The 57,671-nt window shown below is 38.4% G+C and carries 59 protein-coding genes (1 of these 59 running past the window's edge); 30 read left to right on the top strand and 29 right to left on the bottom strand.

The features are described from left to right. Positions 1-1,422: the 3' portion of a M20/M25/M40 family metallo-hydrolase gene (locus tag J8L85_RS17155; protein ID WP_211019372.1), read on the top strand. It extends 81 nt beyond the left edge of the window; 1,422 of the gene's 1,503 nt are visible here — the last part of the coding sequence; its start codon lies off the left edge, out of view; it ends in the stop codon at positions 1,420-1,422. A 148-nt stretch (positions 1,423-1,570) separates the two neighbouring features. Here J8L85_RS17155 and J8L85_RS17150 read toward each other — a convergent pair whose 3' ends face one another. Both J8L85_RS17150 and J8L85_RS17145 read right to left on the bottom strand, forming a co-directional pair. After that, on the bottom strand, positions 1,571-4,117 hold the full coding sequence (locus J8L85_RS17150; RefSeq protein ID WP_211019371.1) for a phosphoenolpyruvate carboxylase: 2,547 nt from the start codon (positions 4,115-4,117) through the stop codon (positions 1,571-1,573). A gap of 302 nt (positions 4,118-4,419) precedes the next feature. Beyond that, entirely contained in the window at positions 4,420-5,079 is a 660-nt protein-coding gene (locus J8L85_RS17145; protein WP_211019369.1) for a uracil-DNA glycosylase family protein, read from the bottom strand. A 96-nt stretch (positions 5,080-5,175) separates the two neighbouring features. On the opposite strand from J8L85_RS17145, the gene J8L85_RS17140 reads away from it, so the two are divergent. Further along, positions 5,176-5,304: a 30S ribosomal protein THX gene (locus J8L85_RS17140; protein ID WP_211019366.1), complete on the top strand. Its 129-nt coding sequence runs from the start codon at positions 5,176-5,178 to the stop codon at positions 5,302-5,304. 1 nt (position 5,305) lies between these two features. Here J8L85_RS17140 and J8L85_RS17135 read toward each other — a convergent pair whose 3' ends face one another. The 4 genes from J8L85_RS17135 to J8L85_RS17120 form a co-directional block, all read right to left on the bottom strand. After that, positions 5,306-5,671 (bottom strand): hypothetical protein, encoded by a 366-nt coding sequence (locus J8L85_RS17135; RefSeq protein ID WP_211019364.1) that lies wholly within the window; start codon positions 5,669-5,671, stop codon positions 5,306-5,308. Between the two features lie 55 nt (positions 5,672-5,726). Beyond that, positions 5,727-6,488 carry a peroxide stress protein YaaA gene (gene yaaA, locus J8L85_RS17130; protein ID WP_211019362.1) on the bottom strand — a complete coding sequence of 254 codons (762 nt, stop codon included), beginning with the start codon at positions 6,486-6,488 and terminating at the stop codon, positions 5,727-5,729. Between the two features lie 149 nt (positions 6,489-6,637). Continuing rightward, positions 6,638-7,666 carry an RluA family pseudouridine synthase gene (locus J8L85_RS17125; protein ID WP_211019360.1) on the bottom strand — a complete coding sequence of 343 codons (1,029 nt, stop codon included), beginning with the start codon at positions 7,664-7,666 and terminating at the stop codon, positions 6,638-6,640. A gap of 2 nt (positions 7,667-7,668) precedes the next feature. Beyond that, a complete protein-coding gene (locus J8L85_RS17120) occupies positions 7,669-8,256 on the bottom strand; it encodes a PASTA domain-containing protein (RefSeq protein ID WP_211019358.1) in 588 nt (195 codons plus the stop codon). Positions 8,257-8,427: 171 nt separating this feature from the next. On the opposite strand from J8L85_RS17120, the gene J8L85_RS17115 reads away from it, so the two are divergent. The 5 genes from J8L85_RS17115 to J8L85_RS17095 all read left to right on the top strand — a co-directional run bounded on the left by J8L85_RS17115 (position 8,428) and on the right by J8L85_RS17095 (position 14,491). Next, positions 8,428-9,402 carry a D-alanine--D-alanine ligase gene (locus J8L85_RS17115; protein WP_211019356.1) on the top strand — a complete coding sequence of 325 codons (975 nt, stop codon included), beginning with the start codon at positions 8,428-8,430 and terminating at the stop codon, positions 9,400-9,402. A gap of 31 nt (positions 9,403-9,433) precedes the next feature. Then, the gene (gene coaD, locus J8L85_RS17110) at positions 9,434-9,892 is read left to right on the top strand and encodes a pantetheine-phosphate adenylyltransferase (RefSeq protein ID WP_211019354.1); all 459 of its coding nucleotides are present in this window, start codon (positions 9,434-9,436) and stop codon (positions 9,890-9,892) included. 527 nt (positions 9,893-10,419) lie between these two features. Then, the gene (locus J8L85_RS17105) at positions 10,420-12,270 is read left to right on the top strand and encodes a PAS domain-containing protein (protein ID WP_211019351.1); all 1,851 of its coding nucleotides are present in this window, start codon (positions 10,420-10,422) and stop codon (positions 12,268-12,270) included. Continuing rightward, positions 12,257-12,661 carry a response regulator gene (locus J8L85_RS17100; protein WP_211019349.1) on the top strand — a complete coding sequence of 135 codons (405 nt, stop codon included), beginning with the start codon at positions 12,257-12,259 and terminating at the stop codon, positions 12,659-12,661. Before J8L85_RS17105 ends, J8L85_RS17100 begins: the two co-directional genes overlap by 14 nt. A gap of 78 nt (positions 12,662-12,739) precedes the next feature. After that, positions 12,740-14,491 (top strand): M14 family metallopeptidase, encoded by a 1,752-nt coding sequence (locus tag J8L85_RS17095; protein WP_211019347.1) that lies wholly within the window; start codon positions 12,740-12,742, stop codon positions 14,489-14,491. Between the two features lie 17 nt (positions 14,492-14,508). Here J8L85_RS17095 and J8L85_RS17090 read toward each other — a convergent pair whose 3' ends face one another. Next, on the bottom strand, positions 14,509-15,099 hold the full coding sequence (locus tag J8L85_RS17090; RefSeq protein WP_211019345.1) for an NUDIX hydrolase: 591 nt from the start codon (positions 15,097-15,099) through the stop codon (positions 14,509-14,511). Positions 15,100-15,106: 7 nt separating this feature from the next. Here J8L85_RS17090 and pyrE point away from each other — a divergent pair, with 7 nt between their 5' ends. Further along, entirely contained in the window at positions 15,107-15,748 is a 642-nt protein-coding gene (gene pyrE, locus J8L85_RS17085; RefSeq protein WP_211019343.1) for an orotate phosphoribosyltransferase, read from the top strand. Positions 15,749-15,752: 4 nt separating this feature from the next. Continuing rightward, positions 15,753-16,145, top strand: coding sequence for an SRPBCC family protein (locus tag J8L85_RS17080; RefSeq protein ID WP_211019340.1), 393 nt, complete (start codon positions 15,753-15,755; stop codon positions 16,143-16,145). On the opposite strand, the gene J8L85_RS17075 is transcribed toward J8L85_RS17080, so the two are convergent. Next, the gene (locus tag J8L85_RS17075; protein ID WP_211019339.1) at positions 16,142-16,873 is read right to left on the bottom strand and encodes a biotin--[acetyl-CoA-carboxylase] ligase; all 732 of its coding nucleotides are present in this window, start codon (positions 16,871-16,873) and stop codon (positions 16,142-16,144) included. The two genes, J8L85_RS17080 and J8L85_RS17075, sit on opposite strands and share 4 nt — an antisense overlap. A 93-nt stretch (positions 16,874-16,966) precedes the next feature. Here J8L85_RS17075 and rsfS point away from each other — a divergent pair, with 93 nt between their 5' ends. Genes rsfS through J8L85_RS17045 form a run of 6 tightly spaced genes read left to right on the top strand, consistent with a single transcriptional unit; the run spans position 16,967 to position 21,737 of the window. After that, positions 16,967-17,344 (top strand): ribosome silencing factor, encoded by a 378-nt coding sequence (gene rsfS / locus J8L85_RS17070; RefSeq protein ID WP_047244669.1) that lies wholly within the window; start codon positions 16,967-16,969, stop codon positions 17,342-17,344. Between the two features lie 9 nt (positions 17,345-17,353). Further along, the gene (gene ftsH, locus J8L85_RS17065; protein WP_211019337.1) at positions 17,354-19,354 is read left to right on the top strand and encodes an ATP-dependent zinc metalloprotease FtsH; all 2,001 of its coding nucleotides are present in this window, start codon (positions 17,354-17,356) and stop codon (positions 19,352-19,354) included. A 58-nt stretch (positions 19,355-19,412) separates the two neighbouring features. Continuing rightward, a complete protein-coding gene (locus tag J8L85_RS17060; protein ID WP_211019334.1) occupies positions 19,413-20,024 on the top strand; it encodes an LUD domain-containing protein in 612 nt (203 codons plus the stop codon). 1 nt (position 20,025) lies between these two features. After that, positions 20,026-20,829, top strand: a complete 804-nt coding sequence (locus J8L85_RS17055) for a phosphatidate cytidylyltransferase (protein ID WP_211019332.1) — start codon at positions 20,026-20,028, stop codon at positions 20,827-20,829. Continuing rightward, on the top strand, positions 20,819-21,502 hold the full coding sequence (locus J8L85_RS17050) for a phosphatidylserine decarboxylase family protein (RefSeq protein WP_211019330.1): 684 nt from the start codon (positions 20,819-20,821) through the stop codon (positions 21,500-21,502). The genes J8L85_RS17055 and J8L85_RS17050 overlap by 11 nt, the downstream gene beginning before the upstream one ends. After that, positions 21,477-21,737, top strand: coding sequence for an acyl-CoA-binding protein (locus J8L85_RS17045; protein WP_211019327.1), 261 nt, complete (start codon positions 21,477-21,479; stop codon positions 21,735-21,737). Before J8L85_RS17050 ends, J8L85_RS17045 begins: the two co-directional genes overlap by 26 nt. On the opposite strand, the gene J8L85_RS17040 is transcribed toward J8L85_RS17045, so the two are convergent. The 5 genes from J8L85_RS17040 to J8L85_RS17020 form a co-directional block, all read right to left on the bottom strand. After that, positions 21,738-22,502: a creatininase family protein gene (locus J8L85_RS17040; protein ID WP_211019324.1), complete on the bottom strand. Its 765-nt coding sequence runs from the start codon at positions 22,500-22,502 to the stop codon at positions 21,738-21,740. It lies immediately after the preceding gene. 128 nt (positions 22,503-22,630) lie between these two features. Further along, positions 22,631-23,329 (bottom strand): response regulator transcription factor, encoded by a 699-nt coding sequence (locus tag J8L85_RS17035; protein WP_211019322.1) that lies wholly within the window; start codon positions 23,327-23,329, stop codon positions 22,631-22,633. Beyond that, positions 23,316-24,590: a HAMP domain-containing sensor histidine kinase gene (locus tag J8L85_RS17030; protein WP_211019320.1), complete on the bottom strand. Its 1,275-nt coding sequence runs from the start codon at positions 24,588-24,590 to the stop codon at positions 23,316-23,318. The genes J8L85_RS17035 and J8L85_RS17030 overlap by 14 nt, the downstream gene beginning before the upstream one ends. Positions 24,591-24,826: 236 nt before the next feature. Next, complete coding sequence (locus J8L85_RS17025; RefSeq protein ID WP_047244661.1) at positions 24,827-24,994, bottom strand: lmo0937 family membrane protein; 168 nt, start codon at positions 24,992-24,994, stop codon at positions 24,827-24,829. A 104-nt stretch (positions 24,995-25,098) separates the two neighbouring features. Then, entirely contained in the window at positions 25,099-27,729 is a 2,631-nt protein-coding gene (locus J8L85_RS17020) for a valine--tRNA ligase (RefSeq protein WP_211019318.1), read from the bottom strand. 195 nt (positions 27,730-27,924) lie between these two features. Here J8L85_RS17020 and J8L85_RS17015 point away from each other — a divergent pair, with 195 nt between their 5' ends. Continuing rightward, on the top strand, positions 27,925-28,317 hold the full coding sequence (locus J8L85_RS17015) for a DUF1573 domain-containing protein (protein ID WP_211019429.1): 393 nt from the start codon (positions 27,925-27,927) through the stop codon (positions 28,315-28,317). 51 nt (positions 28,318-28,368) lie between these two features. On the opposite strand, the gene J8L85_RS17010 is transcribed toward J8L85_RS17015, so the two are convergent. Next, positions 28,369-29,700, bottom strand: a complete 1,332-nt coding sequence (locus tag J8L85_RS17010) for an aspartyl protease family protein (protein ID WP_211019316.1) — start codon at positions 29,698-29,700, stop codon at positions 28,369-28,371. 149 nt (positions 29,701-29,849) lie between these two features. On the opposite strand from J8L85_RS17010, the gene J8L85_RS17005 reads away from it, so the two are divergent. The 9 genes from J8L85_RS17005 (at position 29,850) to J8L85_RS16965 (ending at position 38,752) form a co-directional block, all read left to right on the top strand. Beyond that, positions 29,850-31,040 (top strand): pyridoxal phosphate-dependent aminotransferase, encoded by a 1,191-nt coding sequence (locus J8L85_RS17005; RefSeq protein WP_211019314.1) that lies wholly within the window; start codon positions 29,850-29,852, stop codon positions 31,038-31,040. Continuing rightward, positions 31,040-32,056 (top strand): UDP-N-acetylmuramate dehydrogenase, encoded by a 1,017-nt coding sequence (murB, locus tag J8L85_RS17000; protein ID WP_211019311.1) that lies wholly within the window; start codon positions 31,040-31,042, stop codon positions 32,054-32,056. Before J8L85_RS17005 ends, murB begins: the two co-directional genes overlap by 1 nt. Positions 32,057-32,260: 204 nt before the next feature. Next, on the top strand, positions 32,261-32,824 hold the full coding sequence (locus tag J8L85_RS16995; protein WP_211019309.1) for an RNA polymerase sigma factor: 564 nt from the start codon (positions 32,261-32,263) through the stop codon (positions 32,822-32,824). Next, positions 32,821-33,579 carry an anti-sigma factor gene (locus tag J8L85_RS16990; RefSeq protein WP_211019307.1) on the top strand — a complete coding sequence of 253 codons (759 nt, stop codon included), beginning with the start codon at positions 32,821-32,823 and terminating at the stop codon, positions 33,577-33,579. Before J8L85_RS16995 ends, J8L85_RS16990 begins: the two co-directional genes overlap by 4 nt. Before the next feature lie 78 nt (positions 33,580-33,657). After that, positions 33,658-33,858, top strand: coding sequence for a membrane or secreted protein (locus J8L85_RS16985; RefSeq protein WP_211019305.1), 201 nt, complete (start codon positions 33,658-33,660; stop codon positions 33,856-33,858). A 54-nt stretch (positions 33,859-33,912) separates the two neighbouring features. Continuing rightward, positions 33,913-34,464, top strand: a complete 552-nt coding sequence (locus tag J8L85_RS16980) for a sigma-70 family RNA polymerase sigma factor (RefSeq protein ID WP_247656713.1) — start codon at positions 33,913-33,915, stop codon at positions 34,462-34,464. 111 nt (positions 34,465-34,575) lie between these two features. Then, positions 34,576-35,451 carry a lipoyl synthase gene (gene lipA / locus J8L85_RS16975; protein WP_211019303.1) on the top strand — a complete coding sequence of 292 codons (876 nt, stop codon included), beginning with the start codon at positions 34,576-34,578 and terminating at the stop codon, positions 35,449-35,451. A gap of 74 nt (positions 35,452-35,525) precedes the next feature. Beyond that, positions 35,526-36,536: a type I glyceraldehyde-3-phosphate dehydrogenase gene (gap, locus tag J8L85_RS16970; RefSeq protein ID WP_211019301.1), complete on the top strand. Its 1,011-nt coding sequence runs from the start codon at positions 35,526-35,528 to the stop codon at positions 36,534-36,536. A 104-nt stretch (positions 36,537-36,640) separates the two neighbouring features. After that, the gene (locus tag J8L85_RS16965; protein ID WP_247656712.1) at positions 36,641-38,752 is read left to right on the top strand and encodes a response regulator; all 2,112 of its coding nucleotides are present in this window, start codon (positions 36,641-36,643) and stop codon (positions 38,750-38,752) included. On the opposite strand, the gene lpxK is transcribed toward J8L85_RS16965, so the two are convergent. Further along, positions 38,733-39,740 carry a tetraacyldisaccharide 4'-kinase gene (lpxK, locus tag J8L85_RS16960; protein WP_211019297.1) on the bottom strand — a complete coding sequence of 336 codons (1,008 nt, stop codon included), beginning with the start codon at positions 39,738-39,740 and terminating at the stop codon, positions 38,733-38,735. The genes J8L85_RS16965 and lpxK overlap by 20 nt on opposite strands. A gap of 51 nt (positions 39,741-39,791) precedes the next feature. Here lpxK and J8L85_RS16955 point away from each other — a divergent pair, with 51 nt between their 5' ends. Next, the gene (locus J8L85_RS16955) at positions 39,792-40,886 is read left to right on the top strand and encodes a Nif3-like dinuclear metal center hexameric protein (protein ID WP_211019295.1); all 1,095 of its coding nucleotides are present in this window, start codon (positions 39,792-39,794) and stop codon (positions 40,884-40,886) included. Positions 40,887-40,888: 2 nt separating this feature from the next. Beyond that, positions 40,889-41,668, top strand: coding sequence for a C4-type zinc ribbon domain-containing protein (locus J8L85_RS16950; protein ID WP_211019293.1), 780 nt, complete (start codon positions 40,889-40,891; stop codon positions 41,666-41,668). A 176-nt stretch (positions 41,669-41,844) separates the two neighbouring features. On the opposite strand, the gene J8L85_RS16945 is transcribed toward J8L85_RS16950, so the two are convergent. From J8L85_RS16945 to J8L85_RS16925, 5 genes are all read right to left on the bottom strand, one after another. Continuing rightward, positions 41,845-43,200 (bottom strand): NAD(P)/FAD-dependent oxidoreductase, encoded by a 1,356-nt coding sequence (locus J8L85_RS16945; RefSeq protein WP_211019291.1) that lies wholly within the window; start codon positions 43,198-43,200, stop codon positions 41,845-41,847. A gap of 336 nt (positions 43,201-43,536) precedes the next feature. Then, positions 43,537-44,085: an ATP-dependent Clp protease proteolytic subunit gene (locus tag J8L85_RS16940; protein ID WP_211019289.1), complete on the bottom strand. Its 549-nt coding sequence runs from the start codon at positions 44,083-44,085 to the stop codon at positions 43,537-43,539. A 92-nt stretch (positions 44,086-44,177) separates the two neighbouring features. Further along, a complete protein-coding gene (locus tag J8L85_RS16935; protein WP_211019287.1) occupies positions 44,178-45,005 on the bottom strand; it encodes a mechanosensitive ion channel domain-containing protein in 828 nt (275 codons plus the stop codon). 23 nt (positions 45,006-45,028) lie between these two features. Further along, a complete protein-coding gene (locus J8L85_RS16930) occupies positions 45,029-45,223 on the bottom strand; it encodes a hypothetical protein (protein ID WP_047244643.1) in 195 nt (64 codons plus the stop codon). After that, positions 45,223-45,795, bottom strand: a complete 573-nt coding sequence (locus tag J8L85_RS16925; RefSeq protein WP_232304814.1) for a sigma-70 family RNA polymerase sigma factor — start codon at positions 45,793-45,795, stop codon at positions 45,223-45,225. The genes J8L85_RS16930 and J8L85_RS16925 overlap by 1 nt, the downstream gene beginning before the upstream one ends. A gap of 174 nt (positions 45,796-45,969) precedes the next feature. Here J8L85_RS16925 and J8L85_RS16920 point away from each other — a divergent pair, with 174 nt between their 5' ends. Continuing rightward, entirely contained in the window at positions 45,970-46,605 is a 636-nt protein-coding gene (locus J8L85_RS16920; RefSeq protein ID WP_247656711.1) for a hypothetical protein, read from the top strand. Between the two features lie 63 nt (positions 46,606-46,668). Here the strand turns inward: J8L85_RS16920 and J8L85_RS16915 are convergent, their stop codons facing one another. The 3 genes from J8L85_RS16915 to J8L85_RS16905 form a co-directional block, all read right to left on the bottom strand. Beyond that, the gene (locus J8L85_RS16915; RefSeq protein ID WP_211019284.1) at positions 46,669-47,817 is read right to left on the bottom strand and encodes an MFS transporter; all 1,149 of its coding nucleotides are present in this window, start codon (positions 47,815-47,817) and stop codon (positions 46,669-46,671) included. Between the two features lie 25 nt (positions 47,818-47,842). Further along, positions 47,843-49,111, bottom strand: a complete 1,269-nt coding sequence (kynU, locus tag J8L85_RS16910) for a kynureninase (protein ID WP_211019425.1) — start codon at positions 49,109-49,111, stop codon at positions 47,843-47,845. Positions 49,112-49,177: 66 nt separating this feature from the next. Next, positions 49,178-49,648, bottom strand: coding sequence for a GNAT family N-acetyltransferase (locus J8L85_RS16905; protein ID WP_211019283.1), 471 nt, complete (start codon positions 49,646-49,648; stop codon positions 49,178-49,180). A 61-nt stretch (positions 49,649-49,709) separates the two neighbouring features. Here J8L85_RS16905 and J8L85_RS16900 point away from each other — a divergent pair, with 61 nt between their 5' ends. Next, positions 49,710-50,351, top strand: coding sequence for an O-methyltransferase (locus tag J8L85_RS16900; RefSeq protein WP_211019281.1), 642 nt, complete (start codon positions 49,710-49,712; stop codon positions 50,349-50,351). Here J8L85_RS16900 and J8L85_RS16895 read toward each other — a convergent pair. The 6 genes from J8L85_RS16895 to J8L85_RS16870 all read right to left on the bottom strand — a co-directional run bounded on the left by J8L85_RS16895 (position 50,329) and on the right by J8L85_RS16870 (position 55,754). Next, positions 50,329-50,889 carry a phosphatase PAP2 family protein gene (locus J8L85_RS16895; protein ID WP_211019280.1) on the bottom strand — a complete coding sequence of 187 codons (561 nt, stop codon included), beginning with the start codon at positions 50,887-50,889 and terminating at the stop codon, positions 50,329-50,331. The two genes, J8L85_RS16900 and J8L85_RS16895, sit on opposite strands and share 23 nt — an antisense overlap. Positions 50,890-50,898: 9 nt before the next feature. Next, positions 50,899-51,237: a twin-arginine translocase TatA/TatE family subunit gene (locus J8L85_RS16890; RefSeq protein ID WP_211019279.1), complete on the bottom strand. Its 339-nt coding sequence runs from the start codon at positions 51,235-51,237 to the stop codon at positions 50,899-50,901. An 83-nt stretch (positions 51,238-51,320) separates the two neighbouring features. Continuing rightward, a complete protein-coding gene (locus tag J8L85_RS16885; RefSeq protein WP_211019278.1) occupies positions 51,321-53,630 on the bottom strand; it encodes a M1 family metallopeptidase in 2,310 nt (769 codons plus the stop codon). A 62-nt stretch (positions 53,631-53,692) separates the two neighbouring features. Then, positions 53,693-54,199 (bottom strand): DUF6702 family protein, encoded by a 507-nt coding sequence (locus tag J8L85_RS16880; RefSeq protein WP_211019277.1) that lies wholly within the window; start codon positions 54,197-54,199, stop codon positions 53,693-53,695. Positions 54,200-54,244: 45 nt separating this feature from the next. Continuing rightward, entirely contained in the window at positions 54,245-55,018 is a 774-nt protein-coding gene (locus J8L85_RS16875) for a hypothetical protein (protein WP_247656710.1), read from the bottom strand. After that, on the bottom strand, positions 55,008-55,754 hold the full coding sequence (locus tag J8L85_RS16870) for a hypothetical protein (RefSeq protein ID WP_211019276.1): 747 nt from the start codon (positions 55,752-55,754) through the stop codon (positions 55,008-55,010). Before J8L85_RS16870 ends, J8L85_RS16875 begins: the two co-directional genes overlap by 11 nt. Positions 55,755-56,052: 298 nt before the next feature. Between J8L85_RS16870 and J8L85_RS16865 the strand changes: the two genes are divergently transcribed. Then, positions 56,053-57,671 (top strand): hypothetical protein (locus tag J8L85_RS16865; protein ID WP_211019275.1); only part of this gene is annotated, 1,619 nt, incomplete at its 3' end.

The following is a 57,671-nucleotide window of genomic DNA, read 5'->3' as shown; positions in this document are numbered from 1 at the left end:
CAAGTAAGGCATAGTATCGACGAATTAAAAGATTTTGTAGCAATACCCAACGATGCTACAAACGCCGATGACATAGATGCCAATATTATTTGGCTGCGAAATAAATTTGACCAAAGGGGATTTAATACAAGCATACTGGAAACGGAAAACCTCCCGTTGTTTTTCGCTGCACTCCCTATGGATGACAACAAACCTACCATTCTTTTTTATATGCATCTGGACGGTCAGTCGGTAGATCCGGCCAAGTGGGAACAAAGAAACCCATATGAAATAGCATTAAAATCTAAAAATGGTGATGGCTGGAAAAACGAATCCTTTGCCGACCTAAACGATGACATTGACTATGATTGGCGTTTATTTGGCAGGTCTACATCAGACGACAAGGGCCCTATTGTAATGTTCTTAAACGCTATGGACCTATTAAAAAAGGACCATGTCGATATTCCTTTCAACATTAAGGTCATTCTTGATAGTGAAGAAGAAAAAAGCAGCAAACCATTACCAAAAGCGGTAAAACAATACAGAGAATTGTTAATGGCCGATTTTTTGATTATCAACGATGGTCCGGTACATAGCTCTGGAATGCCTACGGTAGTCTATGGTTGCCGAGGCATCACTACCATGTCTCTAACTACTTTTGGCCCCATAAAACCTCAACATAGCGGACACTATGGCAATTTTGCCCCGAACCCCGGTTTTGAGCTCGCAAAATTACTGGACACTCTCAAAGATGATGATGGGCGAGTTTTGATACCAGGTTACTATGATGGTATCAGCATGGACGAGACTACCCAGAACATATTAAAAAGTGTGCCGGACAACGACCAAGAAATTGCCGACAGGTTACAATTTAAGTCTGCCGACAAAGTCGGTAGTTTTTACCAAGAGGCCTTGCAGTTTCCAAGTTTAAACTTGCGCGGACTAGGTTCAGGATGGATCGGAGAACAGGCCAGAACCATTGTTCCCGCTACAGCTACAGCAGAATTGGACATGAGATTGGTACCGGAATCCGACGGAAACAGGCTAAAATCACTTGTAAAAGAACATATTAAAAAACAAGGTTTCTTTATTACGGAAACAGAGCCTACCAAAGACCAAAGACTGGCACACGACAAAATTGTCATGATAAAAGAAGGATCCGTAACAGATGCTTTTAGAACCGACCTCAACAACCCATACGGCAATTTTATAGTTAATACCCTTAAAAACAAGTTCAACGAAGAAGTGGTGCAGATCAGAACCATGGGAGGTACCGTGCCTATAGCCCCTTTTGTAAACGAGCTTAAGATTCCCGCGTTTCTCGTTCCTCTTGTAAATGCCGACAACAATCAGCACAGCCCAAATGAAAATATACGAATCGGACAAATAGCCTATGGTATTCAAGTTTTTTATGAAATTCTGAGTACCGCCCCTACCGAATAATAAGATAACACCTTTTTACAGAAGGCTACAAAAACCTTGAATCAACAAACAATATATTTCATCAACCATATTAGAACTTAAGGTATAACACAAAAGACCCGAGCTATTATAAAAGCCCGGGTCTTTTTTTTATTATAAGAATGTAAGACTATGCAGAGTTTCTACTTGCATTAATGTTACCATACAGGGATCGTGTAACAATTTTCTCATAGAGCTCTTTATGTGGAGAGCCATTACCAATTTTTTGCAAGGCATATTGCTGTATCACCAATAATGGCAAAACAATATTTTCCCTAATTTTGATAGACTCTCTCGAAATGGCTTCTTTCTCCATAAGAATCTCCATACCTGAAAGTTTCAACAACATCTTTTTAGAAAGTTTGTACTCATCATATAGAATATCCCAAAATTCACCATACTCCTTGTCCTCTTTCATATAGCTGGTCAGCTCAAAATAACATTTAGAAAGACTCATCATACTGTTCATCATCAAGGCCTGAAAAAATGGTACTTCGTCATACAATTTTTTGGCTTCCGCGAATCTTCCTTCATCATCCCATTTCTTTAGCGCAGAACCGATACCAAAGTACCCCGGAACATTCTGTTTTAACTGGCTCCAAGAACCAACGAAAGATATTGCCCTTAGGTCTGTCAACTCCAATTTCGCCTTGTTACCACGTTTGCCCGGTCTACTTCCAATATTTGCCTTGGTATAATATTTTAAGGTACTCATATTCTCCAAGTACGGCATAAACTTATCATGATGTTTTAAGGCATCGTATTTGGCAAAACTGAGTTCGGACAGTTCTTCTATAAGTTTTCTTGATTCTTCAGAAATTGTAATTTCCTTACCTAATATGGTATTGGATAGGCCAGCCGTCAACAACTGTTCGCTATTATAAATAAACTGTTCTTTTGTTCCGTACGTACTGGTAATGGTCTGCCCTTGAATGGTCAACTGAATTTCATTATTGGCCACTTTACTGGTCTGGGCCGCATAAAAACGGTGTGTTTTTCCTCCACCCCTTGCTGGTGGACCTCCCCTACCATCAAAGAAAATAGCAGAAATACCATTCTTGTTACAAACATCTGAGAGTGTTTCCTTAGTTTTTAATATAGACCAATTCGCCTTAAGATACCCTCCATCTTTGGTACCGTCCGAGAAGCCCAACATTATTGTTTGTTTGTTTCCGCGAGCGGCAAGATGTTGTCTGTACACCTCTAGATCAAAAAGTTGCTGCATGGTTGCTTCGGCATTTTCCATTCCGTTCATCGTCTCGAACAAAGGAACAATATCAAAGGTTATTTTTTTATCGCCCCAACCGCACCATCTAAACAATGCATATACAAATAGAATACTGTATATATCCTCGGAATTACTAATAATATACCTATTACAACCTTCTTCCCCGTTCTTTTTCTGTATTACGGGCAATTGAGAAATGTTGACAATAGTATCTTTTACTATATCCTCTTCAAAATCTTCTGGAGCCAGTTCAAAATTCTCATGTATTAAAATCTCAATCAGTTCTTCTTCCGATAATTCTTGAACGTTCTCTTTTACAAATCCCTTTTTCTTTAGCACTTCATTCATCACTTTAGTATGAATGCTATGGTCTTGCCTAATATCAATGGTTGCAAAATGGGTTTTAAATATTTTTACCTTATCGATAAATTTATCCAAATCCTTTAAATAAAGGTTATGGTATTTATTTACCAAAGCCTCCCTTATTTGAAGCAAAGGATTTATGATATCATCATAACCTACATCTTTTGAGCTATCGAACATCGCCGTATATAGATTGCTTCTCAGTTTATTCAAGGGCTCTTGAACATCTTTGAAAGTAAGCTTATACTGTAAGCGTTTTAAATCGTTATAATAGCATTTCATCAACGTTAGCCGAAGCTCGTTCATTACGTCTTTAGTAATTTTGGCTGTAACAAAAGGGTTTCCGTCCCTATCTCCTCCTGGCCAAAAACCTAATTTCACAATATCGTGGTTCTCAAAATTCCATGATCCCGCACTCCCTTTTATATAGGCATATAAATCTCCTATGGCATCATAATATACATGCCGTAAGGTGTATATAATATTTTTTGCCTCATCTAACGGAGTTGGTTTTTTTGCATTGATCAACGATGTAAGCCCCAGTTGTTGCAAGGCCACATCTATTTCGTCTATCCTATCTTCTAAAATAAGCGTTCTAAGATTCGTAATTATATCTAGAACGGCAGGTGTATAAAATTGTGTCGGGTGTGCCGTAAGCACTATTCTAGCACTAAAATTATTAAGTTTATCACCTATATTCTCCCAAGTACCGTTTCTTTCAACCAACTGAAAATAATCTCTAAGAGACAAAGAACTTGTATGTCTATGTAATTTAGGAAAAGCCGCATCTTCTACACTATCGTACAAAACCACCTGTCTCTCTACGTACTGAATGATGCGAAACATAAAGTCTATTCTCTCTTCCTCAGATTTTAGATCCGCGTATTTTTCAAAAAACTCCTCTAAAATCTCTTTTGGGTTCAACCCCTCTTTAAGTCGCTTCTGAGATTGATCCATTAACAGAGGAATCAACATACCAACATTTTCAATGTGTCTATAAGGTAAATTAAGAAATAGACTATTGTATACATTGAACTTATTCTGTACAGACTTTTTAAACTCCTCTAATCTTTCTGATTGTTGCATATAACGTTCGTTATTTTTCTATTGTTTAGACATTCATGGAATCTCATTTTAGAATATAAATATCGATATTCTAGAGTAATCATGGGCACGAATATTCTTAAATAACAAAATAGATTTCCTTTACCACAAAAACAACAGTTTTGACAACAATAATTCAACTATTCTACAAAACCGACTTAGTTTTACCTTGTAGTTAAGTAAATAATTTTTTTCATTTTCATATAGTGTTCTCGTAAAAGAGTCTTGCCAAAAGCGAGACTCTTTTTAGTTTGTAGAAATGGTGTCACAAAAAAGCATAAAACTCAAAAGAATTTCCTGTACTGCATAATCCTGAAATCTAATGTGTTGAACGATGGATCTTCGGCCTTCAACCTTTTATATGACGCTAGGCTACCTACGGCCCTATTGGCTGCCCCAGAAGGCGCTATCAAAGATATCGTACGAATTTCCCTTTCTGTTCTAGGATGAACAAACCTATGGATCCTAGGTACCACATCGGACAGTTTTTCAAGAACGACATTGTTTGCCTTTAAGTGTTTTCTAAATAAATATTCCGGGCCGTTTTTGCTATTGCCTCCGGTAAACAATAGGGTTTCTATATTCAGATATTTTTCTAGGTATACCAACAGGTTTCTTAATTTAATATCTTGCATTCCCAAATCGGAGGCATCCACTTTGTGCCGTACCGCGGAAGCAACGATATCACATATTCCGATTTTACGTTTTACCAAAAAAGACTTACGTTTCTCTATGGCTTCCTGAGTGGTCTCAAAAGGCAGCTTTAAATCAAAGATATTATTCAGTATAGGCCATAATTGGCCATCTCTACTACCATAACAAAAATCTACATCCCCTTCTTTTAAATCTCCCGTGGTAAACCTTGGGGGCGGTAAGGTACCTACTATAAGTTTTGTGGCCCCTTTAAACAAGAAAGGCTCATAAGGATGTGTATGTACGAACAAATCGACTATTCTTTATATTGACAAGACTATAAGATAATCAAATAGTTATTTTTCGTCTAATTTATTAACTTTAAGATTATTAAAAACAGCACGATTATGGGAAAAGGGGACAAAAAATCAAAACGAGGTAAAATAGCCAATAATTCTTATGGTGCCAGACGACCTAAAAAAATAAAAAGAAGACCAACTATCGAAGAAAAAATAAAAATAAGCAAGAAAAAATAGATCAATAGTCTATTCTAAAGTTGAAATCTATCTGATTTTCCTCATCAATTGCCAACTCGTAGGTATAAAAACCGATAGGTAAAGAATCTATTACCGCTTGGCTCGGCGAATAATTGTAGGTGGTAGAATCTGTTACAATGCTTAGTTGCATCTCTTCGGCGGCACTCTCAAATTCATAATAATCGGAGAATTCGCCCGCGGGTATATTTTCATATACTGTGTCTTTTTCTATGATTCTTACTTCGGTAAACGAGAAATCGGTATCGTTCTTAATACGAATATTTACCAAATCTACCTCATCATCCCTATCTGTACATGAAGAAACCACCGCAACAAACAGTACCAATATCGCCAAGAACCTTTTCATAGTATTATTAACATATATAATTATACTAACAGAACGAAATCTTGGACATTATATTTTACCTAACAAATACAGGTTGGTTTTCTTTTAAGGTATGCTCGGCACTAAATTGGTATCCGTCTAAATTAAATCCTCTAATATCGTCTAAACTTTTCGCCTTATTATCTAAAATATAGCGCACCATTGAGCCTCTTGCCTTTTTAGCGTAAAAACTGATTACTTTCAGTTTATCATTTTTCCAATCCTTGAAAACAGGGGCAATAACAGGCACTTTCAAGTTTTTAGCATCAATGGCGCCAAAATATTCATTACTCGCCAAATTAACGAATAGCTCATCATCCTCGAGTTCGCTGTTCAGGTAATCGGTAAGTGTATTTTTCCAGAACTCATATAGGTTTTTCTTTCTTCCAACCTTTAAAGAAGTCCCCATTTCCAAACGGTAAGGTTGCATCAGGTCCAATGGTTTTAAAACACCATAAAGACCAGATAGGATACGCAGGGTATTTTGTAAATCTTCTAATTGCGACTCTTTAATGGTATAGGCATCCAAACCTTGGTATACATCCCCGTTAAATGCATACACTGCAGGTCTTGCATTTTCTGGGGTAAACGGTGTTGAGAAATTTTGATTCCTTTCCCAGTTCAACTGAGCTAAATTATCGGAAATGGACATAAGCTCAGAAAGGGCCTTTGGTTTTTTCTTGGCCAATACTTTATTAAGTTTTTGGGCCTCTTCCAGAAATACGGGTTGAGAAAATTTTTGAGTCGGTAAATTACTCTCAAAATCTAACGATTTGGCGGGCGATATTACAATTTTCATCGGAAATTCAATTTTAAACCTGTTTAAAGATAATCTTCTTTGCAAATAGATAAAAAAACATTCAACTATTCGTACCTCAAAAATAATTAGGTTTTCAGGTAAAAGCTATTGATGTTCAAAAAGAGTTATGATAGCGATATTGACAATATCTATTCTATACTATTCTTACTGTAGTTTCTCCACTTATCTATGCATAATCGCATGTCTTCGGGTATTTCGGAATCAAAATACATCTGCTTTCCCGTAACAGGATGCACAAAACCGAGTGTTTTGGCATGTAATGCCTGTCTTGGCAGAACTTTAAACGCGTTTTCTACAAACTGCTTGTACTTGGTAAAAGTGGTACCCTTTAAAATTTTGTCCCCTCCATAGCGCTCATCATTGAACAAGGTATGCCCAATGTATTTCATGTGCACCCTTATTTGATGGGTTCTACCGGTTTCTAGTCTACAGGAAACCAAAGTTACATAACCTAACCTTTCTAGCACCTTGTAATGGGTAACCGCCTCTTTGCCTTCTTCCCCTTCTGGAAAAACATGCATTTGAAGCCTATTTTTAGGATTTCTGCCCACATTACCTTCTATGGTACCCTCATCATCTTCCATATTGCCCCAAACTAGGGCAATATATTCTCTTTGCGAGGTTTTGTCGAAGAACTGCTTTGCCAAATGGGTCATGGCGGCCTCTGTCTTCGCTATGACCAAAAGCCCCGAAGTATCCTTATCTATTCTATGGACCAAACCTGGACGCTCATTACTATTGGCCGGTAAATTCTCAAAATGGTATATCAATGCATTTATCAGCGTACCAGAATAGTTGCCATGGCCAGGGTGCACTACCATACCTGCAGGTTTATTGACCACCAAAAGAACATCATCCTCATAGACCACATCTATGGGAATATCCTCTGGCACCAACAAATACTCATGTGGTGGGTGCTCGAACAGCACTTTCACCTCATCTCCGGCCTTTACCTTATAGTTCGATTTTACGATGGTATCGTTTACCCAAACATGTCCTTCCTTAGCCGCTTGCTGAATTTTGTTCCTTGTAGCGTTCTCAATAAAATTCATCAAGAATTTATCGACCCTTAATGGTTCTTGCCCTTTTGAAGCCACAAATCTATGGTGCTCAAAAAGGTCGTTGTCTTCGGGTTCCGGATTTAAAGTAGATGTCATATTTATTCAGAATCGGACTGAATTCTAGCGCCGTCAGTAATATTGCCGTTACCGCATATCAATTCAATTTTCGAGGTTTTTGGTAGCTTGTCCCCTGGCTTAATATCTTTTCCTTTGTACTTGATATAATAGACCATATCTTTACCTAATTGGTCTATATAGGTAACCCTTTGAACATCTAGCCCCACTGCCTTTAACATAGAGGAAGCGTTTCTTTTGGTCACCTGTATTATATTGGGAACGGTAACTTTCTTGTATCCCGACGGGTTTACGGTAAAATATATTTTCCTATTTGTTTTGACCTTCGTACCGGCCGAAGGGTTTTGCTCAATGATGGAAAACTTTGGATAATCGGGGTTGTAATTTGCAGAATCCACCACTTCATAACGCAACCCTGTCTTTTCTACAGATTGACGCATTTCCATAACGGAAAGTTTGGAAAAGTCGGGCACCTCCACAAATTCTCCATGATTCGTGGTACTATTTAGCCACCTCATTGTAAAGAACACCAACAACAATAAGACTACGAATGCAAGCCCTAACTGAATTAGAAATGTTTTACTCTTTAAAAAACTTAAGAAATTCCTCATTTGGTGTTTTTAATCGTACAAATATAATAAATGCCTATTTACCAATTAAACCTCATTTTTAAATGTTAGCGGATATTCTTTTACAAATATCATCAGGTTAAACAATACTTCCTTTTTTGTTTAATGGGAATAACACATCTTTGCATCTTTAACAACTTTTTTCTATTCCCGATGAAGAAAAAGATAGCGATTATAATGGGTGGCTATTCTAGCGAGTATAAAATATCGCTAAATAGTGGTATGGTAGTGTACCATAATTTAGATAAGGATAAATTTGATTTGTACCCTGTACATATATTCAAGGAAAAATGGGTCTATGTAAATGAAAAAGGGGAAGAAACCCCTATTAACAAACATGACTTTTCTGTAGAGATCAACAATAAAAAAATATCATTTGATTGTGTTTTTAATGCAATCCACGGCACGCCCGGAGAAGATGGTCAAATGCAGGCGTATTTTGAATTATTGAAAATACCACATACTTCATCCGATTTTTATCAGTCGGCACTTACCTTTAACAAAAGAGATCTATTAAGTGTACTAAAGCCCTACGGTGTTAAATCTGCCCCTTCATATTACCTTAACAAGGGCGATGAAATAAATGAACAGGATATTATAGATACGGTACAGTTGCCCTGTTTTGTAAAAGCGAACAAAGCTGGTAGTAGCTATGGTATTTCTAAAGTCTACAAGCAAGAAGAACTGCAAAAAGCAATAGACATCGCTTTTAAAGAAGACGACGAGATTATTATCGAAGGTTTTTTGGATGGTATCGAGGTATCTGTAGGTGTTATTACTTTTGAAGGAAAAACAAAAGTTTTACCCATCACGGAAATTGTTTCTGAAAACGACTTTTTTGATTACGAAGCAAAATATGAAGGTAAATCACAAGAGATAACACCGGCAAGAATTTCCAAGACCCAAGAACAAAATGTCTCTGCCCTAGCAGAAAAAATTTATACTGTTCTTAAATTAAAAGGATTTTCTAGAAGTGAATTTATTTTCATCGGTGACGACCCCCATCTAATAGAGGTAAATACAACCCCTGGATTAACGGCCGAGAGCATACTGCCCAAACAAGCAATGGAAGCCGGTATAGACCTTCCCCGCCTTTTTGAAAATGCAATCAACGAAGTTCTTCATTAAAATAACTACCTTTAAATAATTTTCCACTATTATGAGACGTGCAATTTTTCCCGGTTCTTTTGACCCCCTTACGTTAGGCCATCATGATATTATCATGCGAGGTATTACACTATTCGACGAACTCATAATCGCTATTGGAAAAAACGCTCAAAAAAAATACATGTTTTCGCTGGAAGAACGAATGTCGTTCATAAAAAAGGCTTTTGCCGATGAACCTAAAATAAAAGTCCTTACCTATGAAGGTCTTACGGTCGATTTCTGCAAGAAGGTTGAAGCAAATTATATATTAAGAGGATTGCGAAATCCGGCAGATTTCGAATTTGAAAAGGCCATTGCGCACACCAACCGTAAACTGTCGGAAATAGAAACCGTATTCTTGCTTACCTCTTCAGGAAAATCCTATATAAGTTCATCTATTGTAAGAGATGTAATCCGTAACGGCGGGGATTACACCGGCCTAGTACCCGATTCGGTGCGAATAACTTCTTAAACCCGTGCCAAGTAGCCTTCTTTTTACTATTTATCAACACCTATCTGCTAATAAATTACCGCTTCTTTTGTAGAAAAAATAACAGAATATTCTTACTTTTATGTAAAGATATTGCTCTTTTTATAGATGTAATATCTACGGAAATCACAATGAAATTGATTTCTAGGCAATTGAACAAAAATAATGGCTAAAAGATAATGATGGTGATGAACAGCTATACAAATTGCTCTGTCGTAAATATAGTAAACGACAAGTCCGATATTGGTCTTGACAAAAGAAAGAACAAAAAAGAAACCTTCGTTTTTTTTATTCCTTATCCCCTAAAAAAGACCATCAAATTGACACTCCGAAGATTCCAAAAAAACGCACGAAGTAAGGTTGTAACATTTTGCCGCTAATACAAAACACGGCAAACAATAACCATTTACCGACCAAAACATTTGCAAAACCACAAATATATGCCAGTTCACAACAAAGATTGATCTTAAATACAAAGCTCTGATATATTTGTAAGAAATTACAACAATATGTTGAAAGACCCCCAAATCCAACCAACGTCATACCTAATAAAGCAACTACCTACCTTAACTGTTTTTATTGATAGAACATTTAAGATCGTTCATGCTTCGGACAAATGGACCATTACTTTTGGAAAAGACAATAATAACACCTTGGGGAAAAGCATATTCGATGTTTTCCCAGAAGTAAGCCATAAATGGAAAAAGGTACTACAAGACTGTTTCTGTGGTCAAGCAAAACCTTTAGGGGTACATAAACATATTGATGCCAACCAGACAGAAAAATGGTATGAATGGTCTAACACATGTTGGTACGATCTAAATGAAAATATTATTGGGGCCATCATCCAAATAAACGATGTAACAGAATCCATTGAAAACGAACTAGAACTCGAAAAAACAAAAAACCTACTAAATCAGCAATCAAAAAGCTCTAAAACAGGTAGGTGGGAATATGACATTGTCTCCAATAAGATAAGTTGGTGCGATATTACCAAGGCAGTTCATGAAGTACCCATCGATTATATTCCGGACATTGATTCGGCCATTAAATTTTACAAAGAAGGGTATAGCCGAAATGCTATCTCCATGGCTCTTTACGAAGCTTCGGAAAAAGGAACCCCATGGAGTGAAAAACTACAAATAACCACAGCTACCGGTAAAGACAAATGGGTATTGACCACCGGAAAGGCCATATTCAAGAAAGGGGAACTAGTTGGTTTCAGTGGCACCTTTCAAGATATCAACGACCAAATAATCGCTCATTTAGAGACCAAAAAAAACGAAAAACTCTTAAGGACCCTAGTCGATAATCTTCCTCTAAACGTTTATGTCAAAGACATAAATTCTAGAAAAATTCTGGTTAACAAGGCGGAATGTGAGTTCTTTGAAGTCGATAGTGAAACCGACCTATTGGGCAAGAACAATTACGACCTATACGATGAGGAAACTGCCCGTGCATATACCGAACAGGACATTAGGGTAATGACAAATCTTACCCCCATCCTAGGAGAAGAATTGATCTGCACCAAAAAAGACGGTACACAAACAATATTTCTGAGTTCAAAAATTCCACTTTACGATGAAAGTGGTAACGCAAATGGCCTAATCGGCATTAGCTTAGACATTACTAATATCAAACAAAAAGAGAAAGAACTTAGAAATCTTATAGATGTTACTTCTCTACAGAACAAAAAACTGATCAACTTCGCACATATAGTTTCTCACAACCTAAGATCGCACACGGCTAACTTTTCTATGCTATTGGATTTTTTACATCATGAAGAGTGCGAAGATGAAAAACAGAAAATTCTGAACATGCTAGATAGCGCATCCAAGAATCTTCTTGAAACCATTGACAACTTAAACGAAGTGGTCGCTATTAGCACAAATGTTAACCTAGAGATCAAAAACGTAAACCTTTACGAAAGAATTACCTTGGTGAAGAAAAACCTATCAGATTTAATCAATTCCAACCAAGCAAGAATTACCAACAATATATCAAAAGACGAAATATTAAGAGCAGTCCCTTCATATTTAGACAGTATCTTAATGAATTTCATCACCAATGGTATTAAATACAAACATCCCAAAAGAAGACCGGAATTAATACTAAATTTGACAAAAGAAGGTAACTTTACCATATTGTCCATACAAGACAACGGACTGGGTATAGATCTAAAAAAATACGGAAACAAACTGTTTGGAATGTATAAAACGTTCCACCACCATCAAAACGCTAGAGGTATTGGCCTTTATATTACCAAGAACCAGGTAGAAGCAATGGGAGGAAAAATTGAAGTAGAAAGCGAAGTAGGCAAAGGCACAACCTTTAAGATATTCTTTAATGAAAAAATTTAAGCTGATAAGTATCGTAGACGATGACCCTATTGCGATTTTTGGCATTCACAAAATGTTGAACATCACAGTGGAATGCGAAACAATAGAGTCTTATGAAAACGGAAAAGTGGCATTGGACGGTCTAACAAAACGATTCCAAAATTCAGAAGCTATACCAGAAGTAATCTTTTTGGACATAAATATGCCCATTATGGATGGTTGGCAATTTTTAGAAGAATTTATCAAACTTCCTATTCCCAAAAAAATAAGAATAAACATAGTAACCTCATCTATAGACCCTTACGATAAAGAAAAATGGGAATCTTACAAGGATCAAACCCACCATTTGATTACCTTCAACAATAAACCCATGAAAAAAGATGACATTGCCGAAATAACAAAAATCGCATAGGCTAAGCTTTTATCGATTTTAATTATTTTTACCAAAATAACTCATTAGGACAAAAACCTAATAAACAGTTTATTGGTTATGCGAACATTGCTTGTGCCTCTTTTTTTATCCATTATCTTTCTGTCATGCGAATCCAAAGTAGAAGACATTGAAGTAGATTTCATTACACCTTTTGAATCTTCCAAAGGATCAGAGACGGCTACGTACGAAGAGGTGATAGAATTCTACCTGAGACTCGCCAAAGAATTTCCAGAAATAAACATTCAGACCATAGGGGAAACCGACAGCGACAAACCACTTCACCTTGTCACGTACAATAAGGACGGTGATTTTAATTTTACCAAAATAACAAAGAACAAGACGGTATTGTTAATAAACAACGGCATTCATCCGGGGGAGAGCGATGGCATTGATGCCACTATGCTTTTGTTCCGTGATTTGGCGAGCGGTAGAATATCCAGTCCCGAACAAACCGTGGTAGTTACCATTCCTATTTACAACATTGGCGGAGCACTCAATCGAAACTCGACCACTAGGGCCAATCAGAACGGTCCGGAATCATACGGGTTCAGGGGCAACGCTTTAAATTACGACCTTAATCGCGATTTTATAAAGGCCGATACTAAAAACGCCAGAACCTTTGCTGAAATTTACCACCTAGTAAAACCTGATCTGTTTATAGACAACCACGTAAGTAATGGCGCCGATTACCAATACACATTAACCCATTTGTTCACCCAGCACAATAAATTGGGCGGTGAACTAGGAAACTATCTTCATAATACCCTGATGCCCGCACTAGAAGACTCTTTGTCGTTGGCAGATTGGAGTATAACACCTTATGTAAATGTCTTTAACAAACCTCCCGAAGTAGGATTTCAACAATTTATGGACCACCCTAGGTACTCTACAGGCTATACTACATTATGGAACACTTTAGGCATGATGGTAGAAACACACATGTTAAAACCATACAAACCTAGAGTAGAAGGCACCTATAAGCTGATGGAAAAAATGATATCCATTTCAGAAAAAGAAGGTGAAAAAATTAAAGAACTAAGAACAAAGGCGAGCAACAGACACCTAAATTGGGATTACTACCCTACCAAATGGGGCGTAGACAGTACACAATCGTCTGTTCTTGAGTTTAAAGGCTACCAAGCAGATACGATAATCAGTCAAGTTACGGGCCACAATAGACTTAAGTACAATAGAGATAAACCGTTTACCAAAAATGTGGTTTACTATAATTATTTTAAAGCAACGGATTCTGTAAAAATTCCCGAGGCATACATTATAAAAAAGCAATGGAAAAAGGCCATAGACCTGCTTACCTTGAACGACATTGAATTTGAACTCATCAAAAAAGACACAACATTACAGGTAGAATCGTACAGAATAGAGGAATACAATACGGTAAAAAGCCCTTACGAAGGTCATTACCTTCATTACAACACCCGTACCAGCTCCACTATGGAACAGGTCAACTTTAAGGAAGGGGATGTCGTGGTATATACAGACCAGCCCGGTTTTAGGTACATTATGGAAACCATGGAACCTTCCGCCACCGACTCATTTTTTAATTGGAATTTCTTTGATACTATTTTACAGCAAAAAGAAGGTTTTTCTCCCTATGTATTTGAAGATACCGCTCTTAATTTATTGGAGAACGATACCGTACTACGGAAAGAATTTGAAGCAAAAAAAGAAGCGGAAACCGAATTTTCGGAAAACTGGTACGCTCAGCTAAAATGGATATTTGAGCGCTCTGACCTTTATGAGAAAGCACACAAACAGTACCCTATCTACAGAGTCTTAAAAGACAATTAGGTTTAAGAAAATATCGATCAATCGCCTTCGAACAAAATTTTAATGTTCACATATGAATTTTGAAGGGCTTCCTTGATTTTTTTGGGGCCCTTCCATTTCACTTTTACGATACCTTCCTTTTTTTGTGGTTTTAACTTTCCGGAATAATCGGTTTTCATTGCATACCAGTGCACTTGTTTAAGGGTTGGTACACCATTATTTCCAAAAATGTGGTACGTAGTTCTTAGAAAATTTTCTATCCTAAGGTTCTTCACCCCGGTTTCTTCCATTACCTCGCGAATGGCACAATCTTCTATAGACTCCCCTTTATCCAGTTTTCCTTTAGGTAAGTCCCATTTATCATTTCTATAAATAAAGAGCACTTTACCTTCATCATTGGTTACCACCCCACCTGCCGCAACTATTAGTGGTATCTCTTTGGTGAACTTTTTAAGAATTTCTTCATGATTCGGATGATAGATGTACGCTTCTTCAAGCTTTTTTTTCTTTAAAGCCTTAATTGCACTCTGTATAGATTCTTGATTCAGTAAAAAATACTCGCCATTAGCTGTTTCGGAGAGTTTATTTGTTAAAATCAAAGGCAATTCATTAACAAAAACTTTATACATTTGCGACATGGTTTTAGACAAGAACACAGCTAAAAAAACAGCGGAGCTTCTGCTACAAATTAATGCAATAAAATTGAAACCAGAAAATCCTTTTACATGGGCCTCTGGTTGGAAATCTCCAATATATTGCGATAACCGAATTTTACTGTCATATCCGGCTATTCGTAATTATGTCAGGGAAGAAATGGCTAAGCAAGTAGAGTTGCTGTATGGCAAACCCGACGTAATCGCAGGAGTTGCAACCGGCGCTATTGGTATTGGTGCCCTAGTGGCAGATGCACTAGGCCTTCCGTTTATATATGTTAGACCAGAACCTAAATCGCACGGAAGACAAAATCAAATCGAAGGCCTATTATCACCAAACCAGACCGTAGTGGTTATCGAAGATTTGATCAGCACCGGTAAAAGCAGCCTTAATGCCGTAGATGCGCTTAAAGAGCAAAAAGCGAATATTAAAGGTATGCTTGCTATATTTACCTACGGATTCGATGTCGCCGTCAACAATTTTGAAGAAAAAGATGTTGAGCTGCACACCTTAAGCAGTTATGATTATTTAATTGAACAGGCATCGGATACCGATTACATTAAAGAAGATCAACTTAACACTTTGATGGAGTGGAGAAAAAATCCATCAAAATGGCTACAATAAAATTATGTTTATAGAAACACCAAAAACAACCGTTAGCAAAAGTTCACAAGAAACTTTTGAATTTTTGAGCGATCTTGCCAATTTCGAAAAATTGATGCCGGACAATATAGATAAGTTCGAGGTCATCAACGAAAACAGGTTCTTGTTCGCCCTTAAGGGAATGCCAGAAATAGTCTTGGAAAGAAAGGAACAGACTCCATTCTCAAAACTTGTACTAGGTGCGGCCAGTGACAAATTACCTTTTACACTTACCGCCGACATTACCGAACTTGAAGCGACTAAAAGTGAAGTTGTGCTTAGTTTTTCCGGTGAGTTCAACGCTATGATGGCCATGATGATAAAAAAACCCATCACCAATTTTATAAATGCCTTGTCGAACAAACTGCAAAGCATTTAATAAAGCAACTTTACCTCTTTAAGGTCAAACTCTTGAATATGTTCGTCAGCGAGCCTTACCAATAATTTGCCCTGAAGCGAAACACCTTCTATAACACCACTGAAAACAGTCCCGTCCGGTTTTTGAAATGTACTTGCTACCCCCCGTCTAAAAAGTCGCGAATGGTACCCCTTGTACAAATCGGTAAGGTTGGATGGATCGGTGCTTTGAAAATATTTTTGAAGGTTTTCAATAATTTGCCCTAACAGACCATCCAGATCAAAATGGGCATCGGCAATAACCTTTAATGAAGAAGCTTTTAAATTTCCCGCAAAATTTGTTTGGTTCACATTAAGGCCAATTCCGACAATGGCCGCCTTAATTTTTGTTCCAGAGACAATATTCTCAACTAAAATACCGCATAGTTTAGACGAACCTGACAGAATGTCGTTAGGCCATTTGATAGCCAATCTTGGCACTCCTAAGTTATAAAGTGTATCATAAACTGCCATGGAAGCGTACACGTTCAAAAGAAATTGATCTTTGAGACCAAAATCACCCAACAATTTTAAAACACTGAACGTTAGGTTTTTACCCGGTTCAGATTGCCAAACCGTCCCCATTTGCCCCTTACCCTTGGTTTGGTCTTTAGTTACGACCACCGTATAATCATCAAGTTCACCATGTTTCCAAAGCTCTTTTAAATAGGTATTAGTGGACTCCGTGGCACTAAGTTTGATTATCTGCATATGGGCTGGCTTTTAGAAAACTTTAATCAATTGTTAAAAACTACGCCTAAAAGAGCAAAAAAACAATAACTTTGTAAAAACTAAAACTTTTGAATGCAGAAAAGGAAAACTAGTGCAGATGAGTTGATTGCATTGATTTTGCAGGGAATAGACGAAGTAAAAGGACAAAACATTGACTTACTTGACCTGAGAGAAATCGAGAACACCGTTTGCGACTACTTTATAATATGTAATGGTACTTCTAATACGCATGTAAATGCGATTGTAGGCTCTATCCAAAAAACCGTTAGCAAAGCTATTAAAGACAAGCCTTGGCACGTAGAAGGCCAGGACAACGCCGAATGGGTCTTGATGGACTATGTTAATGTAGTTGTCCACGTATTCCAAAAACACGTAAGAGAGTTCTACGACATTGAGGGTTTATGGGGAGACGCAAAGTTTACCTCCATTGAAAGTAGCATTAATCACTAAAAAATTATAATGGCAAAAGAGAATAATACAAATCCCAAAAAACCAAAGTTCAGTTCTTGGTGGATATATGGTATAGTTGCAGTACTACTAATTGGCTTCCAGTTATTTAACAGTGAAGACTTGGCGAGTACCAAAAAAACGACTACCTCAGAATTACAAGAATACCTTAGAAATGGTGATGTCAAAAAAATACTTATCATCACAAATACAAATCAGGCAAAGGTATTTTTGACCGATGAGGCCATGGCAAAAGAGGTTCATAAAGATGTATCGGAGAAATCTTTTCTTCCCGCTACAGGCAATGTACCCCAATACACGCTGGATTATGGCGACCTACAAATATTTCAGAACGAAATCACTGAAATAAAAAAAGACAACAACCTTGATACCATTATAGAGTTTGGTAAAGAATCTACGGCAATTTTAGATTTTCTACTTTCATTGCTTCCCTTTGTGTTGATCATAGGAATATGGATCTACCTCATGCGCAGAATGTCCGGCGGTGGCGGTGGCGGTGCCGGAGGTCAAATTTTCAACATAGGAAAATCAAAGGCAAAACTTTTTGATGAAAAGACAGATACAAGAACCTCTTTTAAAGATGTCGCCGGACTTGAAGGCGCCAAAGAAGAGGTAGAAGAAATAGTGGAATTTCTCCGCAATCCGGACAAATACACCTCTTTAGGTGGTAAAATTCCTAAAGGAGCCCTTTTGGTAGGCCCTCCAGGAACAGGTAAAACATTACTTGCAAAGGCCGTGGCAGGGGAAGCAAAAGTTCCTTTCTTTTCCCTTTCTGGTTCAGACTTCGTAGAAATGTTCGTAGGTGTTGGTGCCTCTAGGGTACGTGACCTATTTAAACAAGCCAAAGACAAATCTCCCGCTATTATATTTATAGATGAGATCGATGCCATTGGTAGGGCCAGGGGAAAAAACAACTTTACCGGCTCTAACGACGAAAGGGAAAACACCCTGAACCAGTTATTGACAGAGATGGACGGTTTTGGAACCAATACGAATGTAATCGTATTGGCGGCCACCAACCGCGCCGATGTTCTTGATAAAGCATTGATGCGTGCAGGTAGGTTTGACAGACAAATATATGTTGACCTGCCAGACATACGTGAAAGAAAAGAAATTTTTGAAGTTCACCTAAGACCTATAAAGACTGCCGAAACCTTGGATTTAGATTTCTTGGCAAGACAGACTCCCGGATTCTCAGGTGCAGACATAGCAAATGTATGTAACGAAGCTGCATTGATTGCGGCGCGAAAAGAGCAAAAAGCAGTTAACAAACAAGACTTTTTAGATGCCGTAGACAGAATAGTCGGTGGTTTAGAAAAGAAAAATAAAATTATTACCCCTGGTGAAAAACGTACAATAGCATACCACGAAGCTGGCCATGCTACAGTAAGTTGGATGTTGGAACATGCCGCACCATTGGTGAAAGTTACCATTGTACCTAGAGGACAATCTTTAGGCGCCGCATGGTACTTACCTGAAGAAAGACTGATTGTAAGACCAGATCAAATGCTAGATGAAATGTGTGCTACTATGGGAGGTAGAGCTGCCGAAAAAGTAATTTTCGATAAAATTTCTACCGGAGCATTGAGCGACCTGGAAAAAGTTACCAAACAAGCAAAAGCAATGGTAACCATATATGGTCTAAACGACACTATAGGTAATTTGACATACTACGATTCCTCTGGCCAAGATTCTTATGGCTTCTCAAAGCCCTACAGTGAAGAAACAGCTAGAAAAATTGATGAAGAAATTTCTAAAATTATCGAAGCCCAGTACCAACGTGCAATCAAAGTTTTAACCGATAACAAGGACAAACTCACTACACTTGCTGAGCGACTATTGGAAAAAGAAGTTATCTTTAAGGAAGATTTGGAAAAAATCTTCGGAAAAAGGTCTTTTGAAAAGGATCTTTTGGAGGAAGAAAAGAAAAAGTCTGATGAAACCGAAAAAAAAGACTCTGAAGAAGACGAAAAAGTATCAGAAAATAGTTAATTATGTAATTCTTTCAGAGTTTTTAAAAAATTAGGTACTTGGTAGATTAAATCACTAAATGGGTCTTTTAGATATTTTATTTGGGGGAGGAAAGAAAAAGGTTTCCAAAGAAACTGTGGAGACCCGTGGCGAACATATGCCCGATCTTAACCTTCCTGTCGACGAAAAATTTACTATTCATTTCAAAAAGAATGGAGGTAAGTTTATTTATTGTATTTCCGATCAAGAAGTATCAAGGGCCCTGCACAATATAATCGAGGAGAATAGTTGGCAAAACCAACCTTTCTTTGCCATGAACCCACAATTGACCAAAAAGTTCGGAAGGGAAAATATTTCTTTCACCGATAAAACGAAAGAGAGCGATATTTTCTTAACCACCTGCGAACATCTAATTGCCCAAAACGGCAGTATCTTAGTTTGCTCCAATCAACTGAACGAAAAAAAGGTCAACGAGTTACCCAGCAACGTAATAGTATTCGCAACCACTAGCCAATTGGTCGAATCTATAGGTGAAGGATTAAAAACCATTAAGAAAAAGTATGGTCCGGAAATACCCGCCAACATTACCACTCTTAAACATTTTAAACCGACTAAAGAAAACTCCGATGATTTCTTAACTTACGGAAGTAGTACTAAAAATCTTTATCTTTTATTGCTGGAAGATTTATAGTATGAAAGAAGTTTTACGAAGATCACTTACCGGAGCGGTTTATATAATCCTATTATTATCAGCTGTCTTTTTAAGTTCGGACGCCTTCGACTTTCTATTCATGATTTTTGGCCTTGCTTGCCTATACGAATACAAACGTCTTGTAAAACTAAAGGGATATTACATCTTTTTAGCTTATCTAGGACTTTGGTGGGCCTATATATATTTGATAAACGACCTTGTCTTGATCAATATTTTAATGTTTTTCACCATATTGACCGACCTATATCTTTTATATTATCTCTTTTCCAAGAAACCAAAAACATTTTCTGGCCTGCATAAGTTTCTTATAGGTCTATTTTATATTGGTGGTGGCTGTATTTTCCTTACCATGATACCCTATAAAAATGATGCTTTCGCCAAGCTTTTGATAATGGGTATTTTTATTTTGATATGGGTAAACGATTCTTTTGCCTATATTGTCGGAAAGACCTTGGGCCGCACAAAGTTATTTCCTTCGGTTTCCCCTAAAAAAACTGTGGAAGGAACGATTGGAGGTTATATCTTTGCCTTGGGTGCTGCCTACATTATGGGAACCCAAGAGCAAATTATAGGCCCTGGCCAATGGATGTTGCTTGCCAGTGTTATTGTTATCACTGGTAGCTTAGGCGACTTGATAGAATCTAAATTTAAAAGAATGGCCGGTGTAAAGGACAGTGGAGCTATACTGCCCGGGCATGGAGGCATGTTGGATAGATTGGACAGTCTGGTCTTTGCCGCACCTTTTGCTTACTTAACATTAAATATTTTTACCTATGTTTCATAGAGAGGGTCAAAAAATTATATTGATAACCTTTTTTATTGTTGGGCTAGCTGTTCTTCTCGCCCATTTTTTTATAGATATTGCATGGCTTAGACTTGCAGTACAAATTACAGCTGCCATTATCTTAGTATTGATTTTACAGTTTTTTAGAAATCCCACAAGAAGGGCGAACAAATCATTTGACGAAATACTGGCCCCGGTAGATGGTAAGGTAGTGGTAATCGAAGAAGTAGAGGAGAACGAGTATTTTAAAGACAAAAGAAGGCAGGTCTCTATTTTTATGTCACCTATTAATGTTCATGTAACCAGATACCCCGCTAGCGGCAAAATAAAATACTCTAAATACCATCCAGGAAAATATTTAGTGGCATGGCACCCCAAATCTAGCGAAGAAAATGAAAGAACTACGATCGTTGTGGGAACACCCAAGTTCGGAGACATACTTTTTAGACAAATCGCGGGCGCTATGGCCAGGCGTATTGTCAACTACGCAGAAGTTGGAGAAAGTGTTCAACAAGGAGACGATTCAGGTTTTATTAAATTTGGATCAAGGGTAGATTTATTTTTGCCCCTAGATTGTCAGATTAACGTAAAACTAAATCAAAAGGTAAAAGGTGCCCAAACCTGTATTGCCACATACGTGGACCCCAATGAAAAACAAGAAATTACATACTGATTTTAAAGAAGCTGTTGAGTTTGTTAATTCATACGAGTCGCCCATACCGGCAGATGTGTTGCTAAAACTATACGCCTATTACAAGGTTGCCAACAAAAACTACAACCATCCCGGTAGCAAGACTCCTTTGATAAATGCTTTCAAGGCAAATGCATTGATTCAGGCAAAAAACGTTAACCGTGAAGAAGCCATGAAATCATATGTAGAACTGGTAAACAAAGAGTTAAGAAATTAACTACTCATATAAATCGTTTAGGTCCGCGTTACATATATCAGAAAACAATTGCCCGACCTTTGAACAAACATCCTTAAAAAAACGCTCCCCTTTTTCGGTATTTGCATATTCTGGATTTCCAGTACCTGTATCCTCACTAATTTTCGACCATTGCCTTTCTGCCCACACACCGCCTTCAGAAAATGCCTTGATCTTAAATTTTTTAAACCTACCCTTGCCCCATTCCGATTTTGGCAACACCAAATCGGGTCTAATATAGAGCATTAAGCTCGTTTCCATTTCATCAGCATGATCACCTTCTTCTTGAAAATACATAGACTTGTCGAACATTTGCGGGAAGAAACAAAAACTAATGAACATCTTAGGAAAAAGAAGTCCCAATTCTCTCACCAAAGGCTTAAAATTATTTCCACCATGACCATTAAAAATCAAAAGCTTATAAATACCCTGAGAATTTAATACGGTAATTAGATCTTTAAGAATGGCCAATTGAGTGCTGGGATTCAGATTCATATCCAGATAAATATCTTTTTGCCCTGTATTTACCCCATATGGAATAGTGGGCAATACAACAACCTTATCTCCTCTCTCCCATGATATTCTTGCAGACTCCTCTACAATGGCCTCTGCCTGATAATTATCGGTTGCATAAGGCAAATGGTAGTTGTGCGCCTCGGTGGCACCCCAAGGTAAAATGGCCAGTTCAACATTTTCATCCTTTAGATGTTTCCAATTGGTTTCTGATAGTATATACGGTCTGATCATAATCTTATTTGATTTACATAGTGGCTTTGGTCATACTACCATAACCATGTTTAATTTAAATTGACCCAGTGTTTACTTTATATCTTAAGCCGAACAAAATATTTATCTACCTCATCGATAGCATTTTATTATGGTAGGCGCAGTATATAACCTTTACTGTGTACGTTTTCAATTCTAATATTAGGATCCATCTCAAGGTACTTTCTAAGGCGCGTTATAAAAACATTCAGGCTTTTTTTATTGAAATAATCGTTTTTGCCCCAAAACCGTATCAATATATCTTTATGCGGACAAAGTTGATTTTTTTTATCTACCAAGTATTTTAGCAGTTCGCTTTCCTTTACGGTCAAGTTTACTTTTTGACCGTTATACGAAAGCTCTTGATTTAAAGAATTAAAATCATACTCCCCTACTTTATAAACCGGTGTCCGCTCATATGTCGGCTGTTTATCCTTTAACCTTGATAAAAGCCGCTCTATTCTAATAACCAGCTCTTCTTCATCTATCGGTTTTTTTAAGTAATCTATGGCCCCTATATGAAAGCCCTTTAAGACATCTACCTTTAGTGATTTCGCCGTTAAAAAAATAAAAGGCAGGTTTTGATAGTTATCATTAATTTTTTGCCCCAAAGTAAAACCGTCCATTTCTGGCATCATCACATCCAAGATCGCTAAATCATATTCCGATTTTTCCAATTCAATAAGTGCGTCCTTTCCATCTTTCGCCCAAGCAACCTCAAAATTCTTGATCTTCAAATACTCGGACAACAAATAGCCTAACGACTCATCATCTTCTACCAAAAGTATTCGTGCTCTATCTTTTCTCATTTTCGGCTGGTATTACCAAAGTTATTTTAGTTCCTATATTCTCTTTACTATCGATCAACACCCGACCTTTATGTTCTTCCATTATCTTTTTTACATAACTAAGACCCAGACCATACCCTTTTACCTGATGTAAATCTCCGTTGGTAACACGATAAAATTTTTGAAATATTCGTTTCATATCCTCTTTGGAAACCCCTTTTCCATTATCGGTAACCTCAATATGCAATTTATCGTTTTTAGTATAGGCTTTAAGATAAATCTTTGGTTCATCGGCATACTTTTTGGCATTGTCCAATATATTGTTGATTGCATTTTCTAAATGAAAAATCTCTGCCTTAACAATGTATTCCCCTGACTCCAAATCATAGGCAAATTCACCCTCTTCTATAGACATCAACGTTTTAAACTCTTCGCAAAGTCTTTGTAGTCGAGGTCTAAGATTTATGGTCTCCAAGGTAATTACTTTCTTCCCAGACTCCAAACTTGCCAACTCTAAAACCTTATCTATATGAGTAGACAAACGTGTTACCTGTTGTTTTATAATGCCCAACACAGGTCTCTGTTTTTCGCTCGCTGTCTCACCCAATATTCTGGTTGCCAAACCAATAGAAAAAACCGGTGTCTTTAACTCATGCGTAAGATTATTTATAAATTCATTGGTGGTCACAATTAAACGACTCTGCCAATAATAGGTTCTCAACACCCAAATGACCGTGATACAAATACCGATCAAAAATAAAATACTGGGCAAGGTGAGTCCGTTTAATTTCGACATAAAAAAACCGTACAAATTATTAAAACGAAGTTCTAAAAACATAGACTTTCCGAGCAATTCAGGAAGGTATCCCTCTAACTCTATTTTATAAGTATCTACATTCTCGCCTTTATCAAACTGAACGGGAGAACTAAAGTTATATACACTATCTTGTGAAAAAAGACGAAAAGAATAGTCAGAATCGACCCCTCTGTCCACCAATTTATTTTTAATATAGTCATCTAAAAAAAGATAGGACACCTCCTGTACGCTATCTGCCGTTATATTATGGAAAGGAGTATCGTTCTGCAGTGTATTACCAAGAAAATAAGTTAGTCTGCTTTTAGATTTGAGCCCTTCTTTTATAACGTCTCCCGCATTTTCTACTTTTGAATTGAACTGAACCTTGGCCAAGTCCAATCCAATCTTAAGATACTGATATTGAATAATGGACAACCCCACAATCGATATTACAAACAAGGCCAAAAAAATATTCTTCGTTTTCAAGACTTTTACAAAATAAACTATAAAAATTGCTGTTGGCTTCTACCCTTCAGCCTCACTGTCCCCCATGGTTTTTCCAAATGCAGTGCCAATTACCCTGCGAAACATCTAGAAAGTAGTTAAGTTACTGTTTTTAAACAAAACCTTTTGGTCAAGCACCGGCACAACCCATAAAAAATCCGGGTTTGCTGTGTAAACAAAGCAAACCCGGATTGGTTTAAAACTATAAGACTTACCTACTACAAAGGTTTACGTCCAGAAATAATGTTGTAGAGTATTACCACTACCGCAATTACTAAAAGAATATGCAGCAAGCTACCGGTTGCAAGACCAGGCACAATACCCAGCATACCCAAGATCCAAATAATAATGCAAATAACCGCTACCAACCATAAAAGACTTCTCATAATACAAGTGTTTTAAATTCAAAAGAAATTTAAACGTAAAACACAGAAAACAAGACTCTTAACCGTACAAATATTAACTCATACGGGATTATGGCGTAGCTACCCTATCCCAAATTGGCCAAACTTTTTTCCAAGGTTTCAATTTTAGCCTCTGCATCCGCTTGTTTTTTACGCTCCATGGCTATCACCTTTTCGGGAGCATTGTTTACAAACCTTTCATTGGATAACTTTTTTTGAACCGAAACCAGGAAGCCTTTAGTATAGGCCAACTCTTCCTTTATCTTGGCAATTTCGGCCTCCACATCTATTGCCCCGCTAATAGGTATAAAGTATTCATTCGACTTTACCCTAAATGAAAGAGCCCCTTCTACAGTATCGTCCACATATGAAATCGAGGTAACGTTGGTCAACTTCATTATTACGGGATCCCAATTTTTACCTACTTTCTCTTCGTTCAATACCGATACTTCCAATGTTTCTTTCATTGGAATATTTTTTTCTTTACGTATGGTACGGATACCGGAAATAACTTCTGACGCAAATTGAAACTGACCGATCAAATCCGCATCTGTCTTTTGGGTCTTTGGCCATTCGGCTACAATCAACGCCTCCTCTGGACTGCGTTCAGAGATATGTTGCCAAACTTCTTCCGTTAAAAATGGCATAAAAGGATGAAGCAATTTCAGGTTTTGTTCAAAAATATCGATAACCTCATCAAACGTTTTCTTGTCTATAGGTTCTTGGTAAGCAGGTTTTATAATCTCTAACAACCAAGAACTATAATCGTCCCAAACCAACTTGTAGGTGGCCATTAAGGCATCAGAAATACGATACTTGCTAAAATGGTCCTCTATCTCCCTTAATGTTTGGTCAAATTTGGCACGGTACCAAGCAATCCCCAATTTTGAAGCTTCCGGTTGTGGTATATCTGCAACTTCCCAACCTTTTACCAATCGGAATCCGTTCCATATTTTATTGGCAAAATTTTTCCCTTGCTGGCATAGGTCTTCGTCGAACATTAAATCGTTGCCCGCGGCCGAACTCAATAACAGACCAACCCTGACACCATCTGCACCATACTCCTCTATCAACTTTAAGGCATCCGGGGAATTGCCCAAAGATTTAGACATTTTTCTTCGTTGTTTATCACGTACCAACCCAGTGAAATAAACATTCTGAAAAGGTCTTTTCCCTCTATATTCGTAACCCGCAATAATCATACGAGCCACCCAGAAGAAAATAATATCGGGCCCGGTAACCAAATCGTTGGTAGGGTAATAATAATTGACCTCTTCGTTATCTGGTTCTAACACCCCATTAAAGACACTCATTGGCCATAACCAAGAAGAAAACCATGTATCCAAAACATCTTCATCTTGTTTTAGGTCTTTCAAGGTAAGATCTTCTTTTTTTGATTTCTCTTTGGCCAATGCCAGAGCTTGTTCGGGGCTCTCGGCAACTACAAAATCATCTTGGCCATCACCAAAGTAATAGGCCGGTATTTGTTGCCCCCACCACAATTGCCTCGAGATATTCCAATCTCTGATATTTTCCATCCAATGGCGGTAGGTATTATCGAATTTTTTTGGAAAAAATTTAATGTCGTCCGACTCTAAAACTGCTTTAATGGCAGGTTTTACAAGGTCCTCCATCTTTAAAAACCATTGATCGGACAAACGTGGCTCTATTACCGCCTTGGTTCTTTCGGAGGTGCCCACTTTATTCAAATGCTTTTCTGTCTTTACCAAAAAGCCTTTTTCTTCAAGTTCTTTGGCAATTTCCTTTCTTACCACAAACCTGTCCTTGCCCTCATAATGCAGTCCAAAAGAATTTAATGTCGCATCGGCATTAAAAATATCTATGGTCTCTAAATTGTGTTTTTCACCTAAAGCTTTATCATTGACATCATGTGCCGGGGTCACCTTTAAACATCCCGTACCAAACTCAATATCTACATACTCATCCTCTATAATGGGGATTACACGATTGCACAGGGGAACAATGGCCTTTTTCCCCTTTAAATGCTTGAAGCGTTCATCATTAGGGTTGATACAAATGGCGGTATCCCCTAAGATGGTTTCCGGTCGCGTAGTAGCTATGGTCACTTTTTCTTCCGACCCCTCTATTTGATATTCCAAATAATACAGTAAGCCTTGTTTTTCCTCATAAACAACCTCTTCATCCGATAAGGTCGTCTGGGCCTCAGGATCCCAATTCACCATTCGGTACCCCCTGTATATAAGACCTTTGTTAAAAAGGTCCACAAACACCTTAATAACACTGTCATAACGTTCGGCATCCATGGTAAAAGCGGTACGTTGCCAGTCGCAAGAACAACCCAATTTCTTTAATTGTTCTAAAATTACCCCTCCATACTCATTTGTCCAATCCCACGCATGTTTTAAAAACTCTTCCCTAGTCAGGTCGTTTTTATTGATACCTTGATCTTTTAGTTTTGCGACCACTTTTGCTTCGGTGGCAATAGAGGCATGATCGGTACCTGGCACCCAACAAGCATTTTTACCCATAAGACGAGCACGCCTAACCAGAACATCTTGAATGGTATTGTTCAACATATGCCCCATGTGCAAAACACCGGTCACGTTCGGAGGCGGTATTACTATTGTATAAGGCTCCCTATCATCAGGAGTGGAATAAAAAAACTCGTTCTTCATCCAGTAGTCGTACCACCGAGCTTCCACCTGATGTGGCTCATATTTTGAAGGAATTTCCATATTTGGAACAGTTTTTGAAATAATTGATATACGGGTAAAAAATAAAACGGATCAAAGATATTTTATAATCATTTACCGTTTTTTTTACCAACTTTAAATACGAAACAAAAATAAGTAACGTTAGAGTATAACAAAAGGATTTTGAGGTTGATCTGAAAAGAATTAATTTTGAGATTCGCACTAAACAAAAAAATGATGAAAAAAATAGTACTTGTATTATTTGTCGCGATGATCGGTTTAAGTGTCAAAGCACAGGAAAAAACGGCAAAAATTGAGTTTAAAACAGAAACTGTAGACTATGGTGAAATCGCAAAAGGATCGGATGGTATCCGAGTTTTTGAATTTACCAATACGGGAAACGCACCATTAATTATCAGCAATGTACGATCTAGTTGTGGTTGCACGATTCCTAAAAAACCGGAAGACCCTATCATGCCAGGTAAAACCGGTGAGATTCAGGTGAAATACGATACAAACCGTGTAGGCCCTATTAGAAAAGCCATCACTGTAACTTCTAATGCGGACACACCTACTAAGATTTTAAAGATCAAAGGAGAAATCAAAGCTGCTAGCAGCGGTACTAAATAACATGTAGTTTCTCTTATAAAAATTAAAAGCCCTCTTTTTTAGAGGGCTTTTTTATTTAAATAGATCTTTAAGAACCAAACTGAATAAAAGATTGCTATTGGACCGTTCCACCAGCACCTTTACTTTTTTCCCCTCCTTATTGTTCAACATCTCTAGAATCTGCTGAATTTTATATCGGTGAATACGTTTACCGTTTACGGCCAAAATAACATCACCTTCTTGCAGTCCTGCAAAATGTGCCGGACTTCCGGCCCTTATTCCCGAAACTACTATTTCGGGCACCAGACTTAACCTAGTAGCACCTTCCAGTAATATCTGCACATCGCCATAGGACCTATCGTTATTATAAACCACTCCATTGCCGTTGGTTATTCTTTCTGAAACGTAACGGACACCTGCATGTTGCAAATCTATTCCGCTCATATTATAATGAAACGGTTTTTTAAAATTCGAATTTTTTTTGAACGATATTTTCCCATGGGGATAATCAAAAACAATATTAAAACGCTTCAGCACCTCTCCGCCCAAACTACCATTTCTATTCCCTAGGTCCTTTATCGCATTAAAGGTCAACATATCGGGAAAAGCGGCCTTGGCATCCTTTAAGCTAAAATCACCGATCTTTATACTATGCACTTTCGTTCGTTTACCATAAATATTACCTGCCAGCCCTTTGCCCAAATAATCTTCATAATTCTTCTCCGGCAATTTGATGCGTTCATCCTCAAAAAGCCAAATAGCGTCACTACTACCTGTATCCAATAACATTTTTACCGGTACATCCCTTTCCCCGTCCAAAGACACACTGGCATCTAAATACACTTTCTTATTAATGACATCAATATCGAAAGTTTGATATTTTTTATTTGATTTTCGAGTATAATTACCCGGTTCATAAAACTTGATGGTCTTAGAGGAATAATTGATATCCACCACAAAATCCCTAAAAAGGTCATAACCAATAATACCGTGCACCGGAATACCCAAATAGGGAGAAAAATTGATACCGGCATCCATTACCACATACAATTTCTGAGACGGATTTTCAATATCTCCCAACTTAAAAAAATTACCTTGAGAACTCAACACACTTATAGGATCACCTTCCCCTAGCCCATTTATGGTAACTTCGGAAACATTTCTCAACTCAATGGAGTCTTGATTCGCCAGATTGAACAATATAGGTGTACTAACCCCCGAATCCATTACAAAAGATAATTCGGCCCCATTGACATTAACGGGTATTACCATTAGGTTATTTATCAACTCGAAGTTTACTTTAACGTATTTCTCACCTTTGGGCAAAGAGTATCCTTGCGATACCACAAAGGCGGGAAAGCAAAGAGACAAAATGACGATAAGCCGAAAAATTCTAAATAACATATTACATACCAATAAATTAACCTTCCTATAAGATACGATATTTATCTTTTCAAGACCTTATTTTAACACTCTTTTTCGAATACTAAATAAAGTTGGCTTCTATTGTAGAATAGGGAATGATTTATCACTTTTGTGAAAAATTTAAATGTATGCCATCCATATCTAAAAAGGGGCTCTCCATGCCCCAATCACCAATAAGAAAATTGGTGCCCTATGCAGAAAATGCCAAAAAAAAGGGAATCAAGGTAATTCACTTGAACATTGGCCAACCAGATATTAAAACGCCACAGATAGCGTTGGACGCGGTTAAAAACAACAAAATCAACGTTTTAGAATACAGCAGAACCGAAGGATCGGAGAATTACAGAAAAAAAATTGCAAAGTATTACGCTAACAACAATATCAATGTAACGGCAGATGAGATTATTGTTACAACGGGTGGATCCGAAGCCCTATCTTTTGCCATGGGCAGTATTGCCGACAACGACGATGAAATAATTATTCCGGAGCCCTTTTATGCAAACTACAATGGTTTTGCTACCGCCAGTGGGGTGAAGGTAGTACCCGTGGTCTCAAAATTGGAAGACAACTTTGCCTTGCCTCCTATAGAAGATTTTGAGAAGCTTATAACACCAAGAACCAAAGCCATTCTCATCTGTAATCCAGGCAACCCTACCGGGTATCTATACAGTAAGGAAGAAATTAAAAAGTTGGCACAGATCGTAAAAAAGCACGATCTATTTTTAATTGCCGATGAAGTATATAGAGAATTCACCTACGACGACAAAGAACATTATTCCATTCTACAAGAAGAAGGCCTTGACAACAACGCCATCATTGTAGACTCGGTGTCTAAAAGATATAGTATGTGCGGGGCAAGAATCGGGTTTCTTGTTTCAAAAAACAAAGAAGTGATCGCGACGGCCTTAAAATTTGCCCAAGCAAGATTATCGCCCCCGACGTATGCTCAAATAGCGAGTGAAGCAGCGTTGGATACCCCCCAAAGCTATTTTGACGAGGTAAAAACGGAATATGTGACCAGACGAAACCTATTGATTTCTGAACTGGAAAAATTAGAAGGTGTTAAGGTTGCCCGTCCACAAGGTGCTTTCTACTGCATCGCAGAGCTACCCGTATTAGATGCCGATAATTTTGCCCAATGGCTTCTAGAGGATTTTCAACTGGATAACGAAACGGTCATGGTCGCACCTGCAGCAGGCTTTTATGCCACTAAAGGGCTAGGCAAAAACCAAATAAGAATTGCCTATGTACTAGACCAAGAAAGCCTAAAAAGGGCCGTTTATATTATCGGTGAGGCACTTAAAAGCTATAAAGATTAATGGATATCAAAAAAGATTTTTCTCTAAAAGCTTACAATACTTTTGGTATTGATGCCAAAGCGGATTTTTTTATAGAGGTAAACACGGTCGATGAACTTCAGGAAATATTAAAGAACGATGCCTTCCCCCAGAAATTTATTCTTGGGGGAGGTAGTAACATGTTAATTACCCAAAATATATCTGCATTGGTCATTCATGTCAACATTAAAGGCATTGATATAATCGCTGAAGAAGAAGATCATGTAGAAATAAAGGTCATGGCCGGCGAAAACTGGCACCAAATGGTACTCTGGACCTTAAGAAACGATTTTGGGGGACTAGAGAACATGTCTCTGATCCCCGGAAACGTTGGCACGGCGCCGGTTCAAAACATAGGGGCCTACGGTGTTGAACTTAAAGATTGTTTTACAAGCTGCGAAGCCGTTCGTAGAGAAGACCAACAAATCGTTACTTTCTCAAAAGAAGATTGTGAATTTGGATACAGGGACTCATACTTTAAAAACAAAGGAAAAGATAAATATGTCATCACTTCCGTTAATTTTAAGCTCACAAAAAAAGACCATACGATAAACACCGGATATGGCGCAATAGAAACGGCCTTAAAAGAGCGTAATATCTCCAGCCCCACCATTCAAGATGTTTCCAATGCTGTTATAGGCATCAGGAACAGTAAACTTCCAGACCCAAAAGAATTGGGCAATAGCGGAAGCTTTTTTAAAAACCCCATAATTACAGAAAAGGATTTTCACCTATTTATAAAAAAACATCCGGAAGCCCCTTATTACAAAATATCGGATACCCAATACAAGATTCCCGCAGGTTGGTTAATTGAGCAATGTGGTTTTAAGGGAAAACGATTTGGCGATGCCGGGGTACATAGCAAACAAGCGCTGGTACTAGTAAATTATGGTAATGCCACCGGCCAGGAAATTCTTGCCTTGGCACATAAAATCATAGAAAAAGTCAAGAACGATTTTGAAATTACCATAACCCCCGAGGTTAACCTAATAAAATAACCCCCAGAAAAACTCCGGGGGTTATACCAAACCAAACTAACCAAAAACTAAGTGGCAGTTACCAGCTGCACACTTATGAGAGATATATTTTTAGATAACGCCTCTTTAACAATCAATTTTATAAATTAGCGTTTATTGATATACGGAACGACAAACCTTTTTGGATGTTTATAGATTAAAAAACTTTAGGTTTGTCCATTATATATGAGCACACTACTTGAAAAACATATAGTTGAACTTCTACAGGAAAGGAATGACAAAGCCATATCCCTTCTGTACGATCATTACGGAGACACTCTTTTGGGTGTTGCAAACAAAGTACTGCGAAACGAAGAACTTGCCCAAGACGTACTTCAGGAAAGTTTTGTGAAAATCTGGAAAAAAGCCGATTCTTACGACCCTACCAAAGCCAAACTTTTTACATGGTTGTTTCGCATTACAAGAAACACCGCTATCGATAAATTAAGAAGTATCAATACAAAAACAGATAAGGAAATCCAAATAGACGTTTCTGACGTATATAATTTAGGCGTAGATAGTATTAGGCCAGAATTCATGGATGTTGAGGAACATCTGGATAAGATAGAAGAAAAGTACCAAATAGTGTTAGATGCCCTATTTTTTCAAGGCATGACACAACAGGAAGCAAGCGACGAACTTAATATTCCTTTGGGCACCATCAAATCTAGACTCAAAATCGGACTTCGTGAATTACGTAAAGTTTACGGGCCTGCCATGATTACGTTTCTTTTAAATATAATAGGATGAAAGAAAAAATTAAAATATTCCTGGACTCGGATTTATTGGAAAAATACCTCCTTGGAAACACCACAGAGATAGAATCGCTGAAGGTTGAGCAGTATATTGCCATGTACCCAGAAGTAAGAGAGACCTATAACGAGCTGCAAGAAAGTTTGGAAATTTTTGCCAAACTGCACGCCGTAAAATCTCCGGAAGGACTTAAAGAAAAGATTACGGCCCGGATCCGTTCAGAACATCAGGGAAGAAAACGTTTCTTTAGATATGCCATCGCTGCAAGTTTTGCCGCGGTCATGTTTGCAGGGGCATCTTTTTTCTTCTGGAACCAAAACCAGGACCTTCAGGAAGAAAATACCGTTGTTAGCAACAAGATCAAGCTTTTGGAAGCCGATATGAAACAGCAATTGGAAGATGTAAGAAATCAGTTCATTGTACTGAACAATCCAAGTACAAAAAAATATAATGTAAAAGGAAACCAAAAAGCAAAAGAGCTAAAGGCGGTCGCTTACATCAACCCGGTAAAAAAATTATCGTACATCAATGTAAAAAAACTACCCCACCTACCTGAAGACCAATGTTACCAGATGTGGGCAGAGGTAAACGGCGAAATGTTGAACCTGGGCATTATAGAAGAAGGCGGGGACGGTCAAAATCTTATGGCCCTACCATATGCGGAAAATGCCGTCGGTTACATAACCATAGAACCAAAAGGGGGCAACCAAAACCCGACAGTAGATAATATAGTAGCCAATATCGCCTACTAAAACATCTTAACACATAAAGTAATCTTAAAGCCCCGAATCGGGGCTTTATTTTTTTACCTTTGTACAAAATTTCAAAAGATGAAACTGATATTACTCACTATTGGACTTTTAGCATTGGCATTTTCTGGAATAGCCATTAAAATTTGGGCAAAAAAAGATGGCAAGTTCGCAGGCACCTGTGCAAGCCAGAGCCCCTATTTAAACAAAGACGGCCAAGCATGCAGTATGTGCGGCAAAATGCCAGATGAACAAGATTGTAAAAGAGAAACTGTTTCTTAAAAAACAGCACTTGTCACATCTAAAAAAAAGAGTTCTTTCTACTTAGCATATATATTGAACGAAACCGTAAAAGACATAATAGCAAAAGCAAAAGAAGGTAATCAAATAGCATATAGCAGATTGCTGGATATGTTCTGGAACGATGTTTACGGATTTCAACTGAAGCGTACCGAAAATGAAAATGATGCGGAAGACATCACCATACAAACATTCTCAAAGGCCTTCGACAAAATAAAGACCTACAACGAAGACTACCGTTTTAAAACATGGCTGATCGCCATTTCCAAGAATATCCATATCGACTTGGTACGCAAAAGAAAAAAAAGTCTATTGGAAACTAGACGAAACGAAGAGGCGATCCAAAAGGTTTTCGATGATTCCCTTTCTATGGAAGACCAGTTGATCCAAGAACAAAACCTTGCCGATCTTTTAAGGGATATAAAAAGTTTAAAACCCCACTACCAAGAAGTAATAAACCTGAGATATTTTAATGAGCTTAGTTATGCCGACATCTCAAAAAAACTCAACGAACCCATGAACAATGTAAAGGTAAAGCTCTTGAGGGCCAAAAAGCTTTTGGCTGAAATTATCCGGAACAGAAGATAGGCTCCTAGACAATTCAAACCACAGACGAGTTATTATCATTTAAAAAATACTAGCTCTTTTATCATAAAAGGGTTTGCATCTTTACTTCGTATATTTGTATAAAAATTAGGCATGTCTACAGCTGTAAAAGAAAATAACGCACCACCAAAGGGAAAACCGAAATGGTTAAGGGTTAAATTACCTACAGGAAAAAAATACACTCAACTTCGTGGATTGGTCGACAAGTACGACCTACACACTATTTGCACCTCTGGTAGTTGCCCAAATATGGGAGAATGTTGGGGCGAAGGTACCGCTACCTTTATGATCCTTGGAAATGTATGTACCCGTTCTTGCGGATTTTGTGGCGTAAAGACCGGGAGACCCGAAAACGTAGATTGGGAAGAACCGGAAAAAGTAGCACGCTCCATCAAAATAATGAGTATAAAACACGCCGTAATCACATCGGTAGACAGGGATGACCTTAAAGATATGGGGTCAATTATCTGGGCCGAGACCGTTAAAGCGATACGAAGAATGAATCCGTCTACCACCCTCGAAACCTTAATACCTGATTTTCAAGGAATAGAAAGACATTTAGACCGTATTATCGAAGTATCGCCCGAAGTCGTGTCCCACAACATGGAAACCGTAAAAAGACTGACCAGGGAAGTAAGGATACAGGCTAAATACGAACGTAGTCTAGAAGTTTTAAGGTATTTAAGGGCCAATGGTGTCAACAGAACCAAATCAGGTATTATGCTAGGCCTGGGAGAAATGGAAGAAGAAGTTATACAAACAATGCAAGACCTTAGAGACGCCAATGTAGATGTGGTTACCATTGGACAATATCTGCAACCTTCAAAAAAACATTTGCCCGTAAAAGAATTCATTAAACCTGAACAATTTAAAAAATACGAAGAAATAGGGCTGGAAATGGGATTTAGACATGTAGAAAGTGGAGCTCTAGTAAGGTCGTCCTACAAAGCCCACAAACATATAAATTAACACTTTAAGCCCATATTGGCCTAATATTTCAACAGACCTAATGGGCCAATCATCTTAATTGACCGAAAAAACCTATGAAAAAGGTTAATGTAGCCATCAATGGTTTTGGTAGAATTGGAAGAACGTTCTTCCGACTTCTTCAAGATAAACCTCATATAAACGTAGTTGCCATCAATGATCTGGCAGATTCTAAAACACTTGCCCATTTACTAAAATACGATAGTATACATGGTATCTATTCGGGCAATATTACCCATGACGAATCGCATATTATCGTGGACGATAAGTCGGTAAAACTTACCAATATCAAGGATCCCAAAAAGATAGATTGGGGCCGATCGAACATAGATATTGTGTTAGAGTGCACCGGAAAATTCAAGACCAAGGACATTCTTGACCATTACATTAAGAACGGGGCCAAAAAAGTGATTCTTTCCGCTCCCCCATTGGACGATGATATCAAAATGATCGTCTATGGTATCAACGAGCAGAGTTTAAAGGAAGAAGATAATATAATTTCCAATGCCTCTTGCACTACCAACAATGCAGCTCCGATGATAAAGGTGATAAATGATCTTTGCGGTATAGACCAAGCATATATTACCACGGTACATTCTTACACGAGCGATCAAAGTTTACACGATCAACCGCATAGAGATTTGAGAAGGGCACGAGCGGCGGCACAATCTATAGTGCCTACCACCACAGGGGCGGCAAAAGCGCTGACACGTATTTTTCCAGAATTGGCCGAGGTAATAGGCGGTTGCGGTATCAGAGTACCGGTACCTAACGGATCATTGACAGATATTACCTTCAATGTAAGAAGAAATACCTCAATCCAAGAAATTAATGATACATTTGAGAAAGCATCAAAAAATGAACTCAAGAATATCCTTTGTTATACGGAAGACCCTATAGTATCCATAGATATAAACAATAGTTGTTATTCTTGTACGTTTGATTCTTTAATGACATCTGTTATAGGTAAAATGGTGAAAATCATTGGATGGTACGACAACGAAACCGGGTATTGCAATAGATTGATAGACTTGATAAATTTAATGGTAAGAAAAAAACATATTTGAAGACGTCTTACGTACATAGGATTATCTATTATCTTATCCCCTTATGCTTTATGTTATTAGGGGGACCGACCTTGTCCGCCCAAGATTCTACATCTCTAAAAAGCATGGACTCCTTCTTTGACGAGGCTCGGAAATTCAGAAACCAAAGTAGAATAGACCTTGCCATAGAAACGCTTGACAAAGCTGCGGAAGAAGCTGAAAAAAATGAAGATGTAAAAGGCCTTATAGACTGTTATCATGAGCTGGCATTGCTATACCTTAAACTTGAAAAGGAGAGTGACACCCAGTTTTACTGGGATCGGGCAAGCGTACTTCTAAAAGATGTCGCCTACCCTTACGGAGACGCCATTCATAAATACATAGAAGCTGTTCTATTGTACCAGGCCGATCAAAATTTCCAATCGCTGTTTATGCTGAACGAGGCTAAGCAATTGAACAACGACCGTAATTTTATTAACAACATCTTACTGACGGAGGCATATGTCTACATAAAATTGGAGAAATACGAAAGCGCCACAAAAAACCTCAATTCCTTGGTGGTGAATTCCGATATTCATGAAAAAGATTATTTGTCTACCCAGGCCTATTTGGGTTTGGCCGAACTTTACAAAAAAACCAACAACTATCCGGAAAGCACTAAAAATGCCGAAAATGCATTGGCCCTTGCCAAAGAAAACGGCTTTTTTTTAGAAGTTAAAGAGGCCAACGAAATTTTGTCCGATGTTTATGCGAAAATGGGGCTGTACGAGAATGCATGGACCAACAGCCAAAATTTACTTAGTATAAAAGATTCTTTATTTACCATTGACAAACTTAAGACCGAGGCAAAAACGGCCGATAAGATACGAGACGATTACAAGACCGAACTGATCATAAAGCAAGACCATACGATAGAAGAACTCAAAGAATCGCAAAACAGGTCTGAACTTACGGCCATACTGGCTTCCGCTTTCTTGATCATAATATCATTGCTTGCCGTTTCCCTTTACAGGAACAATCAGATAAAATTAAAAACGAACGATCTTCTTCAAACCAAAAATCAAGAATTACAAAAAGCCAAGGACAGTGCCGTGCAGGCCATGGAGGCCAAGACAAATTTCTTGTCTACGGTAAGCCACGAACTAAGAACCCCTTTATACGCGGTCACCGGCCTTACACATTTACTTTTAGAGGAAAATCCGGCAGAACACCAGAAAGAGCACTTAAAGGCACTAAAGTTTTCGGGAGATTATCTATTGAATTTCATTAATGACATTCTTCACATAAATAAAATAGATGCCGATAAGCTAGAGCCTTTGAATATGGAATTCAATCTCAAAAAGATATTGAACGAGGTTATGGATTCGCTACAGCAGAGCGCCAAGGAAAACAACACAAAATTGATTCTCGATTATGACTCCAACATCCCCAGTCATTTAATGAGCGATCCATTAAAACTTTCGCAAATATTCATAAACTTAATAGGCAACGCCATAAAGTTTACAAAAAACGGTACTGTAAACGTTATTAGTAAACTCAGCAAAAAAGAAGGCGAGGATGTTACCATCTATTTTGAGGTAAAAGATAACGGAATAGGTATTTCAAAAGAAAAACAACAAAGTATTTTTGATGGTTTTGAGCAAGGATCCATCCAAATAAACAGGGAATATGGGGGCACAGGCCTTGGTCTTACCATTGTTAAGAGTTTATTGGGCCTTTTTGAAAGCGATATAAGACTGGAAAGTAAACTGGGCATAGGCAGTTCTTTTTCTTTTGAGATCGACATGAAGAGCAAAGACGACCTTGTTGATGATATCGCCTTTGAAATCACTCCGCGAGATTACGATTATAAAGGACTTCATATACTGATCGTTGAAGACAATAAAATTAATCAGGTCATCACCAAAAAAATGCTCACCAAAAAAGAGATTACCAGCGATATAGCGAGCAATGGAGAGGAGGCAGTGACCTTGGCCAAAGAAAACACCTACGATGCCATTTTAATGGACATCCACATGCCTGGCATAAGTGGTGAAGAAGCCACTATACAAATAAGGGAATTCGACAAACAAACACCAATAATAGCGCTAACTGCAATATCATTGGACGATAGTTTAGAAAGTTTTTATGCGGCCGGATGTAACGATGTGGTAACAAAACCTTTTAAACCAGAAGTTTTCTACCAAAAGATCGGGGAAAATATATTCGACAAAAAAACTAAGAGACCCCGCTCATAAGCCCAAACAACCTTTCTTCCAGTATTTTACCCCCGTCATTTAGAAACACATGTTTAACGGACAGGTAGTACAAATTATCCAGCTTGTCGCTTAACCGAACATAGTCCTTTTCGGTAGTGATAATAATATCTTTCGTTTTTAATTGATCTATTTCGCTTTCAGAGAAAAAATGATGGTCGCCAAAAGACAAATGATCAAGAACCAACCCTTTTTTATTCAGATAAGCTACCAAAGGAGCCGGATTTGCAATACCCGTAACAAGGGTAACTTTTTTACCTTTTAGAGTATCTACCCCCAGTATTGTTGAACCATGGTGCAAATCACGGTCATATGCCAAATAGGTAAACAGTACCTGTTGATCTTTCTTGGGCCTTATCTTCTTTACAATCTTCTCTTGTTCTTGTTGCGTAATATCAGAAGGGCACTTCGTCACCACAATCAGATTTGCCCTTTTGGAAGCATGTTTGCTATCTCTTAGATCTCCGGTAGGCAAATACCAATCATCTGTATATAAATGCCCATAGGCCGTTAATAATATAGAAAAATCAGGTAGTACTTTTCTATGTTGGTAAGCATCATCCAACAAAATCACCTCTGGTTGTATTTGTTTTTCCAACTCTCGGATGCCATTTCTACGGTCCGCATCCACAGCTACCGCAACTTCGGCAAACTTTGAGGATATCTGAAAGGGCTCATCACCCATTTCTTCTACCGTACTATCGTCTTCGGCAAGAACAAACCCCTTTGATTTTCTTTTGTACCCCCTACTTAATACCGCCAACTTGTATGTATCCTTTAATATACCGATAATCAATTCTGTCATAGGGGTCTTTCCTGTTCCCCCAACACTAAGATTACCAATACAGACCGTTATCGTATTAAAACGCTCCGATTTAAAAACCCGAGTATCGTATAAAAAATTACGTATGTAAACCACAAGGGCATATACCAAGGATATAGGAAAAAGAAGTTTTCTCAACAGTTGCATCTGAACGAAATTATAATATTTTATCTTTGATAACCAGATAATTTTTTGAAAATGACAGTTAAGACGGTTACCGAAGTTATAGAGGAGTTAGCACCTTTGAGCCATGCCGAAGATTTTGACAACGTAGGCCTTTTGGTCGGAGACGAATCTATGGAAGTAAAAGGAATTTTGGTCACTTTAGACACAATAGAAAGTGTAGTGGACGAAGCCCTTGCAAACAATTGCAACCTTATAGTTAGTTTTCATCCGATCGTTTTTAGCGGACTAAAAAAAATAACGGGCAAAAACTACGTGGAACGTACCGTAATAAAGGCCATTGAAAATAAAATCGCTATATATGCCATACACACTGCGCTAGACAATTCGCCCAAAGGTGTAAATGCCAAAATCTGTGAGGTTTTAGGAGTGTCCAAAACCCGTATTCTAATACCGAAAAAGGACACGGTCAGAAAATTGACCACCTATGTACCTGTTGACGATGCCGCCTTTTTAAAAGAAAAACTATTTGAGGCCGGCGCAGGTCACATAGGCAACTATAGTAATTGTAGTTTTACCGTAGATGGTGTTGGAAGCTATAAGGCCGGCGAAAATACCAACCCGACCAAAGGAGAAAAAGGCATTACCCATTTCGAAAAAGAGTCTTTGGTTTCCATTACCTATTTAAAGGCTGATGAAAAAAAGGTAATCAACGCATTAAAAACACATCACCCGTACGAAGAGGTCGCCTATGAAGTGTATAGTATAGAAAATGCCAACCCATATTTAGGCATGGGCATGATCGGAGAACTGCCTTCACCTATGCCCGAAAAAGAGTTTCTATCCACACTTAAGACCAAAATGAACGCTGCCGTCGTAAGGCATTCCGAACTAAGGAACAAACCTATAAAAAAGGTGGCCGTTCTGGGCGGAAGTGGAGCATTCGCCATTGGTGCGGCAAAGGCTAACGGCGCAGATATCTTCGTAACCGCCGATGTAAAATATCACCAATTTTATGAGGCTGAAGGGCAAATGGTCATAGCCGACATTGGACACTTTGAAACTGAGCAGTTTACAAAAAACCTTTTAGTTGATTATCTTACAAAAAAAATTCCTAATTTTGCAATCCGTTTATCGGAAAGTATAACAAATCCTATCAAGTATTTTTAAATATGGCAAAAAAAGAAGATTCATCTGTTGAAGCAAAGTTAAGGGCATTGTATGATTTGCAATTAATTGATTCTAGGGTAGATGAAATAAGAAATGTACGTGGAGAATTACCTTTAGAAGTAGAAGATCTAGAGGATGAAGTGCTAGGCCTTAAGACTAGGATGGATAAGTTGAAAACCGATTTGGAAACGATTAACTTTGAGATAGGCGCCAAGAAAAACCTCATCGAAGAAGCAAAAACACTGATCAAAAAATATACCGAACAACAAAAGAATGTTCGTAACAGTAGAGAATTCAACTCTATCAGTAAAGAATTGGAGTTCCAAGAATTGGAAATACAATTGGCCGAAAAGAACATTAAAGAATTTAAAGCTCAAATAGAACAGAAAAAAGAGGTTATTTCTGAAACAAAAGAGCGCTTGGCAGAAAGAGAAGCCCACCTTAAACATAAAAAAGGTGAATTGAACGCTATTTTGGCCGAAACAGAAAAAGAAGAAAAAGCCCTTTTAGAAGAATCTATCAAGTTTCAAGATAAAATAGAGGAAAGACTTGTAAAAGCATATGCCCGTATAAGAAACAACGTTAAAAACGGACTGGCTGTTGTACCTATCGAAAGAGGTGCTTCCGGTGGTTCTTTCTTTACCATTCCTCCTCAAGTACAGGTCGAAATTGCATCTAGAAAAAAAATAATCACTGATGAACACAGTGGTAGAATTCTTGTTGATCCTGCATTAGCCGATGAAGAACAAGAAAAAATGGAAAAATTCTTCGCTAAACTATAAGCGAATTATCAGCATACAAAAAAGGCCAAACTTTATAAGTTTGGCCTTTTTGTTTTCTATTCCTTTTGCTTCTCTACAAGTTGGCACACGCAAAAAAATCAGTCATAAAACAACCTCAGCAGGCCTCATAGGCCACTACGGTACCGGTTAGAGAGCACAAAGACCAAAAACCTACCTTAGAGCGCCTTCTCGTCCAACAACTCTAACATGGCCTTTTCTACCGTTTCACTGTCCCATTCTTGTTCTATATTGGGCCTTGCCATTATTTCCTTCATAATGCTTTCTTGAAAATCGCCATACGCCAATGCTTCGGCATAAGGTCTTTCTGAAAAGGTTACCCTGCTGTATACGGGTATCCATTTGTCTGGATATTTGGCAAAAAATCTACCCTCTATCTTCTTCTGAAGCAAAAATTTAAGATCCGCCGTTTTACTGCTCATTTCAATAAAATTACGGTAACTCAATTCTGCTATTGCATCAGCATTTGGTTTCCTTTCTTTTTGATAAACCTTAAAAATCGTCTCCCAATCGTCTCCATGTTCATTTATGATCTGATCAAGCTCATAGATATCCTCGAAACCTGCGTTCATGCCCTGCCCATAAAAAGGGACTATGGCATGGGCGGAATCACCTACCAAGGCCACCTTATCCCAATAGGTCCATGGATAACATTTCATTGTAACCATTGCACTTGTAGGGTTTTTAAAAAAATCGTGGATCAAATTCTCAATATCATTTTGTACATTGGGAAAATAAGTATTAAAAAAATGTTCGGCGTCACTTTTTGTTTTTATGCTCTCAAAAGAAACATCACCTTCAAAAGGCATAAACAATGTACATGTAAAACTACCATCTAGGTTAGGCATGGCAATGAACATAAACTTACCCCTAGGCCATATATGAAAAGAATTTTTATCTAGTTTATGCGTACCATCCGCATTTGGGGGTATGGTAAGTTCTTTATAACCAACATCTATAAAATCTTGAGAATAATTGAACCTACTGCGTCTTTGCATTTTATGGCGTACCCTAGAAAAAGCACCATCGCACCCAAAAACCAGATCAAAGTCATACTCTGTCCACTCCCCTTTTTCAGACTCACCTGTAAACACCTTGGCATTTGGCAGGTCTACATCCCATACCTTTTCCTCAAATCTAAAATGCACTCCGGCCTCTTCTGCAAGGTCTATCATCTTTTTATTGAGAACACCTCTAGAAATAGACCATATAGCTTCCCCTTCTTTACCATATTTCTGATGATATTCCGGTTTTCCGATTACATGCATGCACCGTTTATCTAACGGTATACCGATTTTTCTTATTTCCTCCTCTATATCCACCTTACGCAAGGCCTTCCACCCTCTATTACTCATTGCCAGATTTATAGACCTGCCGGAGAACTCTACATTACGGATATCTGGACGCCTGTCGAAAACGGTTATTTCATGTCCATATCTTTTAAGATATATGGCCAATAAAGATCCCACAAGACCTGAGCCGATTACGGCTATATTTTTTTTTGCCTGGGTCATATTTTATTTAATGTGTACCTCTGAATGCAATAGTAAACTTAGAATCTCGCCCATTACAATATAGCAGTAAATAATTAGGCCTTCTTCCCTTTATTTAGAAATAAAAAGTATTCTTCAATATGGTTAGACTATACACACTCTGTAGTATATTCAAATTACAAATTTAATCAATTTAAGATCCACCCTGTTTTAACATAAATTTTCAACCTTACCGTAAACCATCAACCTGTTTTTCTACGTATATAATTAAAGACTATTCCGCGAGAGCGCCTATATATATAAAAGACCTTCTTGAAGCTTCAAGAAGGTCTTTTAGTATACTAACGTATCATAAGGTTATTCTAAAATACCGTCAACAATACCGTATTCTACAGATTCTTCGGCATTCATCCAATAATCCCTATCAAAGTCCTTAAGTACTTTTTCAAATTTCTGTCCACAATTATCGGCTAAAATTTGGGCACTCAACTCTTTGGTCTTTATGATTTCCCTTGCTTGGATCTCTATATTGGAAGCCTGCCCCCTAGCCCCACCACTTGGTTGGTGGATCATAACTTGGGCGTGTGGTTGTATAAAACGTCTGCCTTTTTTTCCTACCGACAACAAAATAGAACCCATAGAGGCCGCTAGTCCGGTACAAATGGTAGAAACGGGACTTTTTAAAGACTTAATGGTATCGTACATGGCAAAACCGGAAGTCACATAACCACCAGGACTGTTTATATAAAGTTGAATTTCCTTATTATTTTGCATATCTAAATACAACAACCTATCTATCACATGCTTAGCAGAATCATCATCTACCTGACCCCATAGAAAGACCTTTCTTTCCTCCAGCATTTTTTCATCGATAGCCTCTTGTATTTTTCCTTTTTTTGAGCTCATATTTTAATTTTTTATCAAAATCAAAATTAAGGAATTAATTGTTAAAGCAATAGCCACATCACAATGTTTAAAAGCTATGGTTTTAATCTTCCTTAAACATCTACTTCTACGGTGTTGTTTACCATTTTTTTGATAGGTAGCACAACTTTTCCTTTTTTGGTTTTCAATACTACAGAAATATTATCGATAGCTTCTATGGTACCTTCCATATCCTTAACTTTTATCTTATCACCTACTTCATATATTTTTCTAGAATAGAAGGTTCTTAGCAAGTCTCCCACAATTTCTCTTGATCCCAGACCCAATGCCAAGGCAAAGGCCAATAAGAAAGAACCTAATATAATGGTAAAATTACTGGTAATAATTTCGGTATTGATGCCCGCCTGATTGAGAGAGGTAATACCTACAAAGATTACTATTAGGTAAAATAGCACATTTCCCAACGCCTTACCTCCTCTAATATCCATAGAGTCAAAAACGGTAATGATCGTTTTTTTAACTGTTTTCGCCAGGTACAGTCCAACCATAAAAATAATAAGGGCCGTAAGTAATTTGGGTATGTATCTTAATAGGTTGGCTATTTCGTTCGATATGATCTTTAGATTCATCACATCGGCAGCTACTATAATAAAAACCAACCACAAGATTCCTTTTACAAAACTTAAGATTATTTTAGATATATCGATTTTAAAATTGGAGTCCCCAAAAAGCTTTGCATCATCAATTTTCTTGGATAGCTCATCTACCTTAACGATACGCATTACTTTCTTTAGGATATAAGACACGACCTTAATGGTGATCCACCCAAAAAGAATCACCACAAAAGCACCAAAAATACCTGGTAAAGCTGCGGCAATATCCTTTAAAATAGACCCTAAAGTATCAAAAACAAGGTTTTTCCATTTTTCTACTGTATCCATAATATTATAATTTCTTTTCTAGTTTAATTCTTTTTTGATTTTCCCGTTTTTAACAAACCTTCTATCAAGGATGCATAGTTACTGGTAAACAAAGTGGCCATTTCCATAATAAGCTTCGCCAAGGCAATATCGGACATTACCTTTTTTCGTAGCTCGGGGGGCACATCTTTTAAATCTCCCTGAATTGCCTTAAACGGATTTTGGTTTTGTTCCTGCATTAAGGTAATGTTTTATAGGTTTCTATTACTCTTGCCTTTGCGCGTTTTAATCTCATCTTTATCGCAGAAGGCCCTAGCTCCAAAAGTGTTTCCAGTTCTTTGATAGAAACACCATCTTGATACTTCAAAAGCAGGATAGACTTATCTTCTGGCGGTATCATTTCTAACGCCTGCTTAAGTTTCGACACCTGTAACTCCAATAAACTTTCGTCGGTTACTTCCATCGAAAGTTCGAGCTCGGTATCGTCTATAGAGTTCGATTTGTCCCCAATTTTCCTACCCTTGTCCCTGTTCACATAATTAACACAAAAATTATATGTGAAAGAATACAACCATGTGGAAAATTTGGACTTTCCCTTAAAAGACCCCAGTTTCACAAAAAGCATCAAAAACACATCTTGTGTAAGATCTTCGGCTTCCTTTTGTGATTTGGCGAAACCATAACACTTGTTATATACCAATTTGCTGTAACGATCATACAGCACTCCGAACAGCATTGTGTCCCTTTTTTCAACAATATCCTTTACCAGATCTTCATCTGTAATATCCTTGTAGGGATCATCATGTCCCAATTTAGAATTAAATTGGTTCCTTATGATGATTAGACACAATTTGCGTAGAAAGGTCACCTTAAAGCGTTTAATGGAGGGATAAAAATAGTTATAAGAATCATTAATTAATACCTTTAAGCAAAATTTACATCAACAATGAAACATTACACCTTATATTTTCTTTGCAGTTTATTCATGATAACTGCTTGTAAAACGGAAAAAAAGCAAGATAAAAAAACGGTTGAAAAAAAATTGAACATCCTAGAGAAAATAGCCTATGCCAACGGTTATGAACACTGGAAAAATGTTGAAAGTATCAAGTTCACTTTTAACGTAGATCGGGATTCTTCCCATTTTGAGCGCACATGGCTATGGAAACCAAAAGCAAACGATGTTGTGTTTATGACCCATGAAGATACTGTTTCCTATAACCGAAAAGCCATTGACAGTACTATTGCAAAAACCGACGCGGGCTTCATTAACGATAAGTATTGGTTATTGGCCCCCTACCAATTGGTTTGGGACCAACAGAGTTTTACCCATGAACATACCAAGTCCGCCGAAGCTCCGTTAAGCAAAAAAAACATGCAAAAACTGACCATTGTCTATGGTAACGAAGGAGGCTACACACCCGGTGATGCCTATGATTTTTATTTTGGTAACGACTACCGCATACAAGAATGGGCCTTTAGAAAAGGAAACCAGCCAGAACCCAATATGATAACCAGTTGGGAAGATTATAAAACCATTGGCGATCTTGATCTGGCAACCATGCACAAAATGGCCGATGGTAATTTTCAGTTATATTTTACAGGGGTCGAGGTACAGTAACCCATACCGACCTTTTTATTTGAACAATTGAAAATTTATACAGGAGTTTCTTTATGCAAATGCCTAGGCCCTTCTTCGCTTTAAAAGCACCAAGGCGCCCAGTATAATCAGTGCTACACAAAACAATACCATAAAACTGGTTTTTAGCGAATAGTTATCGGCCAAAAAACCTAAGATAGGCGGAGCACAAAGAAATCCGGAATAACCGGCACCTGCAATAAAGGAAACCCCTTGCGAAGAGGCTACCCCTTTTACGTTACCCCCAATTCTAAAAAGTTCGGGGATTATAACCGAAAAACCGAGCCCGCATAGGGCAAAGCCCACTATTGTATAATAAGTAACGGTCGTCAATACCAACACATACCCAAAAATGCTCAACAAGGTTCCGAGAGCTACCATTTTTACGGACCCTAAACGGGCGCTGATACCATCGCCTAAAAAACGCCCAACCGTCATTGTGATCTGAAACCCTAAAAATCCGGCTCCCCATAGGGCTTCGGGGGCTAAACTTATTTCCTTTAAATAAAGTCCGCTCCAATCTACTATGGCCCCTTCACTTCCCATGGCTATAAAAGAAATGAGACCCAATAAGAGCAAGGGTTTAAAATGTTTTAAGCTAAAGACTTCCTTTTCTATTGCTACGGCCTCTTCACCTACGTATTGCCTATAGAACATTAAATTAACCGTTAACACCAATAAAACGGCAATACCCATATGTAAGACCGGATTGCCCAACGGGCCAATTAGAAAACTCCCCAACCCCGCAAGCACTCCACCTAAACTAAAAAAACCATGGGAGGCCGACATAAACTTGGCTCCGTCTTTTTTTTCCAATTCGGTAACCAAGGTGTTCATAGATATATCGGTAAAACCATTGGATGCCCCAAACAGGAACAAACTTGCCATTAACGTATAAAACGTTGGACTTAAAAGTGGTAACATAGCCGTTATACAACTAAGTATTACACCGTACCAAGTAGATTTACCAACACCTACCTTATTGATAATGGAGGATGCAAACGGAAAAACAATGAAAACACCTAAAGACAAACAAAAGATGGCAACCCCTAATTGAGACTTGTCTATAGCTAGGTTTTCCTTTACCGTAGGTATATAAATGGCCCAAGTACCAAAAAGTATATTGATGCTCGCAAAAACCCACGAGGGACCAAAATACCTGGCATTGCCTAAGATCAGTCTTAGTGATTTCATTTTTTAGTTTGTTCGAACAAATGTGTTATTTGGCCAATATGCCCTTTTTCAAGATTTCACCAAACCTGAACATATCTTCGTACGAACAATAGAAAGGTGCCGGTGCCAACCTGATCACATTGGGCTCTCGCCAATCTGTAATTACACCGTTCTCCATTAAATAGTTAAAAAGCTCTTTGCCTTCACCATGTAAAAAAACGGATAACTGACACCCTCTATCTTTTGGTGTAATTATTTCAAAACTACTTGCTACCTGAGCGTCTATCTCTTTTAGTATAAACTCTAAATAGGCTACTATTTTATCTCTTTTTTCTATAAGGGCCTCCATTCCCACTTCCTCAAAGAGTTCTAACGAGGCCAAGTAGGGCGCCATTGTCAATACCGGTGCATTGCTAACCTGCCATGCATCGGCATTTTCCATAGGTTCAAAATCGGGTTTCATCAAAAAGCGCTCAGACTTTTTGGTGCCCCACCAACCTTCGAACCTAGGTATATCCTTTTTGTTCAAATACTGTTCATGAACATAAATACCCGAAGCGTTCCCCGGGCCACTGTTCATATACTTATAACTACACCAAGCGGCAAAATCGGCATTCCAATCATGCAGTTTCAATTCCACATTCCCTGCCCCATGGGCCAAATCCCAACCAACAAAGGCACCTACCGCCTTGCCAGCCTTGGTAATGGCCTCCATATCCATCACTTGCCCATTGTAGTAATTTACTCCACCAATTAGCACAAGCGCCAACTCATCTCCTACCTCCGTTATCTTTTCTAGAATATCTTCGGTTCGCCAAAAGTGTTCCCCTTCCCTTTTTTTAACCTCTACAATAGCATCATCGGGATCGTAACCATGAAAACGCGCCTGACTTTGAAGCATATATTGATCACTCGGAAAAGCTTTTTCCTCACAAAGAATCTTATAACGTTTTTCTGTAGGCCTATAAAAAGAAACCATCAGCAAATGAAGGTTTACGGTAAGGGTATTCATCACCGAAACCTCTTTTGTCTTGGCCCCTACTACCTTGGCCAAAGGTGCGGCCAAGCGCTCATGATAATCCCACCAAGGTTTATCGGCATAGAAATGGCCTTCGACCGCCAAATCTGCCCAGTCTTTCATTATCTCATCAACAAACGCCTTGGTTCTTTTTGGCTGTAGCCCTAACGAGTTGCCCGTAAAATAAATTACTTGTTTACCTTTTACCTTCGGAAAAATAAATTCGTCCCTATATGCACGTAACGCATCTTTTTCATCTAACGACCGTGCAAATTCCAATGTGTTTTTAAATTCCATACCTGCAATTTCTACAAAAATACTCATATGCCGTTGAAAGCAATGACCCCCTATTAAGTTATAGGACTATTTTTCTATTCTTAACCTCATTTCTATCATATGCTTTTTAAAACCCACCTTTTCATAGGCCCTGATAGCATGTTCATTATCGTTATAAACGGTAAGCCTCAATTCCGTCAACCCTTTAGAAAGCGACCATTTTTTCAACCTGTCCATAATAGCACCGTTAATTCCTTGCCCCCTATATTCAGGATCCGTGTACATAAAGCCCAAATAGGCATACACCTCATGATCTAAATAATGCTTTGCCGGTTTTTCCAACGCATATCCTGTAGCTACGACCTTATCTTCATCGCATGCCACCAATACTATGGCCCTAGAGTTTTCCATTAGATCCAACAAATCATAATAAGTAATAGCTCCGTTTCTAATGGTAGGATCAAAAGGCCTTTCGGCAGCAATTACTCCTTGTTCACACTGCAACAGTAACGGCAAATCTGTCTTTTGTGCTTCCCTAATGATTATATGTTCTTTCATTACCTATTTTTAGAAGAGGTTAAATTAAGGCTTAATACCCTATTTTTGCAAAAAGTATCGTATGCATTTTTTATCGGACGATTTAGAGGAGTACCTTGCAAATAATTCTCAGAAAGAGCCTAAATTACTACAAGAGCTCACTCGTGAAACACACCTAAAAGTAATACAACCAAGAATGCTCACCGGCCATTTTCAAGGTCGTGTGCTCAGCTTATTGTCAAAGCTGATACAACCAAAATATATTCTTGAAATCGGCACTTACACAGGTTATTCCGCACTATGTTTGGCAGAAGGCCTCTCCCCCGATGGTGAGTTGCACACTATTGATGTAAATGCCGAACTGTACGATATGCAACGTACCTATTTTGACAGGAGCGATTACGGCACAAAAATACACCAACACGTTGGCGATGCACTGGATATCATTCCCAAACTCGACATTGTTTTTGACCTGATTTTTATAGATGCCGAAAAAAAACAATACGACAATTACCTAGAAACAGTGCTTCCAAAGACAAAACCGGGCAGTGTTATTCTTTCCGATAACGTATTATGGTCCGGCAAGGTCGTAGAACCTTTGGATAAAAAGGACAAAACCACAAAAGTACTGCTGGACTACAATAAAAAATTAAACGAACACCCTTTGTTAGATACCGTTCTATTGCCTATACGCGATGGCCTTACTTTAAGTAGGGTAAAATAAGGTACTGGTACAACCTATAGAACAGCCATGCCGACCCTGTACCTACCAACGCCCCGACGATAAGATCTATGGGAAAATGAACCCCTACATAAATTCTACTCAGGGTAAAAAGCACGGGCCATAGATAAAAAAGGTATACCCATTTAAAGCGGTCCCTTAAAAAAAGCACCACCAAGGTAGTTATGGAAAAGGAAGACGAGGCATGCCCAGAAAAGAAACTATAGCCAGACGGCTTTCTTAATATTCGAATGATCGTATTTATCTCTGCATCGTTATTGGGCCTTAACCTTGCCACTACCTCTTTGGTAAGATCCGTCAAAGTAGTAATAAACAGCACCATTACCAACAGCGTACCGATCATCATATAAGCCTCTCGCTTGGGCCGTTTTACAAAAAACAGCACAATAAATAAAACCAATAAAGGAATCCAAGGAGGAAATTTGGTCACCGTAGACCAAAAAGCATCGTATTTCTCGACACCAAGATTGTTCAGGTAAACAAACGTTTCTCGATCCCATTCTAAAATACGATCAAACATAAACGTCTTTTACTTTCTTTTAATAGTGCCGGATACGTCACTTATTTTTTTACTGACATCGCCGAACTGGTTTTTGATGTCCTTTGTAATACCGGTATCTATACTACTTTTAACTTCCTCGATATCTTTTTGAATATCGGTTATAACACTGGTATCGATACCTTGTTTATCGGCACTTCTTTGTATTTCTCTTTTTATATCTTCGGTAGCGTCCCTAAGCTGTCTCATACCTTTGCCCAGGCCTTTGGCAATTCCCGGAATTTTGTCCGCGCCAAAAACCATCACCACAATAAACATGATGAAGAATATCTCGGCCCCACTGATGAATAAAGAATATATTGAAATCATACTACAAATATAAACAAGTTTGAATGCGCAATAAAAAAGCCCCGTTGTTTAACAGGGCTTTTTTTATTAAAATTCGCTTTTTCTTATTGTCCTTTGATATTTTCCTTGAATTTATCAAAGTCGCTCTCCGATTCTTTCTTCGGCCAAGAATTGTTCGTTGTATCTATATCGGCAGTTTCCATTTTAGGATCTACAACGATACTTTTCAACTCACTTGTAGAAGAAACTACGAGTTTCACCTCTTTATCGTTCTTTCTCCATATCTCTGCAGGATAGGTAATATTTTTAACAGTACCATCGGCATAGGTATACTCAACGATCAATGGCATTGGAATACCTCCTGGTTTTTCATAGGTAACTTCGTAGAAATACTTAGGCTCTTTTACAGCAGCCCTTTCGGCAGCTGTCATATTGTCCATCATAAATTCTTTTAAGGTCTTAGAATTTTCAGAAGGTGACTTTCCTTTTAAGTTACTATCAAAATCTTCACTTTCCTCGTCCGCCAAATAAACCAAAGGTGGCAAATCGGCCTCGGTCATATTACGGGCAGCCATGTATTCCTTCATTTTTTCAGAAGGCTTATCGCTCACATAATATTTTTTGATTCCCTTTACTCCCATATCAACATAATCGGTAGTGTAGAACCAGCCTCTCCAAAAATAATCTAAATCTACCGCAGAAGCATCTTCCATTGTTCTAAAGAAATCTTCTGGTGTTGGGTGTTTAAACATCCAGCGCTGTGCATAGGTTTTAAAAGCATGGTCAAAAAGCTCTCTACCCATAACTGTTTCCCTTAATATATTTAAGGCAGTTGCAGGTTTACCATATGCATTGGCACCTAATTGGTATACGTTTTCCGGATTGGACATAATAGGTGCGATCGTACTCTGGTCGCCACTCATGTAAGGTACAATTTTCGCTGGGTCCCCTCTTCTAGATGGGTATTTGGCGTTAGGCGCTATCGCCTCTGGATAGGCTTCACCAAATTCTTGTTCTGCCATATATTGCATAAAGGTATCCAAACCTTCGTCCATCCATCCCCATTGACGCTCATCTGAATTTACGATCATTGGGAAGAAGTTGTGCCCTACCTCGTGGATAATAACACTGATCATTCCATATTTCACCCTATCGGAATAGGTACCGTCCTCGTTAGGTCTACCATAGTTCCAACAGATCATAGGGTATTCCATACCTTGATTTTTGGCATGAACCGAAATCGCTTTTGGATAAGGGTAATCGAACGTATGTGACGAATATGATTTTAAGGTATGTGCCACTACTTTTGTAGAGTATTCTTCCCATAAAGGGTTTCCTTCTTTTGGATATAATGAAACTGCCATTACATCTCTATTTCCCATTTTTACGGCCTGCATGTCCCAGATAAATTTCCTAGAAGTAGCAAACGCAAAATCACGTACATTCTCTGCTTTTAGCTTCCAAGTCTTTGTCTTTTTCGAAAAACCTTTTTCAGCTGCTTCGGCTTCTTCTTGCGTAACGATCAAAACAGGCTTGTCATACGACTTTTTAGCCTTTTCATAACGCTTCAACATCTCTTTTGAAAACACTTCTTTTCTGTTCTGAAGCTCTCCGGTACCGTCTAACACGTGATCTGCGGGCACGGTAATGTTCACTTCATAGTTTCCAAAAGGAAGGGCAAACTCGCCGCTGCCCCAGAACTGATGGTTTTGCCAGCCCTCTACATCATTATAAACAGCCATTCTTGGAAAAAATTGAGCTATTACATAAGCCCTGTTTCCATCCTTTGGAAAATACTCATATCCCGACCTTGCCCTGTTTACGGTATGATCAGGAATGTTGTAATTCCATTTTATTTTAAAGGAAAATTGCCCGCCACTCTTAAGAGGAGAAGGTAAATCTACACGCATCATCGTAAAATTAATGGTATACGGTAAAGCCTTACCAGAGGCGTCTTTCACATAATCGATATTAAAACCACCATCAAAAGGCTCTGTCATGTATTTAGAGGCAAAACTGCTTGCCTGTTCCGCCAAGGGTACTCCGCCACCGTTTCTTAATGGGGCTTTTGAATCTTTGGCCCTAACGTTCTGATCTAATTGCACCCACAGGTATTCTAGATCGTCGGGAGAGTTGTTGGTATAGGTAATGGTTTCCTCTCCATAAATTTTTGCATTCTCATCGTCCAAGCGGATATCCATTTTGTAATCGGCCTGTTGTTGATAGTAATCAGGACCTGGAGCTCCTGAAGCGGAACGATAGGTGTTGGGGGTAGCAAACTCCTCATACAGTTGCTTAAACTTGTTTTGGTTGTAATGCCCCGGCTCTCGTTCTTGCTGGCCTTCTTCCTGTGCAAAGGAAACGGCGGCGAACAAAAATAAAATCGAAGCAAAGACGTGATTAAATTTTTTCATTTTATTGTTAAGTTATTAGTCGTGTGAAAATTAAAGTTTTTATAAGAATTTCTTAATATATGTTACAGGTTTAACATTCCTTTAATATCTGACTTTAAGAGTACAAAGCTCTTTTTCTTGTCCTTTATCTTGAAGTGGACTACGTTTTGTTGCTCATCGAACATATCTGTGAGCACCTCATTTACAACGGCAATAGAAGAAACTTGGGGCAGATTTATCTTGGGTACTTCGAGATAGCAAATAAGCATATCGGTATCATACTTTTTTCCGAGCAAGTTATAATCAACTACCTCCCCATTGATCTCTACGCTAAATTTCGAGCGTAAATACTTTTCAAAATACTCGCGATCCATCTCTGACTCCTCCTCGGTACCCAGTTTTGAATCTATACCATAGCGTTCGTTGAGCACTGCCACCATATCATCTAGAAATACTCGGGTAATGATCTGCAGGGCATCGTCCTTTTCCGAATAGCCAACATTGGTTACACTGATATAAAATTTATGGGCCACGGTAAAGGCCAACAAAGGCAACAAGAACAAAAACAGTCCTTTTTTTAAGTGTTTCATAGTATTCATTATAAAATATTTAAAAGCAAACCATATGCCAAAACCTTAGTCTAAATCATTGTTTTTACGGTACATGGTGCTTTTTTTCTCCAAAAACTCCCAGATCTTAAAAAGATCATGGGTATCTACCACGGATTGAAACCGGGGATCCACCTCACAAAAGTAGAAAAAGTCATCTGTCTTGCCCTTGGGGATCTTAAGTTTGGTCCGGTAGAGCGAATCTGGATAATAGGCCCTTACACGGGCCGTTCTACTATATAAATTGTTTCTTTCAACTCTTTTTTTCAACATTTTGGTACGCCCCGAAATTTTGTTCAAAATAGGCGTTAAGGGTATAAGTCCTCCACCCGAAGTTGCCTCAAAAAGTTCCCGTTCTGCCTTTGTAGGTATCTTAACATACGCATTTGGCAGCCCCAAGGTAGAGGCGGTAACCACAGGCTCTATTTCTAGGCCACCGAGGTCTTTGGTTAGGTCGCCCGATAAATTATAAGGGGTAACCACCACCTCGTCCAACTGCTCTAAGGCATCCTCTAAAGGTACCGATAGCATAGTACTTGCAAATATATCGGGGGTCACCACTATGGTCTTCTTTTTAAACTGTACGGCAGAAAAGACCAAGGTATCGTTTACACGAACGGGAATCGAAAAAAAACCGTTTATATCGGTAATAGAGGCCCTATCGGTAGTAATGTTCAATACATGCGTAGCGGCAACATCGCCATCTTTGCTGTGTACCCTTCCTTCTATATCTTTAACAGCGTTCGTCTGTGCCAAAATGGCCATTGGAAACAAAAAAACTAAAAGGAATCTACTCCTCATTCAACTCTTTACGAAAAGATTTGCTCAGATTTACCAAAGAATCTATCAACTGAAATTCGTTCTCTTTTTTAAGTAACGATCTTGCAGGCAATCTTTTGTCACAATAAGACAAAAAAGGTTCAATTTGTTCTTTGGGCAATTGAAGGTCCTCCATAAAAAAGCGGTCGTCGTAGACCTTTCTCAACACTTCGCTTACCTGCAGTTTAGGCGCCTGTTCGTCGGCCACCTGTGGTTGGGCCTTGAAAATGGCACGAAATATATTCACAAAATTGAGTCCGTCCTTCATGCCCCTTTCGGTTTGCGATTGGGCAATGTTCTCCACCTCTGTGCTTCGATCTATCTCATATTCATACTCCTTAAACTCCTCGTTCTTTAATTGTAAAAAACGCTCTTTGTCCGCAGGGGTAACCACCACCTCGTCCAATTCGGTCACTTTTTCATCTACGGACACCACCAATCTGTTACGATCCAAAATTTCCTGGGTTATATCCACAATTTCGTACTGGTAGTTTACAGCGGTAAAAACTAACTGGTCCCCCACCTTTACGGCAATGGTAAATTCACCGGCATCATTGGTAATGGTCGCTTCTTCGGTAGTGGAGTTTATCACATATTCGTTGGCAACGCTCACATTTTGGTACAATACCTGCCCCTTTAACAATCTGCGCCCGTCTTCTTGAGCGAAAGAGAAGCTTACCACAAAAATTATAAATAACGATAGTAAATTCTTGATCATAAAAAATTTGATAAGAAGATGTCTTAAGATAAAGAAATCAAAATTTAGAGGGTATAAAGTACGTACTTGTTAAGGTTTTAAAAAAGTCAACGCCAATAAACTTTTGTTAATTTCTTTTATGAGGGCAACGAGCGCCTTCCCCATTTAGATAGTTCCCGTGTTTTCGGCATCCAATTCCATTTATAACGACACCCTTTCACTTTAACCTAAAGAGTTCTCTTTTTAACCAAAAAAACCAGTTTACCTTAACAATAATCCTATTTTTGTTTCCCTTGTATTTTTACATAAATACCACTATATGAAACGTCTAGTAGTTCTATTTATACTTATGACCACGGCGGTTACAAGTACTTTTGGTCAAATTAAGATCGGTGACAATCCACAAAATATAGACGGGGCGTCCGTACTGGAACTCGAGAGCAACTCGCGGGTACTGGTCATTACCAAAGCTACTACCGCAGAAATGGAGGCCATTACCCCCTTAAGGGGCGGTATGGTGTACAATACCGACACCGAATGTATTCATTATTTCGATGGCACACAATGGATCAACCTGTGCGATGCCGTCAGTTTCGACATTACCAGTGACGCCATTGTAAACACAAGAAGTAGTATTGCCATTACCCAGACCCCCAACAGCTACAACTTAGAAGTGGCCCAGAACAGCATTAAAAGCGAACATATTGTAGATGGTGGTATTAATGGCGACGATATACAGAACAACTCTATCGGGCAAGATAAACTGGGCGACGACTCGGTTGGATCCGATGAACTTAGGGACGGCTCCGTTACCAGTTCTCAAATTTTGGACGGTAGCATTATACCTGCGGACATGGCCAGCAACGACCCCGGAAAAGTGTTGGGAACCGATGAAAACGGACTCGTCACCTGGCAAGATGCCTCTAGCTTAACACAAGACGTGCAACTGGATATTACACAAAATGCCAACGACATTGCCGATCATATTATCAACGACAACGATACCGATGACACCAACGAGCTTACCGATATAATTTTCGACAAGGCCAGTAATACTCTTAGGCTTACAAATCCGGCTACCGCCGGCGCATCAATAACCCTTGAGGCCCTGGTAGGATCTGATGACCAAGAATTGACGCTTACCGTCGACAACAGGTTACAGATCGAAGATGGTTTAAACGAAATAGACTTAAGCAATTTCTTGGACAATACCGATGAACAAGATATATTGGGTGGTGCCGTTGTTGGAAACCAGTTACGTATAGATATTGAAGGGGGAAATTCTGGAACGATCGATGTTTCTGCCTTGACGCAAACCGGAACCGATAACCAAAATTTAAGTGTTCTGGGAACCACTTTAAACATAACAGACGGTACAGGGCAAGACCTAGAACCCCTTGTTGATTTAGCGGTCTCCAACAACGGTTTTTTAACGGCCGAAGTTGACGGAGATATTGATAACGAACGAATAACGGCCATCAACTTAACGGCCACCAACCAGTTACAAATCACAGAAGGTGGCACCATTATTAGTGGGGATTTAAGCGCATTGGCAGGTGGTGGAGCCCAAAATCTTTCACAGGTATTAGGTAACGGAAGCAGCGCGGGCAACAGTCAAATAAACGATTTGTTAGACCCTACATTACCACAAGATGCTGCTACAAAAAAATATGTTGATGATAATATTATTGCTGCTGGTGGTGAAAATCCAACCAATGAACTTCAAGACTTACAATTGAACACTACTATACTAACTTTAACTAATCCTGCCACCATTGGCAATCAAGTAGACCTTGACGCCGTTTTTGCAACTGATACGGATGTAGCAACGGCTATCACTGCTTCGGAGGCCTTGGACGGAGACAAGAACGACACTAACGAAATACAGCCCGTAATCTCGAGTGACGGTACGGTGAGCATAGCACCAAACGGAATAGG

This window comes from Maribacter sp. MMG018 (assembly GCF_018100785.1).
In the GTDB taxonomy this organism is placed as follows: Bacteria; Bacteroidota; Bacteroidia; order Flavobacteriales; family Flavobacteriaceae; genus Maribacter.
The sequence above is the reverse complement of the archived record's forward strand: the minus strand, read 5'-3'. Positions and strand labels throughout refer to the sequence as shown.

What these genes read in the sequence shown, in the direction of transcription:
- J8L85_RS17050 (WP_211019330.1), top strand. Translation starts at nt 20,819, where the DNA reads ATGTTTCATAGAGAGGGTCAAAAAATTATATTGATAACCTTTTTTATT.
- J8L85_RS16890 (WP_211019279.1), bottom strand. Translation starts at nt 51,237, where the DNA reads ATGATTTCAATATATTCTTTATTCATCAGTGGGGCCGAGATATTCTTC.
- lipA (WP_211019303.1), top strand. Translation starts at nt 34,576, where the DNA reads ATGTCTACAGCTGTAAAAGAAAATAACGCACCACCAAAGGGAAAACCG.
- gap (WP_211019301.1), top strand. Translation starts at nt 35,526, where the DNA reads ATGAAAAAGGTTAATGTAGCCATCAATGGTTTTGGTAGAATTGGAAGA.
- J8L85_RS17025 (WP_047244661.1), bottom strand. Translation starts at nt 24,994, where the DNA reads ATGAGAAGTCTTTTATGGTTGGTAGCGGTTATTTGCATTATTATTTGG.
- J8L85_RS17120 (WP_211019358.1), bottom strand. Translation starts at nt 8,256, where the DNA reads ATGAGGAATTTCTTAAGTTTTTTAAAGAGTAAAACATTTCTAATTCAG.
- J8L85_RS17135 (WP_211019364.1), bottom strand. Translation starts at nt 5,671, where the DNA reads ATGAAAAGGTTCTTGGCGATATTGGTACTGTTTGTTGCGGTGGTTTCT.
- J8L85_RS16930 (WP_047244643.1), bottom strand. Translation starts at nt 45,223, where the DNA reads ATGCAGGAACAAAACCAAAATCCGTTTAAGGCAATTCAGGGAGATTTA.
- J8L85_RS17125 (WP_211019360.1), bottom strand. Translation starts at nt 7,666, where the DNA reads ATGACATCTACTTTAAATCCGGAACCCGAAGACAACGACCTTTTTGAG.
- J8L85_RS17080 (WP_211019340.1), top strand. Translation starts at nt 15,753, where the DNA reads ATGTTTATAGAAACACCAAAAACAACCGTTAGCAAAAGTTCACAAGAA.
- J8L85_RS16950 (WP_211019293.1), top strand. Translation starts at nt 40,889, where the DNA reads ATGGCAAAAAAAGAAGATTCATCTGTTGAAGCAAAGTTAAGGGCATTG.
- J8L85_RS17040 (WP_211019324.1), bottom strand. Translation starts at nt 22,502, where the DNA reads ATGATCAGACCGTATATACTATCAGAAACCAATTGGAAACATCTAAAG.
- J8L85_RS16985 (WP_211019305.1), top strand. Translation starts at nt 33,658, where the DNA reads ATGAAACTGATATTACTCACTATTGGACTTTTAGCATTGGCATTTTCT.
- J8L85_RS17100 (WP_211019349.1), top strand. Translation starts at nt 12,257, where the DNA reads ATGAAAAAATTTAAGCTGATAAGTATCGTAGACGATGACCCTATTGCG.
- J8L85_RS17150 (WP_211019371.1), bottom strand. Translation starts at nt 4,117, where the DNA reads ATGCAACAATCAGAAAGATTAGAGGAGTTTAAAAAGTCTGTACAGAAT.
- J8L85_RS17045 (WP_211019327.1), top strand. Translation starts at nt 21,477, where the DNA reads ATGAAAAACAAGAAATTACATACTGATTTTAAAGAAGCTGTTGAGTTT.
- lpxK (WP_211019297.1), bottom strand. Translation starts at nt 39,740, where the DNA reads ATGCAACTGTTGAGAAAACTTCTTTTTCCTATATCCTTGGTATATGCC.
- J8L85_RS17090 (WP_211019345.1), bottom strand. Translation starts at nt 15,099, where the DNA reads ATGTATAAAGTTTTTGTTAATGAATTGCCTTTGATTTTAACAAATAAA.
- J8L85_RS17115 (WP_211019356.1), top strand. Translation starts at nt 8,428, where the DNA reads ATGAAGAAAAAGATAGCGATTATAATGGGTGGCTATTCTAGCGAGTAT.
- rsfS (WP_047244669.1), top strand. Translation starts at nt 16,967, where the DNA reads ATGCAGAAAAGGAAAACTAGTGCAGATGAGTTGATTGCATTGATTTTG.
- J8L85_RS17055 (WP_211019332.1), top strand. Translation starts at nt 20,026, where the DNA reads ATGAAAGAAGTTTTACGAAGATCACTTACCGGAGCGGTTTATATAATC.
- J8L85_RS16945 (WP_211019291.1), bottom strand. Translation starts at nt 43,200, where the DNA reads ATGACCCAGGCAAAAAAAAATATAGCCGTAATCGGCTCAGGTCTTGTG.
- J8L85_RS17075 (WP_211019339.1), bottom strand. Translation starts at nt 16,873, where the DNA reads ATGCAGATAATCAAACTTAGTGCCACGGAGTCCACTAATACCTATTTA.
- J8L85_RS16900 (WP_211019281.1), top strand. Translation starts at nt 49,710, where the DNA reads ATGCATTTTTTATCGGACGATTTAGAGGAGTACCTTGCAAATAATTCT.
- J8L85_RS16920 (WP_247656711.1), top strand. Translation starts at nt 45,970, where the DNA reads ATGATAACTGCTTGTAAAACGGAAAAAAAGCAAGATAAAAAAACGGTT.
- J8L85_RS17020 (WP_211019318.1), bottom strand. Translation starts at nt 27,729, where the DNA reads ATGGAAATTCCTTCAAAATATGAGCCACATCAGGTGGAAGCTCGGTGG.
- J8L85_RS17005 (WP_211019314.1), top strand. Translation starts at nt 29,850, where the DNA reads ATGCCATCCATATCTAAAAAGGGGCTCTCCATGCCCCAATCACCAATA.
- yaaA (WP_211019362.1), bottom strand. Translation starts at nt 6,488, where the DNA reads ATGAAAATTGTAATATCGCCCGCCAAATCGTTAGATTTTGAGAGTAAT.
- J8L85_RS16935 (WP_211019287.1), bottom strand. Translation starts at nt 45,005, where the DNA reads ATGGATACAGTAGAAAAATGGAAAAACCTTGTTTTTGATACTTTAGGG.
- J8L85_RS16965 (WP_247656712.1), top strand. Translation starts at nt 36,641, where the DNA reads ATGGACTCCTTCTTTGACGAGGCTCGGAAATTCAGAAACCAAAGTAGA.
- J8L85_RS17035 (WP_211019322.1), bottom strand. Translation starts at nt 23,329, where the DNA reads ATGAGAAAAGATAGAGCACGAATACTTTTGGTAGAAGATGATGAGTCG.
- J8L85_RS16870 (WP_211019276.1), bottom strand. Translation starts at nt 55,754, where the DNA reads ATGATCAAGAATTTACTATCGTTATTTATAATTTTTGTGGTAAGCTTC.
- J8L85_RS16995 (WP_211019309.1), top strand. Translation starts at nt 32,261, where the DNA reads ATGAGCACACTACTTGAAAAACATATAGTTGAACTTCTACAGGAAAGG.
- J8L85_RS17095 (WP_211019347.1), top strand. Translation starts at nt 12,740, where the DNA reads ATGCGAACATTGCTTGTGCCTCTTTTTTTATCCATTATCTTTCTGTCA.
- J8L85_RS17105 (WP_211019351.1), top strand. Translation starts at nt 10,420, where the DNA reads ATGTTGAAAGACCCCCAAATCCAACCAACGTCATACCTAATAAAGCAA.
- J8L85_RS16885 (WP_211019278.1), bottom strand. Translation starts at nt 53,630, where the DNA reads ATGAAAAAATTTAATCACGTCTTTGCTTCGATTTTATTTTTGTTCGCC.
- ftsH (WP_211019337.1), top strand. Translation starts at nt 17,354, where the DNA reads ATGGCAAAAGAGAATAATACAAATCCCAAAAAACCAAAGTTCAGTTCT.
- J8L85_RS16880 (WP_211019277.1), bottom strand. Translation starts at nt 54,199, where the DNA reads ATGAAACACTTAAAAAAAGGACTGTTTTTGTTCTTGTTGCCTTTGTTG.
- J8L85_RS16940 (WP_211019289.1), bottom strand. Translation starts at nt 44,085, where the DNA reads ATGAGCTCAAAAAAAGGAAAAATACAAGAGGCTATCGATGAAAAAATG.
- J8L85_RS17015 (WP_211019429.1), top strand. Translation starts at nt 27,925, where the DNA reads ATGAAAAAAATAGTACTTGTATTATTTGTCGCGATGATCGGTTTAAGT.
- J8L85_RS16895 (WP_211019280.1), bottom strand. Translation starts at nt 50,889, where the DNA reads ATGTTTGATCGTATTTTAGAATGGGATCGAGAAACGTTTGTTTACCTG.
- J8L85_RS17060 (WP_211019334.1), top strand. Translation starts at nt 19,413, where the DNA reads ATGGGTCTTTTAGATATTTTATTTGGGGGAGGAAAGAAAAAGGTTTCC.
- pyrE (WP_211019343.1), top strand. Translation starts at nt 15,107, where the DNA reads ATGGTTTTAGACAAGAACACAGCTAAAAAAACAGCGGAGCTTCTGCTA.
- J8L85_RS17010 (WP_211019316.1), bottom strand. Translation starts at nt 29,700, where the DNA reads ATGTTATTTAGAATTTTTCGGCTTATCGTCATTTTGTCTCTTTGCTTT.
- kynU (WP_211019425.1), bottom strand. Translation starts at nt 49,111, where the DNA reads ATGGAATTTAAAAACACATTGGAATTTGCACGGTCGTTAGATGAAAAA.
- J8L85_RS16955 (WP_211019295.1), top strand. Translation starts at nt 39,792, where the DNA reads ATGACAGTTAAGACGGTTACCGAAGTTATAGAGGAGTTAGCACCTTTG.
- J8L85_RS16990 (WP_211019307.1), top strand. Translation starts at nt 32,821, where the DNA reads ATGAAAGAAAAAATTAAAATATTCCTGGACTCGGATTTATTGGAAAAA.
- J8L85_RS16915 (WP_211019284.1), bottom strand. Translation starts at nt 47,817, where the DNA reads ATGAAATCACTAAGACTGATCTTAGGCAATGCCAGGTATTTTGGTCCC.
- J8L85_RS17140 (WP_211019366.1), top strand. Translation starts at nt 5,176, where the DNA reads ATGGGAAAAGGGGACAAAAAATCAAAACGAGGTAAAATAGCCAATAAT.
- J8L85_RS16905 (WP_211019283.1), bottom strand. Translation starts at nt 49,648, where the DNA reads ATGAAAGAACATATAATCATTAGGGAAGCACAAAAGACAGATTTGCCG.
- J8L85_RS16875 (WP_247656710.1), bottom strand. Translation starts at nt 55,018, where the DNA reads ATGAGGAGTAGATTCCTTTTAGTTTTTTTGTTTCCAATGGCCATTTTG.
- coaD (WP_211019354.1), top strand. Translation starts at nt 9,434, where the DNA reads ATGAGACGTGCAATTTTTCCCGGTTCTTTTGACCCCCTTACGTTAGGC.
- murB (WP_211019311.1), top strand. Translation starts at nt 31,040, where the DNA reads ATGGATATCAAAAAAGATTTTTCTCTAAAAGCTTACAATACTTTTGGT.